43 protein-coding genes (1 of these 43 cut by a window edge) are annotated in these 40817 nt (G+C 61.4%); 18 read left to right on the top strand and 25 right to left on the bottom strand.

What is annotated here, in order from left to right:
• Positions 1–243 precede the first annotated feature (243 nt).
• Entirely contained in the window at positions 244–624 is a 381-nt protein-coding gene (locus tag VPH47_RS10285; protein ID WP_368850714.1) for a DUF3653 domain-containing protein, read from the top strand.
• A gap of 38 nt (positions 625–662) precedes the next feature.
• Here VPH47_RS10285 and VPH47_RS10280 read toward each other — a convergent pair whose 3' ends face one another.
• The 4 genes from VPH47_RS10280 to VPH47_RS10265 all read right to left on the bottom strand — a co-directional run bounded on the left by VPH47_RS10280 (position 663) and on the right by VPH47_RS10265 (position 3483).
• Positions 663–1274, bottom strand: a complete 612-nt coding sequence (locus tag VPH47_RS10280; protein ID WP_368850713.1) for a hypothetical protein — start codon at positions 1272–1274, stop codon at positions 663–665.
• Positions 1275–1754: 480 nt separating this feature from the next.
• On the bottom strand, positions 1755–2969 hold the full coding sequence (locus VPH47_RS10275) for a zonular occludens toxin domain-containing protein (RefSeq protein WP_368850712.1): 1215 nt from the start codon (positions 2967–2969) through the stop codon (positions 1755–1757).
• On the bottom strand, positions 2966–3250 hold the full coding sequence (locus VPH47_RS10270) for a DUF2523 domain-containing protein (RefSeq protein ID WP_110712324.1): 285 nt from the start codon (positions 3248–3250) through the stop codon (positions 2966–2968). The genes VPH47_RS10275 and VPH47_RS10270 overlap by 4 nt, the downstream gene beginning before the upstream one ends.
• Positions 3250–3483, bottom strand: coding sequence for a virulence factor TspB C-terminal domain-related protein (locus VPH47_RS10265; protein WP_368851582.1), 234 nt, complete (start codon positions 3481–3483; stop codon positions 3250–3252). The genes VPH47_RS10270 and VPH47_RS10265 overlap by 1 nt, the downstream gene beginning before the upstream one ends.
• 597 nt (positions 3484–4080) lie before the next feature.
• On the opposite strand from VPH47_RS10265, the gene VPH47_RS10260 reads away from it, so the two are divergent.
• From VPH47_RS10260 to VPH47_RS10235, 6 genes are all read left to right on the top strand, one after another.
• On the top strand, positions 4081–5262 hold the full coding sequence (locus tag VPH47_RS10260) for a Shedu immune nuclease family protein (protein WP_368850711.1): 1182 nt from the start codon (positions 4081–4083) through the stop codon (positions 5260–5262).
• A 4-nt stretch (positions 5263–5266) separates the two neighbouring features.
• The gene (locus VPH47_RS10255; RefSeq protein WP_368850710.1) at positions 5267–5878 is read left to right on the top strand and encodes a hypothetical protein; all 612 of its coding nucleotides are present in this window, start codon (positions 5267–5269) and stop codon (positions 5876–5878) included.
• Positions 5879–6736: 858 nt separating this feature from the next.
• Positions 6737–8476, top strand: a complete 1740-nt coding sequence (locus tag VPH47_RS10250) for a hypothetical protein (RefSeq protein ID WP_135968505.1) — start codon at positions 6737–6739, stop codon at positions 8474–8476.
• 66 nt (positions 8477–8542) lie between these two features.
• Positions 8543–12391 carry a wall-associated protein gene (locus tag VPH47_RS10245; RefSeq protein ID WP_368850709.1) on the top strand — a complete coding sequence of 1283 codons (3849 nt, stop codon included), beginning with the start codon at positions 8543–8545 and terminating at the stop codon, positions 12389–12391.
• 5 nt (positions 12392–12396) lie between these two features.
• Positions 12397–13278, top strand: coding sequence for an RHS repeat-associated core domain-containing protein (locus tag VPH47_RS10240; RefSeq protein WP_239508829.1), 882 nt, complete (start codon positions 12397–12399; stop codon positions 13276–13278).
• Positions 13279–13298: 20 nt separating this feature from the next.
• Positions 13299–13742 (top strand): hypothetical protein, encoded by a 444-nt coding sequence (locus tag VPH47_RS10235; RefSeq protein ID WP_197587578.1) that lies wholly within the window; start codon positions 13299–13301, stop codon positions 13740–13742.
• A gap of 407 nt (positions 13743–14149) precedes the next feature.
• On the opposite strand, the gene VPH47_RS10230 is transcribed toward VPH47_RS10235, so the two are convergent.
• Both VPH47_RS10230 and VPH47_RS10225 read right to left on the bottom strand, forming a co-directional pair.
• A complete protein-coding gene (locus VPH47_RS10230; protein WP_135968501.1) occupies positions 14150–15142 on the bottom strand; it encodes an aldo/keto reductase in 993 nt (330 codons plus the stop codon).
• A 10-nt stretch (positions 15143–15152) separates the two neighbouring features.
• Entirely contained in the window at positions 15153–15749 is a 597-nt protein-coding gene (locus tag VPH47_RS10225) for a flavodoxin (protein ID WP_135968500.1), read from the bottom strand.
• Between the two features lie 74 nt (positions 15750–15823).
• Between VPH47_RS10225 and VPH47_RS10220 the strand changes: the two genes are divergently transcribed.
• Positions 15824–16717, top strand: a complete 894-nt coding sequence (locus VPH47_RS10220) for a LysR family transcriptional regulator (RefSeq protein WP_368850708.1) — start codon at positions 15824–15826, stop codon at positions 16715–16717.
• A gap of 12 nt (positions 16718–16729) precedes the next feature.
• Here VPH47_RS10220 and VPH47_RS10215 read toward each other — a convergent pair whose 3' ends face one another.
• From VPH47_RS10215 to VPH47_RS10205, 3 genes are all read right to left on the bottom strand, one after another.
• Positions 16730–17884 (bottom strand): carboxymuconolactone decarboxylase family protein, encoded by a 1155-nt coding sequence (locus tag VPH47_RS10215; RefSeq protein ID WP_368850707.1) that lies wholly within the window; start codon positions 17882–17884, stop codon positions 16730–16732.
• The gene (locus VPH47_RS10210; protein WP_197587580.1) at positions 17881–18939 is read right to left on the bottom strand and encodes an alpha/beta hydrolase; all 1059 of its coding nucleotides are present in this window, start codon (positions 18937–18939) and stop codon (positions 17881–17883) included. Before VPH47_RS10210 ends, VPH47_RS10215 begins: the two co-directional genes overlap by 4 nt.
• Before the next feature lie 163 nt (positions 18940–19102).
• The gene (locus VPH47_RS10205) at positions 19103–20197 is read right to left on the bottom strand and encodes an alpha/beta fold hydrolase (RefSeq protein ID WP_135968496.1); all 1095 of its coding nucleotides are present in this window, start codon (positions 20195–20197) and stop codon (positions 19103–19105) included.
• Between the two features lie 1059 nt (positions 20198–21256).
• Here VPH47_RS10205 and VPH47_RS10200 point away from each other — a divergent pair.
• A complete protein-coding gene (locus tag VPH47_RS10200; RefSeq protein ID WP_226053577.1) occupies positions 21257–21448 on the top strand; it encodes a hypothetical protein in 192 nt (63 codons plus the stop codon).
• 45 nt (positions 21449–21493) lie between these two features.
• Here the strand turns inward: VPH47_RS10200 and VPH47_RS10195 are convergent, their stop codons facing one another.
• Both VPH47_RS10195 and VPH47_RS10190 read right to left on the bottom strand, forming a co-directional pair.
• Positions 21494–21922: a BLUF domain-containing protein gene (locus VPH47_RS10195; protein WP_197587581.1), complete on the bottom strand. Its 429-nt coding sequence runs from the start codon at positions 21920–21922 to the stop codon at positions 21494–21496.
• A gap of 171 nt (positions 21923–22093) precedes the next feature.
• Positions 22094–22708 carry a hypothetical protein gene (locus tag VPH47_RS10190; RefSeq protein ID WP_197587582.1) on the bottom strand — a complete coding sequence of 205 codons (615 nt, stop codon included), beginning with the start codon at positions 22706–22708 and terminating at the stop codon, positions 22094–22096.
• Positions 22709–22769: 61 nt separating this feature from the next.
• Here VPH47_RS10190 and VPH47_RS10185 point away from each other — a divergent pair, with 61 nt between their 5' ends.
• Positions 22770–23045: a hypothetical protein gene (locus VPH47_RS10185; RefSeq protein WP_135968493.1), complete on the top strand. Its 276-nt coding sequence runs from the start codon at positions 22770–22772 to the stop codon at positions 23043–23045.
• A 157-nt stretch (positions 23046–23202) separates the two neighbouring features.
• On the opposite strand, the gene VPH47_RS10180 is transcribed toward VPH47_RS10185, so the two are convergent.
• The 3 genes from VPH47_RS10180 to VPH47_RS10170 form a co-directional block, all read right to left on the bottom strand.
• The gene (locus tag VPH47_RS10180) at positions 23203–23502 is read right to left on the bottom strand and encodes a hypothetical protein (protein WP_083797339.1); all 300 of its coding nucleotides are present in this window, start codon (positions 23500–23502) and stop codon (positions 23203–23205) included.
• A 590-nt stretch (positions 23503–24092) separates the two neighbouring features.
• Entirely contained in the window at positions 24093–24311 is a 219-nt protein-coding gene (locus tag VPH47_RS10175; RefSeq protein ID WP_368850706.1) for a hypothetical protein, read from the bottom strand.
• A 427-nt stretch (positions 24312–24738) separates the two neighbouring features.
• Positions 24739–25068, bottom strand: coding sequence for a hypothetical protein (locus tag VPH47_RS10170; RefSeq protein WP_368850705.1), 330 nt, complete (start codon positions 25066–25068; stop codon positions 24739–24741).
• Positions 25069–26336: 1268 nt separating this feature from the next.
• Here VPH47_RS10170 and VPH47_RS10165 point away from each other — a divergent pair.
• Both VPH47_RS10165 and VPH47_RS10160 read left to right on the top strand, forming a co-directional pair.
• Complete coding sequence (locus VPH47_RS10165; protein WP_368850704.1) at positions 26337–27500, top strand: hypothetical protein; 1164 nt, start codon at positions 26337–26339, stop codon at positions 27498–27500.
• 995 nt (positions 27501–28495) lie between these two features.
• Positions 28496–28972, top strand: a complete 477-nt coding sequence (locus VPH47_RS10160; protein WP_197611995.1) for a GNAT family N-acetyltransferase — start codon at positions 28496–28498, stop codon at positions 28970–28972.
• A 130-nt stretch (positions 28973–29102) separates the two neighbouring features.
• On the opposite strand, the gene VPH47_RS10155 is transcribed toward VPH47_RS10160, so the two are convergent.
• The gene (locus tag VPH47_RS10155) at positions 29103–29528 is read right to left on the bottom strand and encodes a GFA family protein (protein ID WP_153855350.1); all 426 of its coding nucleotides are present in this window, start codon (positions 29526–29528) and stop codon (positions 29103–29105) included.
• 93 nt (positions 29529–29621) lie between these two features.
• A complete protein-coding gene (locus tag VPH47_RS10150; RefSeq protein WP_197611996.1) occupies positions 29622–30329 on the bottom strand; it encodes a hypothetical protein in 708 nt (235 codons plus the stop codon).
• A gap of 223 nt (positions 30330–30552) precedes the next feature.
• Between VPH47_RS10150 and VPH47_RS10145 the strand changes: the two genes are divergently transcribed.
• The 3 genes from VPH47_RS10145 to VPH47_RS10135 all read left to right on the top strand — a co-directional run bounded on the left by VPH47_RS10145 (position 30553) and on the right by VPH47_RS10135 (position 32593).
• A complete protein-coding gene (locus tag VPH47_RS10145; protein ID WP_368850703.1) occupies positions 30553–31308 on the top strand; it encodes a tetratricopeptide repeat protein in 756 nt (251 codons plus the stop codon).
• 457 nt (positions 31309–31765) lie between these two features.
• Positions 31766–32122: a hypothetical protein gene (locus tag VPH47_RS10140; protein ID WP_368850702.1), complete on the top strand. Its 357-nt coding sequence runs from the start codon at positions 31766–31768 to the stop codon at positions 32120–32122.
• Entirely contained in the window at positions 32123–32593 is a 471-nt protein-coding gene (locus tag VPH47_RS10135; RefSeq protein ID WP_368850701.1) for a hypothetical protein, read from the top strand. It abuts the gene before it with no gap.
• Between the two features lie 17 nt (positions 32594–32610).
• On the opposite strand, the gene VPH47_RS10130 is transcribed toward VPH47_RS10135, so the two are convergent.
• From VPH47_RS10130 to VPH47_RS10110, 5 genes are all read right to left on the bottom strand, one after another.
• The gene (locus VPH47_RS10130) at positions 32611–33342 is read right to left on the bottom strand and encodes a hypothetical protein (protein ID WP_368850700.1); all 732 of its coding nucleotides are present in this window, start codon (positions 33340–33342) and stop codon (positions 32611–32613) included.
• Positions 33343–33472: 130 nt separating this feature from the next.
• A complete protein-coding gene (locus VPH47_RS10125) occupies positions 33473–33988 on the bottom strand; it encodes an Ohr family peroxiredoxin (protein WP_350260331.1) in 516 nt (171 codons plus the stop codon).
• Between the two features lie 22 nt (positions 33989–34010).
• A complete protein-coding gene (locus tag VPH47_RS10120; RefSeq protein ID WP_368850699.1) occupies positions 34011–34778 on the bottom strand; it encodes an SDR family oxidoreductase in 768 nt (255 codons plus the stop codon).
• A gap of 129 nt (positions 34779–34907) precedes the next feature.
• On the bottom strand, positions 34908–35939 hold the full coding sequence (locus VPH47_RS10115; RefSeq protein WP_368850698.1) for a LysR substrate-binding domain-containing protein: 1032 nt from the start codon (positions 35937–35939) through the stop codon (positions 34908–34910).
• Positions 35936–36244, bottom strand: a complete 309-nt coding sequence (locus tag VPH47_RS10110) for a sigma factor-like helix-turn-helix DNA-binding protein (protein WP_368850697.1) — start codon at positions 36242–36244, stop codon at positions 35936–35938. Before VPH47_RS10110 ends, VPH47_RS10115 begins: the two co-directional genes overlap by 4 nt.
• A gap of 89 nt (positions 36245–36333) precedes the next feature.
• On the opposite strand from VPH47_RS10110, the gene VPH47_RS10105 reads away from it, so the two are divergent.
• The 3 genes from VPH47_RS10105 to VPH47_RS10095 all read left to right on the top strand — a co-directional run bounded on the left by VPH47_RS10105 (position 36334) and on the right by VPH47_RS10095 (position 38230).
• Positions 36334–36813, top strand: a complete 480-nt coding sequence (locus VPH47_RS10105; protein ID WP_368850696.1) for a carboxymuconolactone decarboxylase family protein — start codon at positions 36334–36336, stop codon at positions 36811–36813.
• Positions 36814–36868: 55 nt separating this feature from the next.
• Complete coding sequence (locus VPH47_RS10100) at positions 36869–37273, top strand: cupin domain-containing protein (RefSeq protein ID WP_368850695.1); 405 nt, start codon at positions 36869–36871, stop codon at positions 37271–37273.
• Between the two features lie 75 nt (positions 37274–37348).
• Positions 37349–38230 (top strand): RNA polymerase sigma-70 factor, encoded by an 882-nt coding sequence (locus tag VPH47_RS10095; RefSeq protein ID WP_368850694.1) that lies wholly within the window; start codon positions 37349–37351, stop codon positions 38228–38230.
• Between the two features lie 114 nt (positions 38231–38344).
• Here VPH47_RS10095 and VPH47_RS10090 read toward each other — a convergent pair whose 3' ends face one another.
• From VPH47_RS10090 to VPH47_RS10075, 4 genes are all read right to left on the bottom strand, one after another.
• A complete protein-coding gene (locus VPH47_RS10090; RefSeq protein ID WP_368850693.1) occupies positions 38345–39265 on the bottom strand; it encodes an MBL fold metallo-hydrolase in 921 nt (306 codons plus the stop codon).
• Between the two features lie 272 nt (positions 39266–39537).
• Positions 39538–40014 carry a DUF1348 family protein gene (locus tag VPH47_RS10085; RefSeq protein ID WP_368850692.1) on the bottom strand — a complete coding sequence of 159 codons (477 nt, stop codon included), beginning with the start codon at positions 40012–40014 and terminating at the stop codon, positions 39538–39540.
• A 57-nt stretch (positions 40015–40071) separates the two neighbouring features.
• The gene (locus VPH47_RS10080) at positions 40072–40638 is read right to left on the bottom strand and encodes a TetR family transcriptional regulator (RefSeq protein ID WP_180858937.1); all 567 of its coding nucleotides are present in this window, start codon (positions 40636–40638) and stop codon (positions 40072–40074) included.
• Between the two features lie 135 nt (positions 40639–40773).
• Positions 40774–40817, bottom strand: partial view of an excinuclease ABC subunit A gene (locus tag VPH47_RS10075; RefSeq protein WP_368850691.1) — the end only. Its footprint extends 2605 nt past the window's final position; 44 of the gene's 2649 nt are visible here — the last part of the coding sequence; its start codon lies beyond the right edge, outside the window; it ends in the stop codon at positions 40774–40776.

Here is a 40817-nt window from a genome sequence, read left to right as displayed (position 1 = left end):
AAAAACCGGCCCAAGGGCCGGTCAGTTTCCGATCACGCACGATCAGGCTCCATGCCAAAGAAGGAGCCGAGGCCGACGCAAGAAGTGCGCCAGCCAACCGCGCAAGAGCGAACATAATATACATTATGCGAAATGGCGTATCCGTCGAATCTGGGCCTTTATTGGCTCTGCATGGCAATGGCTGGGCCTCTGGCTCGGCTCTTGCCTGCGCCCCGGGACCCCGGCCAAGGATGAGATCGCGGCATGATTGAGTTCGACCCGCACCACCGTATCGACTTGACCGGCCCTTGGGCCGGTTTTTCTTTCCTCGGCAACCGACTGATCACCCCCGAAGGCCGCGAGCTGCTGCCCGAGGATCTGGCCTGGCTGTCGCTCACCGCCTGCCAAGCGCAGGAATGGCGCCGGATGATGGAAGCTGCACGCTCAGCGCCGTCGATCGACAGTTCCAGAAATGTGCGCAATCGCGACGCCGGCATTCGCCATCATCCTGCCACTGTCGTCAATCTGCGGGATGTGGTCAGCCGTCGCAAAGAGCGTTCGGCGGTGGCGAGGGCTGGCGCTGACGCCGCACCACCTGCAGCAGACCTACCGGTACCGGGGCCGAGACGCCACGAGCGCGTGTGAGGCGCTTCCGTAGGGGCGCCGCCCCTACACCCCGCGCTTCATTGTTTCTCTCCACTTTCGTCAGTCTCCTCGTCAGGCGTGTGCGTCGAACCTCCCAGGTCAGGGGATCGCGTGAGACCATTTGCGAACGTGGCTTGGAGTTTGGCTGCCGATTCGTTGAAAGCGATCACATGATGCCTGTTGCCGGATCCACGCACGAAACTCACGATCATGTCGTCAACCTTCTCATCGTTGACGTTGCGGAAAAGATGACCACCAACCAATGCCACGCCACCGCCAGCAACCTTAAGCAATGCCACAGAGTATGAGGATATCTTTCGGTCTTCCGGCTTTAGCGTAAGGCTGATGTACCCCTCCCAGAGGTCGCCGGTCACATCAAGCATGACCTTGAACTCGTTGTCCACTGAATAGAGTTCCATCATGCAGGTGCCGCGCAAGGTGTGTGCGGACTGCTTTAGATCCATGCTGAATCTGATTGCAGCGGTCTCACTTAAGTCAATGGCGGTCCATGGGCCGGACACATCTAATCCCTTGTAGCGAACCTTGCTCAAGTATGGCTCGATTGATTTGGTCCATAGGGACTTAACGGCCCACAGCAGACCGCTCGTCAATACGCCAGTAACTACACCAAGAACAACTTCAGATTCCATGTGCCCCCCTACTTTCGTGAACATGACCAACTACTGATCGCGGCAGCGTACCCATTCGCCCTTGGCATTCCGTAACTGTTCCCAGCCGTTCTTTAGACGGCGCATTGCAGTGCCACCAATGCAGGCCGCACCCAGCTGCTTTGCATCGGCGCTGCCGTAGGCTGGCATGCGGACGATCTCGCTGGATGGCGTTGGTAAGCCTTGACGATGCGATTCCCCTTGTATCAGGGACCGCTCGATTTCTGTGCAATAAAGCCGAATGCGCGGATCGACGTACTGCTGGCATTTCAGCGGCTCAGCACCAAGATTGCTCGCCTTCGGTGCTGGCGGCGTGTGCCTGGGTAGTGGCTGCGGACCGGTTGCCGAGCGTAGTTGTTGCGCATGCACGGGTGATAAAAGCAGCAGTAGAGCTAGAACTAGGCCAGATCGAATGTCCATTTCGCCCCCAAGATTTGGGGGCATGGTATCCCATTGCGAAAATCAAAAGCTCGCCGGGTACGGCGGCGTCTCCGGGAATGTCCCCATCGGGCGTTTGCCGACCTCAATCAGTGCGTGCGCGGTCGGTTCAGACGAGCCTGCTGCCGCCGCCCGTGCTATGCCCTGAGCTGGATCATCCCGACGCGACTCCGCCTCCTGCCTTGGTGCTCGATACGGGTTATAGGCCGGGCCATCGCGTGCGATGGCAACGCAGACCGGGATTGAAATCTTGGCCTTGGTGCCCTGCTCTGTTACGCACGTGCACGTTGTGTCCTGCTCGGTGGTGCCGGATGCCATGCAGTACAACTCAGGCTGCGATTGAACGCTGCGATCATCGAAGGCGGGGGCAGACCATGGCTGAAACTCAATCCGCGGCTTGTGACGTTCGATGTACTCCTCACGATTGAGGGGCCGTGCCGCCGGCACGCCCGCGCCCAAGGGCGCCAGGGCTCCAGCCGCCGGCAAAGCACCGGCCCCCTGATCCACCTTCTTTGGCGTCGGTGGCGGTTTGATGATGAACGCATAGATCATCCAGACACCAAGGACTAGCGCAATGGTGACGGACAGCGCCTGCCAGACCTTCTTAGGCACCTTGAACTTGTGGCTGGCCGTGTGCAGCGTCGCACTGCGATAGCGGCTATACAGCGCCTTGGGGTAGCCCCAGATTTCCTCTTCGGCCTTGTCACGCACCTTCTCGTCATACGGATCACTTTGGACGCGCGACCAAGTAAGGACGCCAGCCCGCTGCATGCCGAACGAACGATTCATGTGCGTGTGCGAGCCGATGAGCGTGCGCACCTGGTGGTGGATCTTGTTGGGCCATTGCGTGACGAACACAAGATCGAAACCGCGATGCCGATGCGTGGACATGGCACGGATGCGAGGATCGTCGGATTCACCCGGCTTTCCGGTAGACGGGAACAGCTTGCCGTAACGCTCAAGGCCCTGCGTGTTGCCATCGGAATGCGCTTCGTCATAGATCACGAAAGAGCCGTCCGGAAGCTGTGTCCAGTCGTTGTGGTCGGGCAGCTTCTCCATCCACGGGAAGGCGTCTGCGCCCTCCTCTACTGTGGCGCCCGCGATGTTCGTGAAGAATCGGCGCGGCTGCGCCTTGCCTTCCTTCACCTGCTGCTGGTTCTGCTCGTAGAACTCAAGCGCCATCGACATCGCGCGCAAGGTCTTGCCATTGCCGGGTTGCCCCGAGATTAGATACATCATTTGGAAGCTGCCTTCTGTACGGCGACCTTGCCTGCGTCGATGAGCACCTTGGTCACGATAGCGGAGCCGATCATGGTGATGGCCTCCCCTGCCCCAGCCATAAGCATCACATTGGCGAGATCGGCCGCGATGCCTGACCACTTCTGAGTGATGAGGTTCAATGCGCCCTTGACGAGCGGTAGGAGGGCTGCGCCTGTAGCGAGACCAAGGCCCGCGCCCGTCAGGACGCGAGCAAGGGAGTTGCCCAGGAGTTGAGTGAGAAACGCGGCTAGCCAAGGCATTACTTGCGCACTCCTGAGACGATGTATGCAGCCGCGAGCGCGGCGCAGGCGATGACCAAGCCCCTGATCATCTGTGCGAAATCGCAGAGCGGTTTGAATTCGAAACTGACAGACGTGGAGACAGGCCCAACACCAATAGTGACGACCTTCGCAGCGGGACAGGAGCCACCTCCAAGGCCACTAGACCACTGCCCGAGGTAGCTGCTCGGAATTGGCGGATCGGCGTATGGCATCGGAACGTCGCCGGGATATGTAGGGTTCTCCGGAAGGCTGGGATTCTCACCGTCACCGTCGCCATCGCCGTCACCATCTCCCCCGCCGTCGCTGCTGCCACCGCCGTCACCATCACCATTGCCACCACCCTCGCCATTGCCCCCACCATCACCACCGCCGTCACCGTTAGGGGCTGCGTAGGTCGCAGCAGAATTGCTACTAGAACGATGACTCGGCAACGTTAGATCAGGCATCGAAACCATGGTGGCGCCGATCCAACCTGCCGAGCCGCGCACAGCGGATTACCCGTCGTCATGATCGAGGCGAGCACATGCTGCAGAACATTATCCTCGCGGGCATAGCTGATGACTTAAGGACGCCCCTTCTGCCTACCCCGGTAAGTCCTCCTAGTCCTGTCGATAGCGGCCCGCAGCCCAAATACTTGGCGGCGATGAAACTGGCGCTGACCGCGGCCCAGAGGCCGGCGGGAATACTGGGCCCGCGCGGACCGATGGCAACCTTGTCTTGCATGGCGTAACGTTGCTACAGGGATAGCAGAGCCTAGGCTAATGTTATCTACTAACCACATTGGGGCCACGGGCTTGCTGTGAGAATCTATGACCGATAACGATGATAGCTATCAGTTCCCCAAGTCGGGCAAGGTCTACATCAGCCCCTCCCTGAAGGACTTCCGGGACAGCTCCCGGCGCATCCGCATCGCCTCGAAGGTCACCGGAGTAAATGACGTTCTGGAGTACGCCAAGGAGCTGGGCGAGGTGGTCTTGCGGAGCAAGCCAGGGGCGCGCACCTGCATCCGAGCGAAGTTCCTCGAGGCCACGGGCGAAATATTCATCTTGACGCTGCAAAAATTCGACAACGAGTCTGGGATGCCGGTCGGCAACGGCTTCACCTTCGTTGGCCCGGAAATCCCACGACTGCTGGAGTTCGCTGGCAACATCCGAGCGGCCGCATTCGACGACGGTGGCCCGCTCAATCTCACCGACGAAGAACTGCGCAAGCGCGTGCTCACCCCCAACCAGGCTGAAGCACTGCTCGCCGGCAATCCGGAAGTATTCGCTGAGGCGGTGCGCCAAGCGGTGACCAAGGAAGACTTGGTCTCGCTCGGCTACCGGCGCCAGCAGATGGAGACGTTCTACCGGCTGCTGCACGATCCGGAGTACTTCGACCACGCCAAGGCGGTTAAGCGCTGCGGCGATGAGGCTCTGTGGCAGCAGTTCTTCGAAAAGAACCCGTGGATATTCGGATACGGCCTGCAGTACGCGTACGGCGCCACGCTCGATAACGAAAAGCTCGAGCAGTACGTGCGCGGCCATACCGTCCTGCAGTCGGGCAAACGTGTGGATGCCCTGCTCAGGTCCAAAGCGATCGCCTCGACACTGTGCTTCGTGGAGATAAAGCACCACCGCACTGACTTGATGGCCAAACAGGAATATCGCGGCGGCTGCTACGCGCCATCGGTGCACCTCAGTGGCGCGGTCGCGCAGATCCAGGGCACGGTCTCCTACGCGGCTGAAAGCCTGTTCGGCCGCCACAGGCTCAGTGGTGCGGACGGCTTTCCCTCCGGCGAGGACGTATTCAATTTCTCGCCGCGCTCGTTCGTGGTCATTGGCAGTCTCGGTGAATTCCGTAACCAACACGGTGTCAGCGAAGACCGCCTTCGCTCGTTCGAGCTGTACCGTTCGCACCTTCACCAGCCGGAGATTTTCACCTTCGACGAAATCTTCGAGCGCGCCAAGCACATCGTGTCGGGCCACCACCTACCACTGAATCAGGAGTAATGCGATGCCGCGCGCCGACATGGCCGATCATCTGGTGCATTTCATGACCGGCCCGCGATGGGTCGATGCCTTCGGGATAATGCAGCGAATTTTGCACGAGCGCGTGCTGCGAGGTAGCGGCCGCATCAATCGCGATCGCTATCGCTGTGTTTGCTTTAGCGAAGCGCCACTTCCGATGGTGCCTGGCGGCCCGGTCAACGAAGACGGCTACTCGCGATACACGCCCTTTGGCATATTGTTCGACAAGACATGGGTTTTTTCTCAAGGTGGGCGCCCGGTCATCTACCAGCCCGAAGCGGAGTACGATCTTCTACCCGACGCGCTTCGATGGCGCCACATGCGTTACGAAATCGGCGATGCAGAGCGCGTGGATTTCACTTGGGAGCGCGAGTGGCGATTGCATGTCGACGAGCTTCGCTTCGACCCCTCGAACGCGGTGGTGATCGTACCAAACGCCGAGTGGGAACAACACCTTCGTGTCGCCTTTGATGACCAGCAAGACTGGCAGGTCTCCGCGTACACGCAGATTCTGGACGAGACCGTCTCCGAAGCATACCGGGAGGGCTTTCCGTGGCGGGTGGCTCGCTTGGGCAAGCCGACACCTCCGGCTCAGTGATGCGAACCACTCACCTGCTGTTTTGGTCTCGGGAACCTGACATCCATAGTGGCTAACCGCCCCCTGCTTGCCGAGATGCAATCGGTGCATGCGCGCGCCTTGCGCGCTCTTTTCGACGTACGCCCAGCCAACGGCCAGGCCTAGGGACTGGCAGACTTTGGGTCGAAGGCGCAACGCTATGTACGGCTTTCTCTTCGCATTGAGAGCGGTAGCGATTGCGAATGGCTCCTTGGGGGCGAAAGCTGCCATATCGCCTACCCTCGATAAATCTTCCTAATCCGCAGATGATCTTGAGCCCGCCGCGGTCCCGAGATGGAAGACAGGGTGGGCTCGAATCATAGTGCTGGCCCAATTGGCTCCAACGTCCCAACTCTCCGATGGATCCCTGAACACGCACTGCCCTTTCTTGCGGAAACTCAGCCAGTAGTCGCCCTGCGGCAGCCCCCAATAATCGCTGAGGTGACCAGTAGACGCACATGGCTCTGCAGTTTTGGCTGAGCCAAGGTTGGCTTGGGGGGCGCTAGATTGCCCCTGATCGGTTGGACCACGCATGGGTACAGGCTGTCACTCATTGCATATCCTGGATCCTGGCTGCAGGAGCAAACTGAAGCCAGTTGCGCGCCGTCATTTCTTGAGATAGTGTCCGCCGCATTGCAAGGGGACGTAACTGTCATTCTCAAGCGCAGCTATCGCAGCGCCGGCAGCTCGTGCGTAAAGCGTAGTAAATGATGCTCTCTTGGCAGCGTTTGTCCATGCGATGCCTCATTGCTATCCGATAGTCCTGAAGTTGTCTCGTTGCGGACGTAGTAGTCACCGGATCATGTCTGGCCGCTTGGCCAGCGCTACATGGAGACGTACGTGTCATTGCATTCGAAAGTCACCAGCATTGTCCTCAATGTACTTTTGCTGACACTCACTGTCGCCGCTCAAGCACAGACTGGCGCGCCACTGACCTCATCGCAGGCGGGCGTCTTCTACGAAGAAAAGCTCAAGGGCCTGAGCGAACTCACGGCGTTAGGTAATGACTTGTTCGGTGACAAGGTCAGCCTCTATACGGGCGGCATCCAGTTCACCCAAGTCGACGTTGATCTACCTGGAAACAACGCGTTGCCAATGAAGTTCTCGCGCACATTGAAAATGGGCGGGCGCCGGGACACCCTCAAATCGATGAGGGATTGGGATTTTGACCTCCCTTACATCTCGGGCATGTTTGGGAAGAGTGGCTGGGTGTCCATGGTGCCTGGCGAGCCACTGCGCCGTTGTTCGATCCCACTGAATTCACCACAGCAGGCCAGCGCTCCATCCGAGTATGTGAGTAGCGGGCAAGGAGACGTAGGCTTCTCCTTCGACCCTCACTTCTTCTGGGGCGGGCTCTCCCTGAGTCTTCCCGGGAGCGACAGCAAGCCCATGATCATCATGGCTGCGGGTGCCAAGCAACCAACCGACGGTCGTGCCTATCACTGGACTACCGCCGATCGCTGGGTATTTTCCTGTCTCCCGAGCACCAGTAACGGCGAGAGCGGGGAGGCCTTCATGGCGCATGCTCCCAATGGGGACAGGTACTGGTTTGACCGCATTGTAGCTATCCCCCGCGGGACCATGACCGCGAACTACGGTAATGGCTTCTTCAATTATACGAGCACGATGGGGCTACGTGAGTTCCGCGCGTTGCCGACCCGTATCGAAGACAGGAACGGGAATTTCATTACATTCACCTACTCCCCAAGTCAGGTCGTGATGAGCGCCAGCGACGGCCGCTCCATTACGGTGAACACAGGTGCTGACGGGGTAGAGAGTGTCGTCGCCAACGGTCGCACTTGGAACTATGAGTACGCCGGCAGCACTGTCGATCGCAAGCTCACCCGTGTGGTTCTTCCAGATGGTTCAAGTTGGTCATTTGATGCCGGAGCTGCGTTCGATAGCCCCATTGGCGGCTGGAGGAACTGTGCTGACTTTGTGCCCTTCACACCAGGCCCAAGCTCATCCGCAACGGTGGTCATGACTCATCCTTCAGGAGCCAGGGGCACATTTGAGATGAGCTATCGACTTCATGGCAGAACCAATGCACCGAACACCTGCCGGCCCTTCACGCAGATCTTCTATCCGGTGGAGTCCCACCTCCTGACCGTGCTGGCACTGAATCGCAAGGTCATCTCAGGGCCGGGGCTCGCGACCATGACCTGGAATTATCAGTACACGCCGCTTGCTGCGAGTCTGGACACTGGACAGCATATCTACTGTTCAACTACGCCGTGCCCTGAGACCCGCGCACTCACCGTAACCCGCGAGGACGGCAGCTGGGATCGCTTCACCTTCAGTCAAAAGTACGGCGATCTCGAGGGCCAGCTGCTGAGCGAAGAACGCGGCAATACGGAGGGCGTGCTGCGGCGGATCGACATCCAGTACCGGCGTAGCTCGGACGGCAGCTACGCCCGGATTGGCAACAATCCCTGTTGGTCATGCTCGAAGGAAGAAGAGCTACCCAAGCCGCTGGAGTCACGCACCATCACGCAGGATGGAAATACATTCCTCTATCGCGTGGACCAGTTTGACGCTTATGCGAGACCGCTGAAGGTCACGCGATCCAGCTCGCCGTGAAGGTGGGTACGACAGGCAGTCGAATGGCAGCGCTCCTGCGCTGCGCCGCACAATCTAGGGAAGCGTATGGCACGCAAATCGCCTCGTAGTAGCGCATATCCGAACAAGACGCTGCTCGCAGCTGCTCTGATCGCAACGGCCTGCCTTCCAGAAGCCCGGGCCGCCACTACCTTGGAAACCCTGAGCTACCATGACAACGAAAGCTCATGGATTCTGGGTCAAGTTGCTACTCGTGCGATCAATGGCGTCCTGGCCGATCAGACGACGTTCGATCCCGTCACCTCTCGACCCACGCAGTTCTTGGCGTTCGGGAAGTTGACCCAATCGCTTGGATACAACGCCGACGGCACCATCGCATATGTGCGCGATGGAAATGGGAACACTATCGCGCTGAGTTCTTGGAAGCGCGGTGTTCCACAGCTGATCAGCTTCCCTGGTGGCACAACGCAAAGCGCTGTCGTGGATGATCACGGCTGGATTAGCCAAGTCACCGATCAGAACGGGTTCTCAACCGGATATCGCTATGACGCGATGGGACGGGTGGCGGGCGTTGATTACCCTAGCGGAGATAGCACCGCATGGAGCCCGATGAACCAGAACTTTGTTCAGGTTATGGGCGACGAGTACGGCGTTGCGGCTGGCCATTGGCGAAAAACGACCACTACTGGAAACCGAGTTTCCATCGCGTACTACGACGCACTGTGGCGTCCGTTGATTGTCTCTGAGTACGACGCCGCTGACCCAGGCACCATCAGATTCACGGGCAAGGAGTACGACAACGAAGGCCGGACTGTGTTCTCCTCCTATCCTGCAGCAACAGCCAATAGTGATCGTGGCACTTGGACCGTCTATGACGCACTAGGTCGCACCACCTCTGTTACTCAGAACTCCGAGTTGGGTGACCTTACCACGTCGCTCAGCTATCTCCGAGATGCGTCAGGCGTGTTCACTCTTACTCGCAACCCTCGGGGTGCCGAGACCCGCACTTGGTATCGCATGCTGGATCAGCCCTCCTTCGACAGTCCTACGCGGATCCTTCAGCCGGAAGGAGCGCTGACGGTCATTGATCGCGACGCCTTCGGAAAGCCGTTGAGCATTCGCCGCAGCAGCGCAGATGGCAGCCTGGGGGTTACGCGAGCCTATTCCTACAACGCGGCCCAAGAGTTGTGCCGGACAGTGGAGCCTGAGACAGGTGCTACGCTCGCTGGCTACGACGGCGCCGGGAACGTCGCTTGGTCTGCGTCCGGCCTCCCGAGTAGCACCGGCTGCGAACCAGACGGCAACTCGGCGTCGGTTGCTCCGCGACGCGTTTCCAGATCCTACGATGCGCGAAACCGCCTGCTCGCCTTGTCGTTCCCGGACGGCAATGGTGATCAGATCTGGAGCTACACCGCCGACGGCAAAGTTGCCCAGGTCACCACGCGCAATGATGCTGGTAGTAGCCAGGTGGTGAATACCTACAGCTACAACAAGCGTCGCCTAGTTACCGGAGAATCGATCGAACAGACGGGGATGCCTATCCGGTCCGCTGGGTACGTCTACGACGCGCACGCCTCCTTGTCTGGTGTTCATTATCCAAGCGGGCTTAGTGTTGACTACGCTCCCAACGCGCTGGGCCAGCCAACTCGCGCGGGCACCTTCGTATCCAGCGTCACGTACTTCCCTAATGGTGGCATGAGTCGGTTTGTGTATGGCAACGGGATAGTGCACACAATGCAACAGAACGGAAGACAGCTTCCAGCCAGTGTTTCCGACGCAGGGGTTCTCAGCAACACCTATGGCTACGACGCGACAGGCAACGTAGCGCAGATCACCGATGGACTGAACGCAGCGCGCACTCGCTCGATGACCTATGACTCACAAGATCGCCTGCTGTCCACCCATTCAACCGCCTTCGGTGGCAACGGGCAGCTAACCTATAGCTACGACGCCTTGGACAACATCCGAACGGTCAGACTTGAAGGCCTTAAGGATCTTTCCTACTGGTATGACGTCAACAATCGACTGACCAACATCATCAACAGCAGCGGCTCGACGGTTGTCGGGCTCGCCTTCGACGTCCAGGGAAATATTTCTGTCAAGAACGGTCAAGGATTTCAATTCGACTACGGCAACCGACTTCGCACAGCAGTGGGTAAGGAAAGCTATCGATACGACAGTAGCGGACGGCGAGTCCTGTCCTCGGCCGACTCTGGCACTATCGCATCCTTTTACGGAAATGACGGGGTGCTTCGTCGACAAGACAATGATCGCAACGCCAGCAGCGTGGAGTACATCTACCTAAACGGAAGTCTGGTCGCGAAGGCCACGACATCGACGGCACCCGCGACCCCGGTGATCAGCGCGCCTGCGCAGAGCTCCAGCGGCAACTACACGGTCTCCTGGTCAGAGGTGGCCCAAACCAGCCGGTACGATCTGCAAGAGCAAGCGGGCGCCGGCGCGTGGTCCAACATCTATTCCGGGCCTGACCGGACGAGAGAAGTGACCGGCAGGGCTGGCGGGTCTTACGGCTACCGCGTGCGAGGCTGTCGCGCTACGGCCTGCGGTGGCTGGAGTGCCACTGCTATCACTTCAGTCCAGTCGCTCCCTTCAGCCGGGCCCTCCGTAAACGCGCCAGGGCTCTCAATAGATGGCAACTACAGCGTCTCGTGGCCAGCAGTAGCCGGCGCACAGACCTATAGGTTGGAGGAGTCCACAACAGGAAGTGGATGGGCCGAGATCCAGAATGACGCCATCCTCTCTCGCTCTTTTGTCGGCAAGCCCAATGGCACATTTGCCTACCGCGCACGTGCCTGCAATGCCGCCGGCTGCGGTGAGTACGGTGCAACGGCGTCGGTGCAGGTGCTGCGCGTCCCAGAATCACCCGCTGGATTAAGTGCTCCCGCACTGTCTGCGAACGGTTCCTACACCGTCTCCTGGTCTCCAGTATCCGGCTCGAGCGCCTACCACTTGGAAGAAAGTAGCGGTGGCTCCGCCTGGATCGTGGCAGCAACAGGCGCAGCGACGGCGAAGGAGTTCTCACAGAAGCCAGACGGAAGCTACGCCTACCGTGTGTCCGCTTGCAACAGCAGCGGGTGCGGGCCGAGTACTGGCCCTGCGACTGTGCGGGTTGTTCGTGCTCCGACAGGCAGCTCTAGTCTGTCCGGCACGACGCTGTCCAATGATGGAAGTGTCGCTTTGAGCTGGTCGCCGGTTTCCCTTGCGACGACATACCGGCTCTTCGAAAGCGTATCCGGCGGCGCGTGGAATGTCGTCCTCAATAGCGGCAGCACCAGCGCGACCCTGACTGGGCGCGCAAATGGAAGCCTCAGCTACAGCGTTGCCGCCTGCAACGACGGAGGCTGCGGGCCGCAGGGACCGGCGTTGAACGTGGTAGTGATGCGACCACCGTCAGAGCCGGCGCTATCCGGCCCGGGTAGCTCCGGCACCGGCAGTTACACGATCACCTGGAACGCGGTTGATCGTGCCAGCAGCTATGTAGTTGAAGAAAGCGCGAATGGTGGAGGGTGGACGGCGGTCTATAGCGGCGGGAGTACCTCTGCGGTCATTTCCGGTCGCGGCGATGGTACCTATGCATACCGGGTCGCCGCATGCAATCAAGGGGGATGCAGCGGCTACAGTGGCTCAGTTGCCGTGGCAGTGAATGTTCCGCCCGTAATACCAACCGGACTCACCGCGCGCTTCGTGGTTACCAATGCATTCCCGCCGTGGCAGGTGCGCTACTTCGTCAGCTGGAACGCAGTGGCCGGGGCTGCCTGGTACGAAGTCACAGGAAGGGGAACTTATACGGGATCTGCTACATCGGTGCAGATCGACTACACGGGCGTTCCTGCAGGTGCTACGTTCCAAGTGAGAGCATGCAAACCCATAGGATGCTCGGCTTGGACCCCTGCCGTTTCTGCAACTGGAGGGTAGTGCAAATGAATCGAGCCAGCGTAGCCGCCCTTCACTTGATCTCGCTGATGCTGATCTGCGGGGCGCTCAGCCCAAATGTGTACGCACAGACGATAGTCACGTACGTGCACACCGATGCTTTGGGAACCCCCGTGGCAGAGTCGGACGCATCTGGAAATCTGATGGCTGAATCATTCTATGATCCATATGGATCCGTGCTCGTCGCAGGTAGCGATGATCAGCCGGGCTTCACCGGTCAAGTGTCTGATGCGCAGACAGGGCTCAACTACATGCAGCAGCGCTACTATGAACCTGCACTAGGAATTTTTCTCAGTGTTGACCCAGTCACTGCGTACGACAATCCAGCATCACAGTTCAATAGGTACAGGTACGCGAACAATAACCCCTACAAGTTCGTTGACCCGGACGGCAGAATTGTAAGCTACGCCTACATAAATGGAGTAAACCAGCACGCTGGAAGGATGCATATGGCAGCAGTGGCAATGTCGCCCCTGGCGCGCGATGAACTAAGGCGACTTGAAGAATCTCCCCATCTGTACACTATAGTTATCTCTGGAACCGGGCTTCCGTCCTATAACCAGAACAATAGGACAGTTTACCTGAATCCTAATATTGCGCTACTTACAAAAGAGAAGGGTGTATTGCAACCTTCACCAGTCAATAGTAGCCACGAAATATCACATGCCGCACAGCATGATCGGACAGGAAGCATAAGGCTGACGCAGGATCTGCGTCAGCTGGAAGCAAATGGGGTCTCTCGCGAAGAGAATCGTGCCAATTCGTTTGAAAAGAAGGTGGGAGAGGAACTCGAAGTTCCCACTCGAGAGAACTATGGGGACGTTAATAGGGTTATCGATTGCAAGAAGACACCGATGACAGGTTGTTGAACTCTTCAGGAGAATTTTAAATGGGAACAAAGAATCTGGCAGCCTGGTCATTCTTACTCTGCGTCTCGCTCGCGGGTTTGTTTGGTTGTCGGGCCGCCCCGCCAAGCGGTTATGATGCGAACCTTACCGCCGAGGCGTGCGATTCGAGAAAATCACCGAGTAAAGAAGTATCCATCGAGGAGCTGGTGGCGGCGCCAGAGAAATTCCACGACGGCTATGTGAGGACGACTGGATTCTACTGCTCTGGATTTGAAGAGAGTGGGCTATATTCAGCACCTGGATGCAATCACGACAAAAAGCTTGGTGTTTGGCTCACGGGAACTGCTCCCGATAGTAATTTCAGAGGGCAAAAGGTGGCGATCACGGGAAAGGTCGACGCGGGAAACAATGGTCACCTTGCGCAGTGGGCGGCGCAAGTCTGCGTCTCCGAACTCAAGGTTCTCGACAAACGATCAACTGAATAGAGTGCTGCCAGAGCTGAATTGCCCGGACTCACTGACGTGCGTGGCAAGCGAACTCTATCGACGGCTGTATACGTTCGCGCTCCGAAGCTACTGACTTCGAATTATCGAGTCATCACCTGCGACATCCACCCTGGTCGCAACATCTCACTCCGCCTTGGATTACACGCAGCGTCCGGCTGATCTCACCCGATCTGTCCGCCTTCGGCCAAGAGTGCACATTACCACGGGCGCAACAGATCCCTCCAAGGCGGCGTCTGCTTTCAGCCAAGCGCACACGACCACCTACCCTCGATAAACATCCCTAATCCTAAAGTTGGATAGCAGTTCCCCTACCCTACCCGCTGGGCCAAGGTCCGCTCTCGGCCAGAAGCGGACATCCGTCAAAGCAGAAAAGTGGCGAGCCCCGACTACTTGCCGGTCATCTTCAACGCAGCCTCCGGCAGCCGAGCGCCACTGACCCGGATCTGTGCAACGTCCTCGCTGATGCGTGCCAAGTCGGCCTCGTCCAACATCAGATCCGTCGCGCCGAGATTCTCATCCAACCGGTGAAGCTTGGTCGTGCCCGGGATCGGTGAAATGTGCGAGCCCTGTGCCAGCAGCCACGCAAGGGCTACCTGTGCAGGCGTGCCACCCTTCACTGCGGCCACTGCCTTCACCACCTCCACCAAGGCCATGTTGGCCCGACGTGCCTCGGCGGAGAAGCGCGGCACCGCGTTACGGAAGTCTGTTGAATCGAACTGCGTGTGCTCGTCGATCTTTCCGGTCAGAAACCCAGCGCCCAGCGGGCTGAAAGGAACGAAGCCGATGCCGAGTTCAGCAAGCAGCGGAAGCAGCGCCTGCTCCGGCTCGCGCCAGAACAGTGAGTACTCGCTCTGCACAGCCGTCAGCGGCTGCACTGCATGCGCCCTGCGGATTGTCTGCGCACCCGCTTCGGACAGGCCGAAATGCGCGACCTTGCCCTCTGCAATGAGCGCCTTCACGGTATCGGCAACCTCTTCGATGGGCACCGCCGGGTCAACACGGTGCTGGTACAGCAGGTCGATGCGTTCGCTACGCAGACGTTTCAGACTGGCCTCGACGGCTGCGCGGATGTGCGCGGGCTGGCTGTTGGTGCCGGCACCGCGGGTACCGGTCATCGGGTCGATGTCGAAGCCGAACTTGGTGGCGATCACCACCTGGTCACGCACCGGCGCCAGAGCCTCGCCCACCAGCTCCTCGTTGGCGAAGGGGCCATAGGCTTCGGCGGTATCGAAGTGGGTGATGCCGCGCTCCACCGCTGTGCGGATCAGCGCGATCATCTCCTGCTTGTCGGCGGCCGGGCCATATGCCGAACTCATGCCCATGCAGCCCAGGCCGAGGGCGGAAACTTCAAGGCCTTGTCCAAGGGTACGGAGCTTCATCGTCGAATCCTCATTGGGCAGTATGCGGAGTGGCCAACCAGGCGTTGACGCTCTCCATGGTTTTGCGCTCCTGGTCGGCCTGCATCACGAATGCCTCCAGGATGCGTGCGTTGGGCGCATGGCGGGCGAGCACGCGCAGACTGCTGCCCACGCCGTAGCCGCCATGGGTGATGAACGGCACGATGGTCTTGCCACTCATGTCGTGCTGCGACAACAGCGATCGTATGATCGGCGGCGCGGTCTCGCCCCAGATTGGAAAGCCCAGGTACACCGTGTCATAGCGATCAATGCCGGCAATACGCGTGTGCAGCGCAGGTTCCACATTGTCGTCACGCTCCTGTTGTGCCTTGGCCACCCTTTCCAGGTAGTCCGCCGGGTAGTCCACGGCAGGCTGTATCCCGAACAGGTCGCTGGGCATACTGCGATGAATGACACCGGCGACGACCCGGGTGTTGCCCGAGCGTGAGAAGCAGGCAACCAATGTGCGTGCGTTTGATCGGCCTGCGGTCGTGCCCTCCTCCGGCGCTGTGGCTGAACATCCCAGCGGGAGCGCGGCCAGGGCGGCGATGACGGCCCGGCGACCAGAATTGGGGGTTGGAATCGTCATGGCGCCAATCTACGCCCCCAAAACACATTCTTGCAGAGGCATAATCGGATATCGCTTATATCCGGTGCGCATCAATGAGCGTCGAGAATTACGATCAGCTTGCCATGTTCGCCCTGGTGGCCCGCGAGCGCAGCTTTACCCGAGCCGCTGCCCAGCTGGGCTTGTCCCAGCCCGCCCTGAGTCGATCGATGCGTCAGCTGGAAGAACGCATCGGTGTGCGCCTGCTTGCCCGGACCACCCGCAGCGTTTCGCCGACCGAGGCCGGAGAACAGTTGCTGCGGGTGATTGCACCGCGTTTCGAGGAAATCGACAGTGAGCTTGCTCAGCTCAACGCGTACCGCGACAAACCGGCCGGCCGCCTTCGCATCACCGCAGGTGAACACTCTGCGCTGACCGTGATGCAGCCGGTGCTGGGCAAGCTGCTGCCGGCCAACCCCGATCTGAACATCGAGGTGATCGTCGACTACGGGTTGACCGATATCGTGGCCGAGGGCTTCGATGCCGGCATCCGCATGGGCGAGCAGGTGGCCAAGGACATGATCGCCGTGCGCGTTGGGCCGGACCTGCGCATGGCCGTGGTCGGATCGCCGACCTACTTCCAGCGTCATCCAAAGCCGAGATCACCGCACGACCTCACCCGGCATAACTGCATCACCATCCGCCTGCCAACCCATGGTGGGATTTTCGCGTGGGAGTTCGAGAAGAAAGGCCAGGAGCTGAAAGTGCGGGTGGAAGGCCAGCTGGTGTTCAACAACATCGCCCTGCGGCTGGGCGCTGCGCTGGAAGGCCTGGGGCTGGCGTACATGCCCGAGGATCTGGTGCGGCCCCATGTGCAGGCAGGCACCCTGGTCCATGTGCTGCAGGACTGGTGCCCCTCGTTCCCCGGCTACCACCTGTATTACCCCAGCCGCAGGCAGTCATCGCCTGCGTTCACCGTGTTGCGGGATGCGTTGCGTTATCGGGATTAAACAGCGTCATAGTCATGGCGAAAGAGCCGGGGCCTGTTCCAATGCCTGCACTGCACGGGCAGATGCGGCCGCATAGCCGCTATGTGCCAGCAGCTGGGCCAGGTGCTGCAACTGTGCGCGGCTGAGCCCCACGCGCTGGCTGGCCGCCATGTGTGAGCGCAACTGCGCCTCCACGCCAGGCATGACCGCCAGCGCGCCAACCGTTGCAAGTTCACGGCTCTGCCAGTCCAGGTTGTCGCGCTCGAAGATGTCGCCGAACAGATGTGTCTGCAGGAACTGGTTGATGATGGGCGCGAAGTCCATGACCGGGCCCGCCACCGGGGCACCGGAGATCCGGGTCTGGTTTACGGTACCTACGGCGCGCAGTGCATCGCCTACCGGAGCCTTCCCGCTGGGCGGCTTCCCGGCTGCGGTGGCGATACCCTGCTCCTCGCGCTTGCGCACCACGTTCATCAGTTCGCCCAGGGCGTTGAGACTCTTTGGGAACCCCGCGTAGGCATACAGCTGCACGAGTACTTCCTTTGCCTCGCTCACGGTCAGGCCGGCATCCAGCCCCCGGCCCAACGCAGCGCTGAGCTGGGACATGTCACTGCTGGCCGCAGCGGCCGCAATCAGCGGGATCGCCTGTTGCCTGGGTGAAAGCGGACCGGCAACGGGCGCCTCGAAGCCTGCTGACGCTTCGCGGTACTGGTCTTCACTCACCTGCTCCAGCCAGGCCACCGATTTTCCATCTGCCATACCGGTTACCGCGAGGTGAGTCATCGCGCTGTGCGGAGCGGCGCCGTGCCAATGCTTGACCCCGGCCGGACACACCACCACATCCCCGGCGTGTATCTGCTGCACCGGCTTGCCCCATTCCTGGGTCAGCCCTACGCCGGAGGTAACCACCAATCGCTGCCCGGCGGGGTGGGTGTGCCAGGCCGAACGCGCGCCCGGCTCGAAGCTGACGTATGCGGATGAGACCTGCACGTCCTTGTCCGCTGGGAACAGCGGATCCACGCGCACGTTGCCAACGAAGGTCTCTGCTGGACCGGCGACGGACGATTGTGTTCCCGACCGGGTGATCTGCTGCATGGGCGTTTCGCCGGCGCCGGCGAACGGTGCCGCCACGCTCAATGCAGCGCCCAGCAGCGCCGTCTGCGCGGGTGATTTACGAGGCGTGGTCATGGTGCAAGCGTCCGGGTGTAGAACGTGGTGAGCGAGGCGACGGCGGCATCCACGTACTTCGGCACCCAGTAGGTCTCGATGTGCGTGGCCCCCTCGAGCAGCACCAGCTGCTTGTCGGTGGTACCGGTTGCCTTGGCGAAGGCATCCTGGGTCATGTACAGGCTGTCGGCCTTGCTGCCGGCAATCATCAGCAGCGGTTGGTCGATCAGTTCGATCTGGCTGGTAGCGTCCCAGCGCATCAGGTCCAGCAGGCTGCTGGTCGTGTAGCGGAAGGTGGAATTGGGATGGGCATGCGTCTTCCAGTAGTACTCATAGCCCTGCCGATACAGATCGAAGGGGAGCTTGGCGATCTGCTCGTCGCTGAGGTTGGCGTCGCCGGAGTACAGCACTTCGCCGCCGGCGGCTTGCTGTGCGCGGGCTTGCGAAGCCTGCTGCAGGCGCTGCTGGACGGTGTCCAGCTGCGAGTCGGCATAGCCGTTGCGGCGCACTCGGCCAGAGTTGAACATGCTGATCGTGGCGACGGCCTTGAAGCGCTTGTCGGTCTGCGCGGCCGCCAGCGAGTAGCCGCCGCCGCCACAGATGCCCAGCAAGCCCAGGCGCGAGGTGTCGACCCATGGGAATCGACTGATGAAGTCCGCCATGCCGTGGATGTCCTCGATGCGGTGGGCAGGCATGTCCACGCTACGCGGCTGGCCGCCGCTTGCCCCCTGATAGGCCGCATCGGCGGTAATGGCGATGTAGCCCTGCTCGGCCAGGCGCTGCGCGTACAGGCCGGCCACCTGTTCTTTGACCCCGCCATTGGGGTGGGCAACCACGATGGTCGGGTACTTCCGCGAAGCATCAAAATTGGCGGGGGTGTAGAAGTTTGCCGCGATCTCGATTCCATTCAGTGGATAGGACACCGAGTGGATGTTGACCTCACTGGGCACGTTGCGCGTAATCGCACCTTCGTAGGCCAGCAGGAAGGGATTGAGCGCGTAGTCGGCAGCGGACGCGTTGCCTGCTGCCAAGCCAAGAGACATCGCCAACAGCGTGGCGCGCACGATGTACTTCATTCAAGTGCTCCGGGTTTGTACGTTCCCCCTGCCGGCGCGTGTTGCGGGCCGACCTTGGCGGGGTTCAGGAGTAAACCTAACGCCCGTGCACTCATGGAAACAGGGCGTGAGCCGGATATCACTCATGCATGCATGATATGAATGATGCACGGAACGGTCCGGATCAACGATCCAGATGCTTCTTCTGCAGGAACTCACTCACCAGATCGGCGATCTGGACGTTGTTGAGGTCCGAGAACAGGAAGTGGCTGTTGCCACGTATTCCCATCTCCGGAAGATGGATCAGGGTGACATCACCGCCCTGCCGATTGACGGCATCACGCCAGGCACGGGCCATTTCCAACCGGGCCCGCCAACTGTCCTGTGCCGGCAGGTCAACGGGCCTGTCAGGGATGTTGTCGCCATACAGCACCAGAATCGGGATCCGGGTCAGCGCCTTGAATTCCGCGGGCGAAACCAGCGCGGGAGCGACGGTATCGAACGCGCTGGAAATCGGTGCCGGCGCATCGTCCTTTGCGAACACGAAGCTGCTGCCAGGCTCGAACGCGACGATTGCGCGGACGTTGGGGCTTTTTATGGCCGTCATCCAGCCAGGACCGCCCGCCTGCGAATGGGTGAACAGAATCGCAGGCCCTGTCTTCTGCAGCACGGCGGCGCCCCCGTCCGACACTACGCCGAGGTCGAAGGGGCCGGTGTTGGGCGTGACCGAGCGGAAGAACTGGTCAAGCGCGGCCTCCCCTTTCGGGAACTGGCTGCCAGCGAAGTAGTTCGGCCAGAGGCCGATCCGGAACTGGTTGAACCACATCTGATCGTCTGCCACGGGCTTCAGCGTCGCCTCGACCATGCTTCGGCCGGCCTTGCCGCGCCGTGGCTGATCGATCAGGTAGGTAGCGAAACGACGCCGCAGGAACAGGTCCTGGAAGCCCTCACGCCCATCGGCGGTCGTCTCCCAGCTCTTGGAAGACTGGCCCGCACCGTGCCACATCACGATGGGCAACGGGCGAGCGTTCACCGGCTTCTGGTAGAAGGCATAGACGTGATCACCGTGATAGCTCTGGCCATCCGGATTGGAGGGCTTCAACGGATCGAACGTGCCAGTTTCCTGCTTTGCCGTGCCACCCGCGAGGAAGCTTCCTTGCGAATCGATCTGTAGTGGCTCGTTGGCCATGGCCGTCGTGGTGTAGAGGGAAACCGCAATCCAGAGCAGTGTGGAGGGGAGGCCAGGCACCAGAGTGCGAAGGCGCGTGCGAGTCTGCATGGGTCACTCCGCGACAGATTGTCAGGGGAATCTAACCTCGGGGTCATCCTGGAAGAAGAGCGGGAGTGCATATGACCAATGCGTGGAAGTTATAAATGTCCACCTGGCGTGTGCTGGCGACCAGCGAACGGGGGTCTTCGTGCTTCCAAGGCGTGTGCATATCTACTTTCGCTTGGAGGGGGCGCATGCCCCACCTCTGAGAAATCTTCCTTATCCACGACTGACCTTGAATCTACTGCGGCTCCGCAGAGATGAGAGACAAGGAGCGGACGGATTTTGACGCTAGCCGGATTGCTGAAAATGACCTAGATCTCTCCAAGATCCTTGAGCAGGGGCTGCCCTCTTCTGGCTGCAGCCTGCGCGGCGCCAGCGCTTCCTTGACCCGCCCTGGTTCCTCGCTCCAGGCTCAGCCAGGCGGCCGAGCCTGTGGCACCTGCTCAGGTGTCGGCGGCAGGCCGGGCAACGGTTCGAGCGGCTCCAGCGGTGTCGCGTCCACCAGCCCCGCCATGGTCGCGCGCAGGCGCAACTTCGGGTAGAGCGTCGCTCACGCACCAGCGTCCGGCATAGCGCTTGTCCTGGGCGATACTGGCCGCCCAAACGTCTTTGGTCTGCAACATCTTCCGGGGGGGGCAAGCACAAGTGCGCTCCATCTTCCATGGCCGCTGAGACATTGCCCTTCTGCCGTTCCACCAAGGCACCCAGATCTCCCCCATCTGAACTCAGCCAGAGAGGATAGGTACGCTGCGGGAGTCTTCGTAGCCGTGCGATGGAAGCATGGCCGGAAGGATACGGCCGGCGGTCTCACGCCCTGCGACGGCGGCCGACGCATCAGCTCAATGTGATGAAGGGTTCACTTTGAGCGGCGCACACTGCAACCTCGTGGCTCTTCTCCGGCGCAGAATCCTTTGCTCCCGTGTCCAGCCTTCAAATGGCACGGCTATGCACCCTCCCAACGCCTTCAGGATCCATACGATCCTTCCTCTGCTTGCGCTCAATGGGGCGATCATCCGCTTGGAACAGGTGCGGACAACATGCAAAAACTGTGGATTGAGGTCCTCAATGGCCGAGGACGCAGGCTTTCAAACCGATCCCAAGGGCACCACGCTTACATGCCCGGCTTGCGGAGCCACAGGGTTGATGGACGAAATGGAGATCTGGCACCACTGGCTTGAACAGTGCCGCCGCGAGCGATTGCTGGCGCTCTTCGATCCAAAGCCGGATGACCCACTCGACATTGAGGGCCCAAAATGAACGATGGCATCTCCGGTACGCCATTCGATGCAGGCGCAGCGCTGCTTATACAACCTCGGCGAATGATTCGGCCAGTGCCACCAGCATCTCCATCGCGGTGGCTGGGCCATCTTGTTTGCCTCCCCGCTGCAGGAAGGAAGTCCAGTCCGCCCGCACCAACTGCACCAGCTCCGGCGGCGACAGGGGGATGCAACGCATCGGCCAGTACGGAAGCCTGCGCTGCCCCACCCTCCCCCTAGCCAGTTCGATCAACTCGCCATGGCTTGACGCGCCCGCCGCTCTGGAGAACGAGACGTCCAAGCCATCCGGCGGCCCCTCCATGTACGCCAGAAATCGCCTGCCGTCGTACAGCGTGACGCCGCTGACGCCCGCGTTTCTGTTGAATCGAGCCGCGTCCGCCATGATCGCAGCCAAATGTTCCGCAGCCAGGTGTGGTGAGGCCTCACTGACGAAAACAACAGCCCTGTTGGGCATGGCACTCTCCGGACTCCTCGGGGAGACCGAGCGTAGGGCCGACCGTGTAAGCAGCACGTAGAGACCGTCGGATAGCCGTCACAATTCCCCAGGGTTCTACACAATCCGGGCACGCCCCGCAGGGCTACCTCCGACTATGTTCCGCCGATTCTTCCAGCACTACGGCCCAGATCAGATCGCCCCTAGATCCTTGACCACGGCCTGCCCGTTTTGCAGGAACCCAGCCAGCAGCCGACCACCCGCCACCTGCCGGCCCATCTGCTCATTGAGGTAGCTGGACTGGAGGCGCGCATGGGCCATTAAATCGGTCTGGGACATGCTCGGCATCACCGCCTGGAGCGGTTCGCCGGGCGATGCCAGCTGCCCGCCGATCGGCTGGACTCGGGTCGGGCGCTGACTGTCGCTCTTGGCATACGCCGTGGCCATCATTCGCCCCTTCTTCGGCGACCAGCCGCCCAGCACTAACTCGGTCCCGAGCTGCTCTAGCGGCAGGCCTGCCTCGGCCGCCGCCTTCTGGTAGTTCGGCCATAATTGATCCACCACCAACCCCAACTCGGCGGAAAGCTGCTCCATCGTGAAGTCCGCACGGAAGCTAGCTTGCAGGGCAAGTTCGTAGATGCGAAGGAAGAACTGCGTGGAGCCACGAGTGGCCAGCGCCAGGTTGTGCTGAGGGATCAGAAGCAGCTTCGCCCCCGCGGAATGCTCCCCTGTTCGGGCATCCTCTGCCAAGGTATCCACGGCGACGACAAGGTGGTCACGAGTGAGCAGAACGTTGAGGATGCTCATAGCGGGCTCGTCTAGGTGTCCGCGAACTATCCCCTGCCCGCCCCCGCCTGTCGAGACTGCCATGTCGACCGAAATCACGGAAATCCTCGATCGCCTCCACGCCTGCGAGGCAGGACTTGAGATGCACCGCGGCTACCTAAAGGCGATGGAGTATGCGTTGCGAATCTGCGTACTGACCCATCCTACACCCAGCGACCTCTCCGACGCATGGCATCAGCTTCTGCCAAACATTGTGGCCAAACACCGGGGCGACAGCAGCGATCCCTTCGCCGCAGCTTTCGAACAATCGCTGACGGTTCTAACCGAGCAAATTGGTGCGGTAGATCGCCCTTCATAGGCTACGACCACATTCTCGGAGACGGTAGCTTGGCGCTGCTTGCCGCGTAGTCAGGGCTCTTCAACGGCCTGGATAGGCACACGCAGGCATTCGAGGACTGCAGTGAATCCAGAGAAATGGATCGGGTGATCCTCCCTTAGCCTTGGAAGCGCCCCCCTCATCCGTCGGCTGGATGTCTCCCAGCCAAGCTCCCCATCGTGAAGGCGTACCCGGCTTCCTCCAGAAGTGCTCTCATGCGCAGCTCCACACGTCGGGGGGAGCGCAGTCCATTTGGTGCATAGAGAGCATATACGTAGCCAGCACCGTCAATGATCTCGCGGCGGACTGCGCACTCGGTTGATTCAGTAGCTTCGCACCAGACAGACATTAGCCTAGCCGGGCTAATCGATTGCCCATTGCGAAGTCGGAAGAAAAGCCAGCGCACGCCTGGCGGTTGAGCTAGATCTACTCTAGCCATTGCGAGCCCCGGATTCGTCTGGATAGATCACTGAGAACTTCAGGATCCAGGCGAGGGCGCTCATCTTTCGAAGAACGTGGTAGATCTATGCGCTCACTACCGTTCACTAGTGCGGGAAGATCTGACTGCAGATCAATCCACCACTCGGAAGGAAGCCGGAGCCCAGTACCCGTTCGATCGTAGATGCATATCGGGAAATTCATAGCGTTGCTCCTAGATGTACCGAGCATACGCTTGCACAATGTCAGGTCGGAATGCGACTGCTACAACGCTGACGCATCAACTCTCTTTGCACATATGAACACGTGTGCTTCGTCTCGCTGAACTTTTAGGAACGACTCAAGCCAGCAAAGAGCAGCGCCTCTATTCGCAATTGCCCTTCCCAGCTTTTCAGTCAAACACCGCGCGCATTCCATTCCTCCAGGGCTTTCCCCTTGGCAGGTCCGGCACTGAGCCATCGTCGTCGTGGTCGCCGGGCGCGATTGATACATGATCTTCGTCATCAAGTTCACAGCTTGAGCGTGGGACGACATTTTGGCGATCCTGTTGATACGGAAGGAGCCGCGCTTGGCGCGGCCACTCCTTATGCATCAACGACGATTGTCGCGATCGACATCGACATTTGGGGCCTGGCCGGGGCTTGGCTGACCAGGCTCAGTGCTGTTCGGCTGCTGCTGTTGCTGCCCTTGCTTTCCGGCCAAATCCTCACCGCCGAGGTCCTTCCCGTCTGTTTGGCCCTGCTGACCCGGGTGCTTCTTATCGGCATCCGAGTTGCGATTGTCGTTCTGTTGCTGGGAAGTGTTGTTCATGTCTTACTCCGATGCAGCCATCTGCTGCCACCCCACAATGGCCCCCAGCGTGTTACGCAGCCGTGCCCGATTGGCGCCAGTATGAACAAGCGCCATGAACAGGCCGCCGATTCTAAGGGTGTACAGTGCAGCTCTAACAGGAGAAGAACATGGAACGCAAGAGGAACAAGGATTTCGTTGACGTCGAACGTGAACTCACGCATTGGGGATTGGCATTCAACTCTGGTGCGCTACCGGCCATTAGCTTCCGCCATGAAGTTGACCCGGTCATCCGGCTCGCATGTGACATCTACATCAGAGACCCGAACGGAACGCGCGCAGAATGGCTGGGTGACCTCGAGGGCAGACTTGCGGCCCGATCCAGTCTGCGCGGTCACCCTGGCGCAGCGGAGATCGCAGGTCAATGCTGGTCGCGCCTCTCTTGCTCCTAGGAATTTTCTTCGCGCGAGGCTGCGTTGTTCCCTTCTCGCATGAGCTGATCATTCAGTACGTGAACGATGGACATGACCGCATCGGCGAGTGCTCTTGAGTCGCTGATTGACCCGTAAAAGTAGATCTTGGAGCCTTCAACCCGGACTTCTGCCAAGGAGAGCTGAGACGCCAGCGCCTCGCACTTCCTCACGAAGAGTTCGGTCCATCGGGAACCCGGCGCAAGATCCAACAGCGCAACGATAGCCTCATCAGTCGAGGAATCGACGCGCTCATGTAGATGAGGGACATCGAAGCCGACGATTCTTGGAAGCATGGAGGCGCTCAATGGGGGATCCTCTAGCATATGGGCAATTTTAGTATCACCCACGATACGCCTACCCACAATCCAGCCAAGCCCATGTCTCTCCTACCCTCGATAACGCGCGCTAATCGTCCACCCGTGTACCTTGGCTTTCAGGACATTGGGATTTCCGGGTAAGTGCCTACGCGAACAGCCCTTGGCGACTTGTGCTCGTTGTGGAGTTAGGCGTTGGGGAGATTCAATGCCAGCTCATCGGCGCGCGTGCGCTCTTCATCGTTTAGTTTGTAGCCAAGCACAGTGTCGAAGGATGGCGGGCACCGCCTCGATTCGACGCCTCAAGGCCGAAAGTAAAAATGGGCGGAGCGACTCTGGTTGTTATATGCCGCACCAATGATTGCAAACTCTCGTTGACATATCGGGAAGACGAGCAGTCCATCTGGCCGTGCGCGACAACTCACTGATTTGACAGGTATTGTGTAGGTCGATAGGAGCTGATAGGTTCGGCGATCTGCGCTCGGCCTTAGTGCCCTGTCCGCGTATGGACGCTGCCAACAAGAGGAGCTTTCCAACGACGTTAGACAATATCGATATCAGCACCAAACCAAAACCCACGCCCAAGCCCAAAGGCTGAGAGCCGGTGAGGTTTCGTGTGTGATCCCAAGCCCCTAGGGGGCGATAAGACTTGAAGACGTTCCCGCGTAGTCACGGGAGAGCCAGCTGCGCCCGTTCTTCAGTCCTCAATTTCAAGAGGTGAGCACAGACCTATTCAATCGTGAAATTCAAATCGATTGTCATGCTTGACCCAAGCGGGCCCCGAAACCGGGGCCCCAGATGCTGCCGCCTGAGAAACTGCAGCGTCGCGCGTTCTTGGGTCCTAGTCAAGTGCTGCCTACTGGCAGCGCTTTAGGAGATTCGCGATGAACGTGTACCCGCAATCCATGCCTACACCGAACGCTGAACTGCTCACATTAAGCAACCAGCTCGATTTTGAAACTGCCGACCTAGGCTGGGTCATAGAGCCCGCATGCGTCGCGTCCGATTCTCCCAAATTCGAACCCCCCGCCCCGATGGAGACGCGTGGGCCGCAGGTGTTGTGCGCCTTCGGCCGGCTGTACCGCTTGGATGTGAATAGCGACCAAGCCTCCCGACGGATCCCCAGGTGCTCCCGAACTCCTTTGCTACTGGCTGATCCGCGTCTACCGCATCGCAGCATTCCCCTGGCGCGCCCTCCGTGCGCACCCCGCGTCGCGTGACTTTTGGGCCACGCGTGCCTACATGTCTGGAGACCTCCTATGACCGCCGGTACTGCCGCCACCCGCGACGAGTTCAGGCCCAAGTCGCACGCCATCAACCCCCTCCTGCCATACGAGCCGCGCAAGCTCACTCGCAGCGAACGCAACCGTCGAGAAATTTTCGTATTCCCTTCGCCGCGCAACGCACGCATTGTGACCGTGGCCGAATTCCTAAACCTGACCCTTGCCTTGCAGTTCGAGTTCGATTCGAGCCTGCAGTGCTACATCGAACGCCCGCGTCGCATTGCCTTGCGGAAATTCCCCTCAGCGCATGCGCGAGGTTGGTTGGAAGCATACTTGCGTTGGGCCAAGGAGCAGCGTCTTACTCGGTATCTGGTTGCCCCTGATTGCGATTATCGATGGCGCAAGCACTACCGCATCCAAGCGGGACTACCTGATGCTCCGCCGTCGCGCACCCCCGATTTTGAGATCGAAGAGTTCAATACGAAGGGGCACGCCGAGCTGAACGAGCGTGAGTGCTGGGCGTGGTGCCACCTGGGCTCGGAGCGCCCAATGACCTACGTTCCGCTTCCGGCTCGCGTGCTCACCATGCTGAGCAAGGTGAGCATAGAAGTCGTTCGCAGCCTTCCAGGGAGTGTTCAAATCCCGCTGGAGTTGGTTCCCCTCCATGGCTTGGACTCGAAGTTGGCCTTGCGCGATAACGTTCACACCCGTCCCGATTGTTTCATCACGCCACACAGCCCAGTTCAAGGCAGTGAGATGTGGCTGAATCTGTCGGCAATAGAGCCCGAGATTCTGCAACTGTGTGGCCGTCTCATCGACCGAGTGATCATCGCCTGTGGCATTGAGCTGGACGACCGCGCCAGATCACTGCAAGCGGCGCGGGCCCACGCTTTGGAGCAGCTTGCCGGGCGAGACTGCCTACTACACGCACTTGAAGGCCTGATTCGACGAGCCTATGCCCAAGGCCTGGATGCAGTTCTCCGCAGGCATATTCAAAACCATGTGCGGAGCGGTGTGGACTGGTGGTTGCCATCGATCGAGGTGCGGGCTCGACCGCGACATCTCGACCAGATCCGAATCACTTGGTTGCGGGTGCCATCGCCCGAAAGACGTCGAATCGTAGACGATCCTCTCACCATAACAACAGGCAAGAAGCCGAGCGCGCGACCGTCGATGCCATCGTACCCAACCGCTTCGTAGCCGCGCAGATAGGGCTATGAGGCACATTGTTGTCGCGAAAATAGAGTGCGGAGTCATTTGTCGGCGCCGCGTTCAAACCGGGGGCGTTCGTGCGTAGATCGCCGCGACTGTAGCGACTTGTCCTCTACTGTCCTTGATAGCCACCCGCCCCATCTGCCAAAGAATATTCCATGAAATTAGGGGCGTAGCTGTGTAGCGAATTGTTGTCGTCAATCATCTTCCTTGTTGGCTCCCCCGACAAGGATGAGATCGCAGCACGGGCAAGATCGAGCCCCATGATCGAATCGACCTAGCCGCCCCTTGGGCCGGTTTCTGATTCGACGAAATCCAGCGTCATCCATCTGGTCGAAGCGCTCAGAATTCGCCGAGAGCGACGCTTGGGCGCGCATGATCCCGGTCCCGACGCCGAGGCGTCCATTGTGGTCTAGATGAGTTGTGGACAGAGATCGCGTCAGCGCGTGTAAGGCACGTCTGTACGGGCCGCTGCCCTACACCCCAGTACAATGCAATCTGGACGTGATTGGGGGGCGTATGGAGCGCGAACGGCCTGAGTACCTTCCGCCGATTGAGCGGAAGCGTTGGAATTTCCCATGGCTGATCACCGGATTTTTGACTCTGGTGAGTCTTACAACCATCGGCGTACTTACGCTCGGCCGCACCAACAGTGCCTGGAGTGAGCGTTTTGAAGGTGTGCGGCGATCCATCGAGTCCGCTGAGCAGCCGTCTGCTGTGAGGACTGAGCCGCCAACGGCTGTCAGATCGGCGTCAGCGGTTCCTCCTGAGCGTCAGCAGGTGCGGCCGACACAGAAGGCGCAGGATCTGCGCTGTATCAATGGAATGTTCTTCCGTCGAATTGAAGGTGGCTGGGAGAACCTGCCGGGCTCTCGATGTGGCGACATCCCTAACGGCGCTGTCCAGTGCTTCGCCGGAAAGCCCTACAGGCAGATGGCTGCAGATGGTGGCTGGATTCTTTCACCGCGAGATCGTTGCCCGTGATGCGTCACGTTAATAAGGGGCAGGTCATCGTTCGCGAGTTTGTCGAGGCCGATCGAGAGGCCCTTCGCAAGCTGTTCGTCGCATCCCGCGATGCCGCCTTCTCGTGGGCTGCCGTTGGTGCCCACAAGCTTGAAGACTTTGATGTGAGCACTGCAGGCGAGCGGATTCTGGTGGCAGAGCATTCGTGCACCCCCATCGGCTTTGCGTCCGTATGGCAGGACGACAGCTTCTTGCATAACCTATTTGTTCATCCGCACTATCAGCGATGTGGCGTGGGAAGAATGCTGCTGGCGGGCTGCGACAGGTACTTTTCCGCCGCACCAACGCTGAAATGCCTGAAAGCCAATGATCCTGCCAAGCGGTTCTATCAGTCTCAGGGATGGCGCGTGTGTAGTGAGGCCGATGGTCCGGAGGGGTCGTATGTCCTTATGGTGAGGGCCAGGCCCAACGATTCATTGAGGGCGAAGCCAGGATGACTGTTTCGTCGCCGCTGGCGCACTAATGCGGAAGGTCGTTCCCTCGTCCCTGCCCTGCCCCGAACCACTGCAATTGTGGGCCTCCTGGCGAAGCGCGTCGGCTGAGTCAGTCAGTTCTGCACTTGCTCAGTCATTCCGGTGAGTAGAGAGGGCCATCCCAGCCGTCGAGGTACTTGGGCAGATCATCCACAACATCCACCACCCGCTGGCGGTAGAACAGGTGCATGGTGGGAGCCCAGCTGGAATGAGAGCCCTCACCGCTGATGCGGTGGAGCATGGCATTGGGAACTACATGCATGCCGAGCCGATTGGTGCCGAACACAACCTCGCCGCAAACGGCACAGAAGGTCTTCTTCAGTTGCTTTTCGGGATGGCTGAAGCTCCTCACGTCAGAGGCCTTCATCTGAACAGAGGCGGGCTCCCATGCCGTTGCAGAGAACATGGGTACTCCGTAGAAATCCCTGCAGGATGCGCAGTGGCAGTTGGCGCGCGCTACCGGCTGTCCTTGCAACTCAATGGCAACTTTCCCGCACAGGCACGCTACTCGAATCGACATGGTGGGCCAGCAAGGCGTGGACGATTCCGGATTGTACTGTTCCTACAGCCTGAAGAACGGCGGGAAATGTTCGTGATGAGCCTCGCGCGCCGATTACCGCAACTTCAGAAAGACTATCGCCCCCAGGATCAGCGCGAAAGCAATGCTGCCCCAGCAGCGGAAAGCGCCCCGAGCGGAAGCCTGTTGCACTTCCTTGTCGTGGTTTGCGAACTGCCTGCGGTTTCCGCTCAGTTGCAGCTCCAGAAGTTCGATGCGCGAATAGGCCTTCGCGAGTGCGGTGCCGATGTCCATGGCCTTGACCCCGCGAACCTCGTCCAGCGCGTGGAGGTCAGATGTGGGCTGCACTTGGGATCGCCCATCTATCCCCGGGACAGTCCAGTCGATCTGGCTGCCGAACTGTTCATAGAAGCGGCTGCGTCGTGCCTGGTTCTGTTCGTGGGCATCGGCAGGAGCGAGCCAGAAGGAGTGGATACGCCCCGCCGGTTGCCGCTGCAGCCAAAGCATGACCTGATTCTGGCACCAGGTGCCGATGTGCAGACCTCTCAGCTCGCGGAGGTACATGTCGCCATCGGTGATGCTGTAATGCGGGCCCGTACCATCGACATAGTCCAGCTTGCCGCCGAAGCTGCCGATGAAGTGCCACCCATCATGCCGGTTCTGGGCAAAGACTTTCAGCTTGATGGCGGGGCGATCCCCCTCGGTGTACTCCAGTCGGATCAGGGCCTGTCGGGGGCGTCGGTATTCATCGGCTTCGAGTTCGAGGACATGCAGTGATGGATTGATCGGCGGTGATGTTGGCATTCGGATGCCCAGTTCGATGGATGGACTCAGGCGCCGGAAGCCTCTCCTGCGCCACTCAGTTCTGCGGCCCGTCGGCTGGTCGCACGATGTTCTTGCCTTCGACGCGGCGGCTGTCGGAGCGGAGGTATACAACGCACGCGTCACCTCAGATCCAGCATCACCCCATTGGCGCCCCACCCCACGCCCACTATAGTGCCAACCCCACAAGGACGAGGCGGCACACATGCCCTATATCGGAATCGGACTCCACATACTGGCAGCCATCTACTTCGCGGTGCACGCCATCCGCTCGGGCCAGAGCCTCTACTGGCTGATCCTGCTCTTCTCGTTCCCGCTGCTCGGCAGCGTCGTCTATTTCCTTGCGATCTACTTCCCGGAAGCCCGCAACTCGCGCGGCGCCCGTCAGGCCATCCGCTCCGCCAAGCAGCTCATGGACCCGGGTCAGGACCTGCGCAACGCACGTGCTGATCTGTCGCGAACGCCCACCGTGCAGAACCGGGTTCGCCTGGGCATGACGCTGCTGGATGCCGGCCAGGCGGAGGAAGCCAGAGCCCTGCTTGAGCAGGCGGCCAGCTCGCCACTGGGTGACGACCCCTACATCCTTACCGGTCTGGCGCGTGCCCGCCTCGAGTCCGGGCATGCCGCGCTTGCAGTTGAGACGCTGGACGGTCTGTTCGCCCGCCATCCGGATGTGTGTCGCAAGCCGGAACAGACCCTGCTCCATGCGCAGGCGCTGGCTGCTGCACAGGCACCTGGCACCCGCGCCGCGTTCGAGCGCGCTGTGGAGTGTGGAAACGATGCGGCCGCCCGCTGTCTTTACGCCGAGTGGCTGATGGCACAACCGCAGCCCGCCGACCGTGAGCAGGCCCGCAGCCTGTTCGCCAGCATCATCGACGATGCCCAGCATTGGTCGCGCCATGCGCGCAGCCACAATGCCGCCTGGCTGGAGCGGACCAAGGCCGCGTTGAAGGGCTACTGACGCCTGGCGGCCTTTGGCAATCCTGTCGCATCCGCCTCGCTCATGGCCCCTGCGTGCGGATGCCGACAGTCCGCAGGCCCGTACCACCGACATCGCCGATAGCCTTGCAGCCCAAGGCTCGAGCTTCATTGCGCCGTATGCAACGATTCTGAAAATGTTGAAAGTGGTGTCGGCATCGGCCCTACTGCATTGGCATCACGCATAGGTCCGCGTATTCCTTGCCGTGCCACCGTGCATCGGTGGTCGGGATTCGAAACCCCGGTTGTGTGGATGTTGCTCGCACTTGCCAGCCGGCACCGCTACGCGCGGTGTCGGCTGGCAATCCGTCGGCCAGCTATGGCGGGCGGTGCGTGGAGGCCTTGCGCCTGCCCGGTCATCCACACACGGGGTTTCGAACCATGCACCGTCCGCCACCTTTATCGGTGGCGGCTTCTGCCTGCACGCAAGGAGCCCAGCCATGACCCAGACCCACTCCCCTGCCCCGCACCCGATCCAAGACGCGCCCGCCAACGGCCCCGCGTTGGATCCGAACACGCTTATCGCCCTGCTGCACAGCATCGGCTCCGGCGCCGCCTCCGACGGCCAGCCTTGGCCTGAGCGTCATCAGATGCCGGGCAGACGCATCGCCCTGGCGGACACCGATTGCTCGCTAGCCGGCCTTCGTGTGGTGCTGGAGATCCTGCTGGCCGCACAGCGCGCCCGCGAGAACGGCGAACTGGAACAGTACGTCGGCCCGCGCGTCATGGAGGGGCTGATCATGGCCGGGCTGGGACTCACGGCGCATGCCATCGATCGGGTGCGCCCGGAGGATTGAGTGGCTTGCTGCCGCTGGGCGGCCACGGTGCTGTGCCTCGTGGCGGTGGTTGCGGCACAGACGCGATGGCTGACGCCCCCACTGCCATCTCCTATCGGGTTCCAAAGCATCAACGACGATCGATTCTCACAACTGCGCCGCCAGGCGATGCAGTTCGTGGACGCTCGGCCTCGGCAGGGCTTCCAGTTCGTGGAACGGCATCGGGATTCCGAGCTCCAGGTTCATTGCCGGGGCGTACCGGTGCTGTGGCTGGAGAGGCGCTCGCAACATCTGCTGTTGCGGGTCTCACTGGACGCGGAGCAACGGGCGCCCGCAGTTCTGCAGCTGCGGGCAATCCTCCAATGGCAGTTGGAGCCATTGGATTATCTGGAACAGGTGCTGGCTGGTGTGCCGGAGCCTGTTCTGATGGACCGGATGCTGCAGGTTCTCGTCGGCGATGTGCCTGATGGGGCGCGATGTGGTGTGCCGTAGTCGAGCAAGGCTCGACGCTACAGAGGCGCGGGCTGCGGCGGCTCAGGTTCGTGGATGGAGCCTTCGAGCAAGGCCACGTAAGTGTCCAGGCGGGTGCGCAGCCCGATCAACAACCAGCCCGCAAGGTAGAGCAGCACCAGCGCGTAGATGAGGAAGGCACCAAGCATGCCGACATCAAAGGCGCTGGCCCAATCACCCCATTTCCATCCACGGAACTGCAGATAGAGGGCAATCAGCAGCGGAAATGGTCCAAGGCGCTGCAACCCGCCGTACATCAGGCCCATGCGCTCGATCATGCTTGCGCGCAGGTGGCTTACGTACTTCAGTCGACGCTCACGCTCGACCCTGGGAAATCCTCGAAGGTCAGCAATCACAGCTTGCCACTGGGCAAACTCGCCATCCATTTCCTGAGCATGCGACAGTCGTGGCTGGACGAACTGACGGATTCCGCGGCCAGCCGCAAGCAGGGCCCCTATAACGAAGCCACCGATCTCCACCGCCAGGCATAGCCTGACCAACAACAGCGTGGTCGTGAGTGGAATCCATCGCTCGGGCAGCTGACTGCCGAGAATGCCGATGGCAGCGGCCATCACGGCTACGCGGAACGACCACTTTTCCAGCTTGCCGGCCTTCGGGTAGATGCTGTGTTCAGCCAGCCCCTGCACCCGCTGATAAAGCCAGTGGAAGGTGAGTTCCTGTTGCTTCGTCTTGTCCTGCGAATTGAATCCACCCTCTGCCTGCATATCCATTGCATCCCCCTGCCCCGCCGGCGCAGATGCCGGCGCCACCATCGTAGCCGAGCTTGGTTGGGGGCGGCATACGGCCTTGCCGTGTAATCGTCAGGGCCAGGATCTTCCCGTAGTCGAGCATGGCGCGACTCTACAGTGGCGCACCCTGCGGGCCGACCCGAACATGCACCACATGGCTGATGCCCCGATGGAACATCTTGGCGTACGGACAGACGCGTTCGGTGTTGCGCACCAGTTCGCAGGCCAGGTTCGCATCCATGCAGGGAAGATGAACCACGATCTCAGCAGACAGCAGGTACAGCCCATCTGCCGGGTCACGGGCGAAGGTGACCGCCACTTCGACGCTGGGGTTGTGCAGCAGCAGGCCGGCACGGGCGGCCACCAGCACCATGGCGCCGTGGAAGCAGCCTGCGTAGCTTGCCGCCAATAGCTGCTCGGGGTTGGAGCCACCGCCAGGCCCACCGAGTTCCGGCGGCAGGCGCAGGTCCACTGCCAGTGCACCGTCGTCCGATAGCACCACGCCGGACGCGCGCCCGTGCTGGGCCTGGCCGCCGCTCACCCGCACGCGGCCGGTGTACAGCGGCTGCACGTCGTCGCCCTGGTAGCGGTCCAGCATGGCGGGCGAAGGTGGCTTCAGCTCGATCATTGGCAGGCTATCGATTCGCCGCTCAGGCGGGCCGACGCTGCAACAGGCCGGACTGCTGCAGCCAGGTTTCGAAGCCGACCTGCCCCAGCCACGCCTGCCCCACCGGCACCAGCGTATCTATCTGCAGCGGCGCGCCGAAATACAGGGCCTCGGCGTCTGCCACGACCTGCCGCGGGTCGCCGGTCCGCTGCAGATACTGCCTGGCCAGATCTGCCATCGCGGCGCGCTGGGGGTCCGCAATTTCCACTACGCCATTGCGGGGTGGCTGCTGCGCGATGCGTGCCACCGCTTCGGCAACATCCTCGGCGGCAATCGGCTGTACGTCGGCGGCGGGCAACCGCACGGTCGCCCCATTGCCGGCGGACTGGATGATGCCCGGCAGGAACTCGAAGAACTGCGTGGAATGGATGATGGTGTACGGCAGGCCAGAATCGCGGATCAGGCGTTCCTGGGCGATTTTGCCGCGGAAGTAGCCGCTGGCCGCAAGCTTGTCGGTGCCTACGACGGAAAGCGCAACGTGGTGGCGTACGCCGGCACGGGCGGCGGCGGTCAGGATGTTGTGGCCAGCGGTCACGAAGAACGAAAGCACTGCCGCATCTTCGAACGAGGGCGAGTTGGCCAGGTCCACCACCACGTCGACGCCGTCCATGGCGGCGTCCAGGCCTTCACCGGTCAAGACATCCACGCCGGTGGAGGGCGCGGCCACCACGATGTCATGCCCGGCGGTGCGCAGGCGCTCCACCACCTTGCTGCCGATGCGGCCGGTACCACCGATGACGAGGAATTTCATGACGTGTCTCCTGGAATGTAGAAGGGGCGACCGGCTGTGGCCGGGCATGCTGGAAGCGTAGGCAGCGTGCGCCCAGGGCAGTAGGTCCGCGCTGGGGCGCGCACTGTTGCCCGGCACGCACCAATGCGTTCAGGCCCAGGCGGGCTGTGCGCCTGGCTTCATGGGGGTGGCCCGCTGGCGTGCTTCCCAGTGCGAGATCACATCCAGTTCGAGCGCGCGCACCCGCTGCGTGCTGAAGTCGATGAAAGCCCGCACGCGCTTGGGGAGCTGGCGGCGGCTGAGGTAGCACAGGTAGTGGCCGCGATCGAGCGGCGCATGCCGGTCCAGGCAGGTCACCACCCTGCCCGCCCACAGCGCTTCACGTACCTGATAGCTGGGCAGCTGGGCGATGCCCAACCCGTCGATGACGGCCTGCAGGGCCAGGTCGGCATCGTTGAACACAAGTGCGGCCGGCGGCTGCAGGTGCACATCGGTGCCGTCGACCCGGAATTCCCAGGGCTGCATGCGTCCACCCGGCAGGCGCCGCCCGATGCAGGCATGCGTGGACAGCGCATCCACCGACGCCGGTAGACCATGCACCTGTGTGTACGCCGGTGATGCGCACACCACCAGCTGCATCGGCACCAGCTGCTTGGCGATTACCTGGCTGTCTTCCAGCAGGCCATCGCGAAACGCTACGTCGATGCGGTCACCGGCCAGGTCGGGGGCCTGCTCGTCCAGCAGCAGTTCTAGCGAGACCTGCGGGTATTCGGCGCGGAAGGCGGCCAGCAGTGGGGCGATCACCCGTCGGCCGAAGCCGTGGCTGGCGCTGATGCGCAGGTGCCCACGCGGCGGGCCCTCGCGCAGGTCGCGCAGTTCCTCCAGCGCCTGCAGGATGCAGTTCACGCCCGGTTTGCAGCCTTCCAGGAACAGCTCGCCTTCGCGGGTCAGCGTGGTCGAACGCGTGGTGCGCAGGAACAACCGCACGCCCAGCTGGCTTTCCAGCTTCTGCACGCTGCGGCTGACGGCCGAACGGCCGATGCCGAGGCGGTCGGCCGCGCGGGCGAAACTGCCCTCGGCCGCCACTGCAATGAAGGCCAGCACGCCGGCGTAGCTGGTGGAGAAGGATGCATTGAGCGCATCGTGGCCGTCGCTGGCCGGGCTGGGCTGTGCGGTGTTCATGGGCGGCCTGGCTCCAGGCGGGCACGTTGTGCGTGCAGGTGGTTCCGCGCCAGCGCCAGGCGCTGCCTGCACGCGGAAAGGTCGAGCCCCAACAGGGGCACGATGTCCTCGAACCCGGCGCCCAGCACGTCGTGCAGCAACAGCACCGCACGTGCATCGGGTGGCAATTCACGCAGTGCGGCCAGGAAGGTCTGCCAGACCTGTTCGCTGGCAGGGCGGAATGCGGTGCGCAGGTGCGATGAGGTGTCCATGCCCGGCAGACGGCCGAGCATCGGCCGCTGTGACGGGCCATTGGTGTTTTTCATGCAACAGCGTGCAGCCTGGCCCCGGTCTACCGGCAGTACGGGCGCAGGCCTAGCCTCGCTGTGTCCTTCACTCGCTACAGGAACACACCATGACCGCACGCCTGGATTACGCCGCGCAATCCCCAGAACTGTTCAAGAAGCTCGGCCTGTACTCGCATGCCGCCCATACCGCCTCGATCGAAGCGGCCATCATCGATCTGGTCAACATCCGTGCATCGCAGCTCAACGGCTGCGGCTTCTGCCTGGACATGCACGTAAAGGAGGCCACCCTGCGCGGCGAGCGCCCACTGCGCCTGCATCACCTGGCGGCATGGCGTGAATCGACGCTGTTCAGCCCGCGCGAGCGCGCCTGCCTGGCCTGGACCGAGGTACTGACCCAGCTGCCGGCGCAGGGTGTGCCCGACGAACTGTACACGCGCGTGCTCGGCCAGCTGTCCGAGCAGGAGATCGTCGACCTGACCCATGCGGTGATGGCGATCAACGCCTGGAACCGCGCCAACGTCGCCTTCCGTACTACGCCCGGCACCTTGGATATGGCCTTTGGCCTGGACAAGGCCGGCCTGGCCTGATCGATCCGCCGCTGCCCCATGCAGCGGCCCTCCCCTACCGCACTGGAGACCTACCATGCGTCGTTCTGTTCTGGCCCTGCTTGCGTTGCTGCCACTGTGCAGCGCTGCCGCCACCCCGCCCCCTGCTGCGCCCGAGCCCCTGGTGCACGAGGTGATGACCCGTGTCCTGCCGGAGCAGCCCGGCAAGGAAGCGCTGATCCTTACCGTGGAATACCCGCCGGGTGGCGCCGATCCGGTGCACCGCCACGATGCCCATGGCTTCGTCTACGTCCTGGAAGGGCGAATCGTGATGGGCGTGGCCGGCGGCAAGGAAGTCACCCTCGGTCCGGGCGAGGCCTTCCATGAAGGCCCGGCCGATCTGCACACCGTGGGTCGTAACGCCAGCGCTACCGAGCCGGCGAAGTTCGTGGTGTTCCTGATCAAGGACATCGGCAAGCCGGCGGTTCTGCCACCGCACTGATCGCACGTCCGGCGCTGGCACCAACGACAGGTCCCCGGGTGTCACAATCCGGGGACCTGTCCCGTCTACGCTGGCATGGACGATTCCACTGCGCTGTTCTCCCGCCTCCGCCCGCGCCTGTTCGGCGTGGCCTACCGCATGCTCGGGTCTTCGCACGAAGCCGAGGACGTAGTGCAGGATGTCTGGCTGCGCTGGCATGGCGCCGACCAGTCACAGATCGAGAATCCGGAAGCCTGGCTGGTCGCCACCACCACCCGTCGCGCCATTGATGGCCTGCGCCTGGCACGGCATACGCGCGAACACTATGTCGGCATGTGGTTGCCCGAGCCGCTGCTGACCGATGACACCAGCACCCCTGAGTATGTGCTGGAAACCGCCAGCGATCTGTCGGTCGCCTTCCTCAGCGTGCTGGAGCGGTTGGCACCGGATGCGCGTGCGGCCTTCCTGTTGCACGACGTGTTCGATCAGGACTACGCGGTGGTCGCGCGCACGCTGGACAAGACAGAAGCCGCCTGCCGGCAGATCGTGCATCGCGCACGCCTGCAGCTCAGGCAGGAGCGCCCGCGCTACAACGTCCCGCAGGACGTGCACCAGAAACTGCTGCGCCGTTTCGCCGAGGCCGCATCCAGTGGCGATTTCCGCACGATGAAGGTGCTGATGGCCGAGTCGGCCGAGCTGGTAGGTGACGGCGGCGGTATCGTCACCAGCTTCCCCAAACCGATGGTCGGGGGCGCGCGCATTGCCCAGCTGCTGTATGCCCCGCACCTGCGGCGCAGCGCGCAATTGCGGATGGTGCCGGCCATGCTCAACGGACGGCTGGGACTGCTGCGCTGTTTCGATGGCGAGCTGGAGGCGGCGATGGCCTTCGAGACCGATGGCGAACGGATCACGCAGATCCTGGTGCAGCGCAACCCGCACAAGCTGCAGCGGCTGGCACTACCCACCTCCATCCAGTAGATCCGCGCCACGCGTGGATGGCATCCATTGCGACCTCGTTCTTGCGGGATTCGACCGGGGCGCCGATGCGCCCCGATCGTTGACGTCTGCCCGCGCAATGGCCGCAGGATCCAGTCAGAAGTCCCAGAACACCGGCACCCAGCGGAAGGTCTCGCCCTCCAGCGACACCCGGCCCACTGACGGGAACGGAAGATGCGTGGCCACCAGCATTTCGCCGGTGCCTGCCAGTTCCTTCAGCAGGGCGATGCGTACGCGCGCGGATTCCTCAGGGTCGTGCTCGAAGCCGTTGTGCCAGTTCGGCTGGTCGAAGCCGACCGCGAACACCGCGTCACCGGCGAAGGTCAGGGCCTGCCCGGCAGACGCTACACGCACCACGCAGTGGCCCGGGGTATGCCCTCCGGTGCGGCGGGCCATCACGCCCGGCGCGATCTGCTGTTCGTCCTGGAAGGTGTGCACGTAGCTGCTGTACTCGGCCCAGAAGTGCTTGGCCGTGGCGCGCAGCGCATCGGGGAACCCCTGCGGCATGTTGGTGCGGCTGAAGTCCGGCGACTTCCAGAACTCCACCTCCGCCGCGGCCACGTGGATCTTCAGGTCCGGGCGCAGCTGTTCCTTCACGCCTTCAACCAGCAGCCCGCCGACGTGGTCCATGTGCATGTGGGTGATCACTACACCGGTGATTTCGCCCAGGTTGATACCGGCGGCACCGAGGCGGCGGATCAACTGGCCGGCGCGCGGCAGCTGCAGGTCCGGGTCCATGCCCAGGCCGGCATCGATGAGGATGGTGCGATCGCCGCTGTGCACCACCATCACGTTCAATGCCCAGTCGAAGGCATCCTGCGGCAGGTACATCTCTTCGAACCATTCGGCACGGTCGGCGGCCGGTACGTTGTGGCCGAGCATCTGGGTGGGCAACGGCAGGACGCCATCGCTGATCACCAGCACTTCAACGTCGCCCACCTTCAGGGCGTAGCGCGAGGGCACCAGTTCATCGAGGGCGGGGGCAATGGGCGCGGCGGTGTTTTCCAGGCTAAACATGAGGGATCTCCACGAAGGGGCATTGGGCGGGCAGCGATGCAAGGCTGGCGCGAACGATTCCGGGCGCTTTCCCACGGCGCAGGGCGTGGCGTTGCCAGGGCACGGTTGCCTGGCAGGCCAGCGCTGCAGGGTTCATGGGAAGGCGGGCCACTGCGCAAGCGGTGGACCCGGAACACGGCATGTGCCGTGTGCGATCAGCCTAGGCAGCACACCGGTGCTGCGGTAGGCCCATGGAGGGGGACGTGATGTTGCATTCCGGGAAGCAATGCGAATCACATGCCCAGATCAGACAGCCCCGGGTGATCATCCGGGCGACGCCCCAGCGGCCAATGGAACTTGCGCTCGCTTTCCTTGATCGGCATGTCGTTGATGCACGAGAAGCGGCGCTGCATCAGGCCATCGGCGCCGAACTCCCAGTTCTCGTTTCCATAGGAACGGAACCAGTTGCCGGAGTCGTCATGCCACTCATAGGCGTAGCGCACGGCAATACGGTTGTCGGTGAAGGCCCATAGCTCCTTGATCAGCCGGTACTCAAGCTCCTTGTTCCACTTGCGGGCCAGGAACTGCCGCGCTTCCTCGCGGCCATGGGTGAACTCGGCACGGTTGCGCCACTCGGTGTCCAGCGAATAGGCCAGCGAAACCCTGTCAGCATCGCGGGTGTTCCAGCCATCCTCGGCCAGGCGTACTTTCTCGATGGCCGATTCAAGGGTGAACGGCGGCAGCGGCGGACGGGGTGCTTCAGTGGACACGGTGGGGCCTCCAATCAAGTGGATGAACGGGTTCGACGGGGTTTGATGACTCAGGCGTCAGCGCCTGGCCTGCTCCAACAACACCTTTGCAACATCCCTGGCGGTGTCTGCAGCGCTGTAGTCGCCCATCACGCGCGAGACAGTGATGGCGCCTTCCATGAGAACCAGCAGCTGGCGCGCCAGAGCGTCCGGCTGCTGGATATCCAGTTGCGTGGTGAGTTCCAGCGTGTAATCCAGCAGCTTCTGCTTGTGATGTTTTGCGATGTGGCGAATCGGATCATCAGGGTCGCCGACCTCGCCTGCGGTGTTGATGAAGGCGCAGCCGCGATATCCCTCGGACTGGAACCAGCCCTTGAGCACGGTGAACATGCCGAGGATGCGTGCTTCCGGGGTGTCGGCCTTGTTGCACTCGTGCTGGAACCACTGAAGCCAACGAACATCGCGCGCGCTCAGCGCAGCTGCGGCTACCTGGTCCTTGTTTTCGAAGTGACGGTAGATGCTCTTCCGGGCAACGCCGGAGGTTTTTACCAGCAGGTCCATGCCGGTGGCGTGGATCCCGTTCTGGTAGATCAGCGCCTCGGCCGTGGCCAGGATCTTCTGCTGGGTATCGGTGGTTGTGTTCACGGCGCCAAGGTAGAACGATCGTTCTACCCTGTCAATGGGCGGCGAAGCTGATCAAGGGCGCAAGGACGATGGTGTGCCCGGGCGCGCCGCATGGCCTGACCGATACCCACATCGATAGCCGAACATGGCTCGGCCCTACAGAGAGGCCAACTCCTTCGCAAGGAACGGTGCCGTCCTGC

Origin of the sequence: Stenotrophomonas sp. WED208 (assembly GCF_040984485.1) — a bacterium.
Taxonomy (GTDB): domain Bacteria; phylum Pseudomonadota; class Gammaproteobacteria; order Xanthomonadales; family Xanthomonadaceae; genus Stenotrophomonas; species Stenotrophomonas riyadhensis.
Note: the sequence above shows the minus strand (reverse complement) of the source record. Positions and strands in the feature narration are given on the sequence as shown.

Coding starts and splice junctions, on each gene's coding strand:
- VPH47_RS10285 (WP_368850714.1), top strand. CDS start 244: ATGATTGAGTTCGACCCGCACCACCGTATCGACTTGACCGGCCCTTGG.
- VPH47_RS10280 (WP_368850713.1), bottom strand. CDS start 1,274: ATGGAATCTGAAGTTGTTCTTGGTGTAGTTACTGGCGTATTGACGAGC.
- VPH47_RS10275 (WP_368850712.1), bottom strand. CDS start 2,969: ATGATGTATCTAATCTCGGGGCAACCCGGCAATGGCAAGACCTTGCGC.
- VPH47_RS10270 (WP_110712324.1), bottom strand. CDS start 3,250: ATGCCTTGGCTAGCCGCGTTTCTCACTCAACTCCTGGGCAACTCCCTT.
- VPH47_RS10265 (WP_368851582.1), bottom strand. CDS start 3,483: ATGCCATACGCCGATCCGCCAATTCCGAGCAGCTACCTCGGGCAGTGG.
- VPH47_RS10260 (WP_368850711.1), top strand. CDS start 4,081: ATGACCGATAACGATGATAGCTATCAGTTCCCCAAGTCGGGCAAGGTC.
- VPH47_RS10255 (WP_368850710.1), top strand. CDS start 5,267: ATGCCGCGCGCCGACATGGCCGATCATCTGGTGCATTTCATGACCGGC.
- VPH47_RS10245 (WP_368850709.1), top strand. CDS start 8,543: ATGGCACGCAAATCGCCTCGTAGTAGCGCATATCCGAACAAGACGCTG.
- VPH47_RS10240 (WP_239508829.1), top strand. CDS start 12,397: ATGAATCGAGCCAGCGTAGCCGCCCTTCACTTGATCTCGCTGATGCTG.
- VPH47_RS10235 (WP_197587578.1), top strand. CDS start 13,299: ATGGGAACAAAGAATCTGGCAGCCTGGTCATTCTTACTCTGCGTCTCG.
- VPH47_RS10230 (WP_135968501.1), bottom strand. CDS start 15,142: ATGAAGCTCCGTACCCTTGGACAAGGCCTTGAAGTTTCCGCCCTCGGC.
- VPH47_RS10225 (WP_135968500.1), bottom strand. CDS start 15,749: ATGACGATTCCAACCCCCAATTCTGGTCGCCGGGCCGTCATCGCCGCC.
- VPH47_RS10220 (WP_368850708.1), top strand. CDS start 15,824: ATGAGCGTCGAGAATTACGATCAGCTTGCCATGTTCGCCCTGGTGGCC.
- VPH47_RS10215 (WP_368850707.1), bottom strand. CDS start 17,884: ATGACCACGCCTCGTAAATCACCCGCGCAGACGGCGCTGCTGGGCGCT.
- VPH47_RS10210 (WP_197587580.1), bottom strand. CDS start 18,939: ATGAAGTACATCGTGCGCGCCACGCTGTTGGCGATGTCTCTTGGCTTG.
- VPH47_RS10205 (WP_135968496.1), bottom strand. CDS start 20,197: ATGCAGACTCGCACGCGCCTTCGCACTCTGGTGCCTGGCCTCCCCTCC.
- VPH47_RS10200 (WP_226053577.1), top strand. CDS start 21,257: ATGGCCGAGGACGCAGGCTTTCAAACCGATCCCAAGGGCACCACGCTT.
- VPH47_RS10195 (WP_197587581.1), bottom strand. CDS start 21,922: ATGCCCAACAGGGCTGTTGTTTTCGTCAGTGAGGCCTCACCACACCTG.
- VPH47_RS10190 (WP_197587582.1), bottom strand. CDS start 22,708: ATGAGCATCCTCAACGTTCTGCTCACTCGTGACCACCTTGTCGTCGCC.
- VPH47_RS10185 (WP_135968493.1), top strand. CDS start 22,770: ATGTCGACCGAAATCACGGAAATCCTCGATCGCCTCCACGCCTGCGAG.
- VPH47_RS10180 (WP_083797339.1), bottom strand. CDS start 23,502: ATGGCTAGAGTAGATCTAGCTCAACCGCCAGGCGTGCGCTGGCTTTTC.
- VPH47_RS10175 (WP_368850706.1), bottom strand. CDS start 24,311: ATGAACAACACTTCCCAGCAACAGAACGACAATCGCAACTCGGATGCC.
- VPH47_RS10165 (WP_368850704.1), top strand. CDS start 26,337: ATGACCGCCGGTACTGCCGCCACCCGCGACGAGTTCAGGCCCAAGTCG.
- VPH47_RS10160 (WP_197611995.1), top strand. CDS start 28,496: ATGCGTCACGTTAATAAGGGGCAGGTCATCGTTCGCGAGTTTGTCGAG.
- VPH47_RS10155 (WP_153855350.1), bottom strand. CDS start 29,528: ATGTCGATTCGAGTAGCGTGCCTGTGCGGGAAAGTTGCCATTGAGTTG.
- VPH47_RS10150 (WP_197611996.1), bottom strand. CDS start 30,329: ATGCCAACATCACCGCCGATCAATCCATCACTGCATGTCCTCGAACTC.
- VPH47_RS10145 (WP_368850703.1), top strand. CDS start 30,553: ATGCCCTATATCGGAATCGGACTCCACATACTGGCAGCCATCTACTTC.
- VPH47_RS10140 (WP_368850702.1), top strand. CDS start 31,766: ATGACCCAGACCCACTCCCCTGCCCCGCACCCGATCCAAGACGCGCCC.
- VPH47_RS10130 (WP_368850700.1), bottom strand. CDS start 33,342: ATGGATATGCAGGCAGAGGGTGGATTCAATTCGCAGGACAAGACGAAG.
- VPH47_RS10125 (WP_350260331.1), bottom strand. CDS start 33,988: ATGATCGAGCTGAAGCCACCTTCGCCCGCCATGCTGGACCGCTACCAG.
- VPH47_RS10120 (WP_368850699.1), bottom strand. CDS start 34,778: ATGAAATTCCTCGTCATCGGTGGTACCGGCCGCATCGGCAGCAAGGTG.
- VPH47_RS10115 (WP_368850698.1), bottom strand. CDS start 35,939: ATGAACACCGCACAGCCCAGCCCGGCCAGCGACGGCCACGATGCGCTC.
- VPH47_RS10110 (WP_368850697.1), bottom strand. CDS start 36,244: ATGAAAAACACCAATGGCCCGTCACAGCGGCCGATGCTCGGCCGTCTG.
- VPH47_RS10105 (WP_368850696.1), top strand. CDS start 36,334: ATGACCGCACGCCTGGATTACGCCGCGCAATCCCCAGAACTGTTCAAG.
- VPH47_RS10100 (WP_368850695.1), top strand. CDS start 36,869: ATGCGTCGTTCTGTTCTGGCCCTGCTTGCGTTGCTGCCACTGTGCAGC.
- VPH47_RS10095 (WP_368850694.1), top strand. CDS start 37,349: ATGGACGATTCCACTGCGCTGTTCTCCCGCCTCCGCCCGCGCCTGTTC.
- VPH47_RS10090 (WP_368850693.1), bottom strand. CDS start 39,265: ATGTTTAGCCTGGAAAACACCGCCGCGCCCATTGCCCCCGCCCTCGAT.